Annotated in this window: 51 protein-coding genes (1 of these 51 only partly in view); 25 read left to right on the top strand and 26 right to left on the bottom strand. The window is 66.2% G+C overall.

From position 1 onward, the window contains the following. The 4 genes in view from IR212_RS12625 to IR212_RS12610 are tightly spaced (at most 29 nt apart) and all read right to left on the bottom strand, a layout consistent with a single transcriptional unit that may run on beyond the window. Window positions 1-69: the 5' portion of a hypothetical protein gene (locus IR212_RS12625; RefSeq protein ID WP_194396241.1), read on the bottom strand. The gene continues 339 nt to the left of window position 1, outside the view; only the first 69 of its 408 coding nucleotides appear in the window; the start codon lies at window positions 67-69; the stop codon falls past the left edge of the window. 3 nt (window positions 70-72) lie between these two features. After that, a complete protein-coding gene (locus tag IR212_RS12620; RefSeq protein WP_194396240.1) occupies window positions 73-720 on the bottom strand; it encodes a DUF2637 domain-containing protein in 648 nt (215 codons plus the stop codon). A 29-nt stretch (window positions 721-749) separates the two neighbouring features. Continuing rightward, window positions 750-1,640, bottom strand: a complete 891-nt coding sequence (locus tag IR212_RS12615; RefSeq protein WP_194396239.1) for a bifunctional DNA primase/polymerase — start codon at window positions 1,638-1,640, stop codon at window positions 750-752. Further along, window positions 1,637-2,692, bottom strand: coding sequence for an ArdC-like ssDNA-binding domain-containing protein (locus IR212_RS12610; protein WP_228479306.1), 1,056 nt, complete (start codon window positions 2,690-2,692; stop codon window positions 1,637-1,639). The genes IR212_RS12615 and IR212_RS12610 overlap by 4 nt, the downstream gene beginning before the upstream one ends. Before the next feature lie 410 nt (window positions 2,693-3,102). Here IR212_RS12610 and IR212_RS12605 point away from each other — a divergent pair, with 410 nt between their 5' ends. Further along, window positions 3,103-3,525, top strand: coding sequence for a hypothetical protein (locus tag IR212_RS12605; protein ID WP_194396238.1), 423 nt, complete (start codon window positions 3,103-3,105; stop codon window positions 3,523-3,525). 83 nt (window positions 3,526-3,608) lie between these two features. Here the strand turns inward: IR212_RS12605 and IR212_RS17120 are convergent, their stop codons facing one another. Further along, entirely contained in the window at window positions 3,609-3,842 is a 234-nt protein-coding gene (locus IR212_RS17120) for a hypothetical protein (protein WP_228479305.1), read from the bottom strand. Here IR212_RS17120 and IR212_RS17115 point away from each other — a divergent pair, their 5' ends adjacent. The 8 genes from IR212_RS17115 (at window position 3,843) to IR212_RS12565 (ending at window position 12,542) form a co-directional block, all read left to right on the top strand. Beyond that, the gene (locus IR212_RS17115) at window positions 3,843-4,052 is read left to right on the top strand and encodes a hypothetical protein (protein ID WP_228479304.1); all 210 of its coding nucleotides are present in this window, start codon (window positions 3,843-3,845) and stop codon (window positions 4,050-4,052) included. A 35-nt stretch (window positions 4,053-4,087) separates the two neighbouring features. Continuing rightward, the gene (locus IR212_RS12595; protein ID WP_228479303.1) at window positions 4,088-5,014 is read left to right on the top strand and encodes a DUF6545 domain-containing protein; all 927 of its coding nucleotides are present in this window, start codon (window positions 4,088-4,090) and stop codon (window positions 5,012-5,014) included. A gap of 36 nt (window positions 5,015-5,050) precedes the next feature. Next, window positions 5,051-6,199, top strand: coding sequence for an alpha/beta hydrolase family protein (locus IR212_RS12590; RefSeq protein ID WP_228479302.1), 1,149 nt, complete (start codon window positions 5,051-5,053; stop codon window positions 6,197-6,199). A gap of 114 nt (window positions 6,200-6,313) precedes the next feature. Further along, window positions 6,314-9,751, top strand: coding sequence for a MobF family relaxase (gene mobF, locus IR212_RS12585; protein ID WP_420488623.1), 3,438 nt, complete (start codon window positions 6,314-6,316; stop codon window positions 9,749-9,751). A 138-nt stretch (window positions 9,752-9,889) separates the two neighbouring features. Next, window positions 9,890-10,279 (top strand): sulfate permease, encoded by a 390-nt coding sequence (locus IR212_RS12580; protein WP_194396235.1) that lies wholly within the window; start codon window positions 9,890-9,892, stop codon window positions 10,277-10,279. A gap of 259 nt (window positions 10,280-10,538) precedes the next feature. Then, on the top strand, window positions 10,539-10,796 hold the full coding sequence (locus tag IR212_RS12575; protein WP_194396234.1) for a hypothetical protein: 258 nt from the start codon (window positions 10,539-10,541) through the stop codon (window positions 10,794-10,796). A gap of 42 nt (window positions 10,797-10,838) precedes the next feature. Continuing rightward, on the top strand, window positions 10,839-11,909 hold the full coding sequence (locus tag IR212_RS12570) for a hypothetical protein (RefSeq protein WP_194396233.1): 1,071 nt from the start codon (window positions 10,839-10,841) through the stop codon (window positions 11,907-11,909). 303 nt (window positions 11,910-12,212) lie between these two features. Next, on the top strand, window positions 12,213-12,542 hold the full coding sequence (locus IR212_RS12565) for a hypothetical protein (protein WP_026095586.1): 330 nt from the start codon (window positions 12,213-12,215) through the stop codon (window positions 12,540-12,542). Here the strand turns inward: IR212_RS12565 and IR212_RS12560 are convergent. Then, window positions 12,523-13,369, bottom strand: a protein-coding gene (locus IR212_RS12560; protein ID WP_233449959.1) for an IS5 family transposase whose coding sequence is annotated in 2 segments (ribosomal slippage) — window positions 12,523-13,062 and window positions 13,064-13,369 — 846 coding nt in all. Because the reading frame shifts where the segments join, the coding sequence is not laid out codon by codon here. The two genes, IR212_RS12565 and IR212_RS12560, sit on opposite strands and share 20 nt — an antisense overlap. A 173-nt stretch (window positions 13,370-13,542) precedes the next feature. Between IR212_RS12560 and IR212_RS12555 the strand changes: the two genes are divergently transcribed. Beyond that, window positions 13,543-14,058: a hypothetical protein gene (locus tag IR212_RS12555; protein ID WP_194396232.1), complete on the top strand. Its 516-nt coding sequence runs from the start codon at window positions 13,543-13,545 to the stop codon at window positions 14,056-14,058. 139 nt (window positions 14,059-14,197) lie between these two features. On the opposite strand, the gene IR212_RS12550 is transcribed toward IR212_RS12555, so the two are convergent. Then, window positions 14,198-14,596, bottom strand: coding sequence for a hypothetical protein (locus IR212_RS12550; RefSeq protein WP_194396231.1), 399 nt, complete (start codon window positions 14,594-14,596; stop codon window positions 14,198-14,200). A gap of 187 nt (window positions 14,597-14,783) precedes the next feature. Here IR212_RS12550 and IR212_RS12545 point away from each other — a divergent pair, with 187 nt between their 5' ends. From IR212_RS12545 to IR212_RS12535, 3 genes are all read left to right on the top strand, one after another. Further along, the gene (locus IR212_RS12545) at window positions 14,784-15,626 is read left to right on the top strand and encodes a HamA C-terminal domain-containing protein (protein WP_194396230.1); all 843 of its coding nucleotides are present in this window, start codon (window positions 14,784-14,786) and stop codon (window positions 15,624-15,626) included. Then, window positions 15,626-17,749 (top strand): DEAD/DEAH box helicase, encoded by a 2,124-nt coding sequence (locus tag IR212_RS12540; RefSeq protein ID WP_194396229.1) that lies wholly within the window; start codon window positions 15,626-15,628, stop codon window positions 17,747-17,749. The genes IR212_RS12545 and IR212_RS12540 overlap by 1 nt, the downstream gene beginning before the upstream one ends. A gap of 250 nt (window positions 17,750-17,999) precedes the next feature. Continuing rightward, the gene (locus IR212_RS12535; RefSeq protein WP_194396228.1) at window positions 18,000-18,893 is read left to right on the top strand and encodes a hypothetical protein; all 894 of its coding nucleotides are present in this window, start codon (window positions 18,000-18,002) and stop codon (window positions 18,891-18,893) included. Window positions 18,894-19,024: 131 nt separating this feature from the next. On the opposite strand, the gene IR212_RS12530 is transcribed toward IR212_RS12535, so the two are convergent. Then, the gene (locus tag IR212_RS12530; protein ID WP_228479300.1) at window positions 19,025-19,651 is read right to left on the bottom strand and encodes a hypothetical protein; all 627 of its coding nucleotides are present in this window, start codon (window positions 19,649-19,651) and stop codon (window positions 19,025-19,027) included. A gap of 169 nt (window positions 19,652-19,820) precedes the next feature. Between IR212_RS12530 and IR212_RS17260 the strand changes: the two genes are divergently transcribed. Beyond that, window positions 19,821-19,949, top strand: coding sequence for a hypothetical protein (locus IR212_RS17260; protein WP_273542097.1), 129 nt, complete (start codon window positions 19,821-19,823; stop codon window positions 19,947-19,949). Window positions 19,950-20,117: 168 nt separating this feature from the next. Here the strand turns inward: IR212_RS17260 and IR212_RS12525 are convergent, their stop codons facing one another. The 9 genes from IR212_RS12525 to IR212_RS12485 all read right to left on the bottom strand — a co-directional run bounded on the left by IR212_RS12525 (window position 20,118) and on the right by IR212_RS12485 (window position 28,287). After that, a complete protein-coding gene (locus tag IR212_RS12525; RefSeq protein ID WP_194396226.1) occupies window positions 20,118-20,498 on the bottom strand; it encodes a nuclear transport factor 2 family protein in 381 nt (126 codons plus the stop codon). Beyond that, complete coding sequence (locus IR212_RS12520) at window positions 20,495-21,274, bottom strand: SDR family oxidoreductase (protein WP_194396225.1); 780 nt, start codon at window positions 21,272-21,274, stop codon at window positions 20,495-20,497. Before IR212_RS12520 ends, IR212_RS12525 begins: the two co-directional genes overlap by 4 nt. A gap of 18 nt (window positions 21,275-21,292) precedes the next feature. Beyond that, window positions 21,293-21,715 carry an FMN-binding protein gene (locus IR212_RS17110; protein ID WP_228479299.1) on the bottom strand — a complete coding sequence of 141 codons (423 nt, stop codon included), beginning with the start codon at window positions 21,713-21,715 and terminating at the stop codon, window positions 21,293-21,295. Between the two features lie 25 nt (window positions 21,716-21,740). Beyond that, window positions 21,741-22,757 carry an aldo/keto reductase gene (locus tag IR212_RS12510; RefSeq protein WP_194396224.1) on the bottom strand — a complete coding sequence of 339 codons (1,017 nt, stop codon included), beginning with the start codon at window positions 22,755-22,757 and terminating at the stop codon, window positions 21,741-21,743. A 28-nt stretch (window positions 22,758-22,785) separates the two neighbouring features. Beyond that, a complete protein-coding gene (locus IR212_RS12505; protein ID WP_194396223.1) occupies window positions 22,786-23,670 on the bottom strand; it encodes an aldo/keto reductase in 885 nt (294 codons plus the stop codon). Then, window positions 23,667-23,849, bottom strand: coding sequence for a carboxymuconolactone decarboxylase family protein (locus IR212_RS17285; protein WP_337907633.1), 183 nt, complete (start codon window positions 23,847-23,849; stop codon window positions 23,667-23,669). The genes IR212_RS12505 and IR212_RS17285 overlap by 4 nt, the downstream gene beginning before the upstream one ends. A gap of 186 nt (window positions 23,850-24,035) precedes the next feature. Then, window positions 24,036-25,511, bottom strand: a complete 1,476-nt coding sequence (locus IR212_RS12495; protein WP_194396222.1) for an MFS transporter — start codon at window positions 25,509-25,511, stop codon at window positions 24,036-24,038. Window positions 25,512-25,599: 88 nt separating this feature from the next. Then, window positions 25,600-27,126 carry a Na+/H+ antiporter gene (locus IR212_RS12490; RefSeq protein ID WP_237684547.1) on the bottom strand — a complete coding sequence of 509 codons (1,527 nt, stop codon included), beginning with the start codon at window positions 27,124-27,126 and terminating at the stop codon, window positions 25,600-25,602. Between the two features lie 111 nt (window positions 27,127-27,237). Continuing rightward, window positions 27,238-28,287 carry a zinc-binding dehydrogenase gene (locus IR212_RS12485; protein ID WP_194396220.1) on the bottom strand — a complete coding sequence of 350 codons (1,050 nt, stop codon included), beginning with the start codon at window positions 28,285-28,287 and terminating at the stop codon, window positions 27,238-27,240. Window positions 28,288-28,412: 125 nt separating this feature from the next. On the opposite strand from IR212_RS12485, the gene IR212_RS12480 reads away from it, so the two are divergent. Further along, the gene (locus IR212_RS12480; RefSeq protein WP_194396219.1) at window positions 28,413-29,312 is read left to right on the top strand and encodes a helix-turn-helix transcriptional regulator; all 900 of its coding nucleotides are present in this window, start codon (window positions 28,413-28,415) and stop codon (window positions 29,310-29,312) included. Beyond that, the gene (locus IR212_RS17340; RefSeq protein WP_194396218.1) at window positions 29,309-29,674 is read left to right on the top strand and encodes a DUF2255 family protein; all 366 of its coding nucleotides are present in this window, start codon (window positions 29,309-29,311) and stop codon (window positions 29,672-29,674) included. Before IR212_RS12480 ends, IR212_RS17340 begins: the two co-directional genes overlap by 4 nt. Before the next feature lie 101 nt (window positions 29,675-29,775). Here IR212_RS17340 and IR212_RS12470 read toward each other — a convergent pair whose 3' ends face one another. From IR212_RS12470 to IR212_RS12445, 6 genes are all read right to left on the bottom strand, one after another. Further along, the gene (locus tag IR212_RS12470) at window positions 29,776-32,235 is read right to left on the bottom strand and encodes a glycoside hydrolase family 2 protein (RefSeq protein WP_194396217.1); all 2,460 of its coding nucleotides are present in this window, start codon (window positions 32,233-32,235) and stop codon (window positions 29,776-29,778) included. 67 nt (window positions 32,236-32,302) lie between these two features. Further along, window positions 32,303-33,148: a carbohydrate ABC transporter permease gene (locus IR212_RS12465; RefSeq protein ID WP_194396216.1), complete on the bottom strand. Its 846-nt coding sequence runs from the start codon at window positions 33,146-33,148 to the stop codon at window positions 32,303-32,305. Continuing rightward, window positions 33,145-34,071: a carbohydrate ABC transporter permease gene (locus IR212_RS12460; protein WP_228479298.1), complete on the bottom strand. Its 927-nt coding sequence runs from the start codon at window positions 34,069-34,071 to the stop codon at window positions 33,145-33,147. The genes IR212_RS12465 and IR212_RS12460 overlap by 4 nt, the downstream gene beginning before the upstream one ends. A gap of 58 nt (window positions 34,072-34,129) precedes the next feature. Continuing rightward, complete coding sequence (locus IR212_RS12455; RefSeq protein ID WP_194396215.1) at window positions 34,130-35,416, bottom strand: ABC transporter substrate-binding protein; 1,287 nt, start codon at window positions 35,414-35,416, stop codon at window positions 34,130-34,132. A gap of 56 nt (window positions 35,417-35,472) precedes the next feature. Beyond that, on the bottom strand, window positions 35,473-37,341 hold the full coding sequence (locus IR212_RS12450; protein ID WP_228479297.1) for a glycoside hydrolase family 127 protein: 1,869 nt from the start codon (window positions 37,339-37,341) through the stop codon (window positions 35,473-35,475). 119 nt (window positions 37,342-37,460) lie between these two features. After that, window positions 37,461-38,447, bottom strand: a complete 987-nt coding sequence (locus IR212_RS12445) for a LacI family DNA-binding transcriptional regulator (RefSeq protein ID WP_194396213.1) — start codon at window positions 38,445-38,447, stop codon at window positions 37,461-37,463. 846 nt (window positions 38,448-39,293) lie between these two features. On the opposite strand from IR212_RS12445, the gene IR212_RS12440 reads away from it, so the two are divergent. Continuing rightward, window positions 39,294-41,144 (top strand): PKD domain-containing protein, encoded by a 1,851-nt coding sequence (locus IR212_RS12440; RefSeq protein WP_194396212.1) that lies wholly within the window; start codon window positions 39,294-39,296, stop codon window positions 41,142-41,144. Between the two features lie 12 nt (window positions 41,145-41,156). Beyond that, entirely contained in the window at window positions 41,157-41,387 is a 231-nt protein-coding gene (locus IR212_RS12435) for a PKD domain-containing protein (protein ID WP_194396211.1), read from the top strand. 56 nt (window positions 41,388-41,443) lie between these two features. Here the strand turns inward: IR212_RS12435 and IR212_RS12430 are convergent, their stop codons facing one another. Next, window positions 41,444-42,460, bottom strand: coding sequence for a LacI family DNA-binding transcriptional regulator (locus IR212_RS12430; RefSeq protein WP_194396210.1), 1,017 nt, complete (start codon window positions 42,458-42,460; stop codon window positions 41,444-41,446). A 187-nt stretch (window positions 42,461-42,647) separates the two neighbouring features. Between IR212_RS12430 and IR212_RS12425 the strand changes: the two genes are divergently transcribed. From IR212_RS12425 to IR212_RS12395, 7 genes are all read left to right on the top strand, one after another. After that, a complete protein-coding gene (locus tag IR212_RS12425) occupies window positions 42,648-45,473 on the top strand; it encodes an alpha-L-rhamnosidase (protein WP_194396209.1) in 2,826 nt (941 codons plus the stop codon). A gap of 127 nt (window positions 45,474-45,600) precedes the next feature. Next, window positions 45,601-47,130 carry an ABC transporter substrate-binding protein gene (locus IR212_RS12420; protein ID WP_194396208.1) on the top strand — a complete coding sequence of 510 codons (1,530 nt, stop codon included), beginning with the start codon at window positions 45,601-45,603 and terminating at the stop codon, window positions 47,128-47,130. A gap of 19 nt (window positions 47,131-47,149) precedes the next feature. Next, window positions 47,150-48,091, top strand: coding sequence for an ABC transporter permease (locus tag IR212_RS12415; RefSeq protein ID WP_194396207.1), 942 nt, complete (start codon window positions 47,150-47,152; stop codon window positions 48,089-48,091). Continuing rightward, a complete protein-coding gene (locus tag IR212_RS12410) occupies window positions 48,088-49,884 on the top strand; it encodes a dipeptide/oligopeptide/nickel ABC transporter permease/ATP-binding protein (protein WP_194396206.1) in 1,797 nt (598 codons plus the stop codon). The genes IR212_RS12415 and IR212_RS12410 overlap by 4 nt, the downstream gene beginning before the upstream one ends. Then, a complete protein-coding gene (locus IR212_RS12405; RefSeq protein ID WP_194396205.1) occupies window positions 49,877-50,689 on the top strand; it encodes an ATP-binding cassette domain-containing protein in 813 nt (270 codons plus the stop codon). Before IR212_RS12410 ends, IR212_RS12405 begins: the two co-directional genes overlap by 8 nt. Window positions 50,690-50,697: 8 nt before the next feature. After that, window positions 50,698-52,209, top strand: coding sequence for a glycoside hydrolase family 43 protein (locus IR212_RS12400; RefSeq protein ID WP_194396204.1), 1,512 nt, complete (start codon window positions 50,698-50,700; stop codon window positions 52,207-52,209). A 15-nt stretch (window positions 52,210-52,224) separates the two neighbouring features. Further along, window positions 52,225-53,958, top strand: a complete 1,734-nt coding sequence (locus tag IR212_RS12395; RefSeq protein WP_194396203.1) for a DUF5605 domain-containing protein — start codon at window positions 52,225-52,227, stop codon at window positions 53,956-53,958. A gap of 90 nt (window positions 53,959-54,048) precedes the next feature. On the opposite strand, the gene IR212_RS12390 is transcribed toward IR212_RS12395, so the two are convergent. Together IR212_RS12390 and IR212_RS12385 are read right to left on the bottom strand one after the other, a co-directional pair. After that, entirely contained in the window at window positions 54,049-55,044 is a 996-nt protein-coding gene (locus IR212_RS12390) for an IS481 family transposase (RefSeq protein ID WP_194395612.1), read from the bottom strand. Window positions 55,045-55,223: 179 nt separating this feature from the next. After that, the gene (locus IR212_RS12385; protein ID WP_194396202.1) at window positions 55,224-57,659 is read right to left on the bottom strand and encodes a glycoside hydrolase family 2 TIM barrel-domain containing protein; all 2,436 of its coding nucleotides are present in this window, start codon (window positions 57,657-57,659) and stop codon (window positions 55,224-55,226) included. Window positions 57,660-57,671: the final 12 nt, after the last annotated feature.

Here is a 57,671-nt window from a genome sequence, read left to right as displayed (position 1 = left end):
TTCGATCGCCTCGCGCTCCGTTGGCGTGACGTGGGCGCCTTGTTCGTCGACGTGGGATGTCTCGTTCATCGCTCAACTCCGTTCTGCGAGTTCGTTCCGTGTCTCTGCATCCGGCACTCGGCCTTGTAGCCAACGTCCAACCGTCGAAGGATGGACGCCGAAGCGTTGCGCAATGGCGCGGTTCGACCACCCGGATGCGCGAAGTTCGGCGGCGTCGTCCGGGCCGCCTGGAGTCAGCGCACTTGAAGCTTTCGAGGCGACCACGCGAAACTCCAAGTCCTCCTCGGCGACGACGCGGGCCGATCGCCGCGCGGCTTGAGCGACGGGCGCGGGCCCTGCCGCTACAGACGCATGCCGGGTGAGCACGGAAGTGAGGTGAGTGATGGCAAGCAGAACGAGGGGTGGCACGGCCGCTACCGCCGCCGCCAGCACGAGGGGCACATCCGAGGTCGCGGTCACCACGGCGTGCAATGCGTTTCCGGTGACGGAGATGAGGGCGCCAGCGAAAAGCAGCGTCCAGGGGTACCACGCCGCGCGAGTCCCGGCCAGCACGACGACGGCGACTGTCGCCACGACGATGATGCCGTCGACGATCAGAGGCCACGCCCAGGCCTGTTCCGTACCCAAGCCGCTGCGCCGGGCGAGGTCGGCCAATGACGTGAACGACAACCAGAAGGCGCCGGCCGCGATGAATACGGTTCCGACGACCGCGGTGAGCATGGCGAGTCGAATCCCACTGCCCGAACGGTTCATGGAAGGCTCCGCATCGACGTCGACACGTGCGGTCGAGTCGGAGCGCGGCCGACCGCGCTCATGCTCGTGCTGGCCGGGCTCAAGTGGGTATGCCGGCACGCGGAGGAGACGGTTCGCTCGATCTCTCTCGGGTCGAGGCCGATGCGAGTGGCAGCGGGCCCGAGGACCTCGAGAATGGCGTCCGCGGTTTCGCCCGCCTCGCTCATCCGGCACGCGGCCCAGAACAGTCCGTGATTGCGCTCGCCCTCCCTCAGCCGGGAGACCCACAGCGAGAGCGCTTCGCCGCTGATGCCGTGAGTGCCCTGGCGCTCCTGTCGCGCGGGCCGAGGATCCACGAAGTCGCGCAGGGCGCCGGCATCGACGGGGCGGGATGGAGCAGATGAGAGGGACAACGGACGGTAGCGCCCCGTACCGGTCGAGACGATGGCGACGGACGGCGGCACGACGACGTACCCGCCGTCGCCACGGAAGTCGATGTGGCAGCGAGCCGCCTGCCAGCAGCGCTGGGGAATCGGCGCCGCCGGGAAGTAGACATGCAGACCGCCCGACGGCGTTCGAACACGAGCAAGCTCTCCGTCGAGCAAGCCCGCATCCAGAGCTCGCTGGAGCATCGTGAAACCAGTCCCGTCCGACTTGACATCGACATCGACGACATCGATCCCCGCCTTTGCGCCGGTGGGCATCCCGATGTTGGCGTGGGGCGTGTGGCGCCACCATGCGGCGACCCTGTCAATGTCGTGCGTGGCGTCGAGGAATCCCGCCCCGGTCAGCGGTCGCTTGCCCCCTGGTTCGCATGGGAAGATCGGCAGACCCGCGGTCGCGAATTGGATGGCCGCGCGGCGCGGATCCACGTGCGCGACGGCCAGCAGCACCTCTGCGATGTTCACGCCATGCTCCGCGTTGGGTTTGGCCCTGCGCTATGCGGAGCGGCCGAAGTGGTCCGCCGAAGGGATTCGCGCGCGGGCGGGCGTTCCGGGCCGGGCAGGATAGCCGCGCTGACCTGTTCGGTGGGCAGCGCCTCGAGAATGGCGACCGCCGCCCGCCGCACCCGCTCGCCGGTCTGCTGGACAACGGCGACGGCATCCGCATCGGGAACGGAAGTGGCCCATCCGGTGACGTACGGGATCGTGTAGCTCTGTGTGTCCATCCCGTGTGCGGCCGCGACCATCAGCGCGACGGACTCTGCCTCCACCTCGCCGATGCCGCGGTGCGTGAGTGCTTGGTGGTGCGGCCCGTGCAGCCGGATGTGAGCGAGCTCGTGCGCCAGAGTCTTCGTGCGCGCGGCGGCATCCATATCTTCCCGAACCGCGACCTGCCGATGCGAGAAGTCAGTTCGTCCGTTGGCGCCGTCGAGGGAAGCCGCATCGGTGACCATCGACAAGCTGAACCCTTCTTCTTCGATCAGAGCGGTCAACCCGCTCCACAACCCGGCAGGTGCATCGCCGAGAAGGAGCTGAGGTCGCGGAGGTTCCGCGATTGGCGGGCCGCTCGTCTGCGCGATGTCCCAGACATACGCGGGCCGCGCGCCGGTGATGCCCGTGCGCACAGCCTCGCCAGGACGGGGGCGCTCCCGTGGCGCGAGCATGCGCCATGACGCGGCATCCAGTGGTGTCGTCGTCGCAAACCTTGCCGTCCGCGGCGCGAAGATCATGTAGCCGTGTTGGCCGGCCACCACGCTGCGGCCGAGTGCCTGCCATTGCTTGAAGCCGGCGACATGTGTTGGCGTGGGCTCGCCTACCGTTCCCGCCTCGAACGCGGCCGCGTGCTGTGCCCAGATCAGCAATGAGTTGTTGAACGACCGCGAGCGGAACCGAGCTGCGAATTCGAGTGCCCGCTTCCAGTCGTCGCTCTCGATGAGGGCCTGGACAGAACGGACGAGTCGATCATGCAACTCGTTGAGCTTCGACTCGGAGTCGGGTCTTGCCATCTGGTCGGACACGACGACCACCTCTCCTGAGTGATGGCGCGCCTTCTGTGCGGTGCGTCCATGACACTGAGGTGCTCCATGGGGAGCTGATGGGGCACTTCGCGAGACCGCACCGCAGGAGCGGGGTCATCACGTGCGAGAGTGCAAGGTTGATGGGCCCGCGAGAAGTCACTCCGGGCGACGGTTCGAGAGCCAGCGGCTTCTATACGAAGCTGGGCCGTAGCCGAGATCGGTGCTGTCGTCACCTCCGTTGAGCATGCTCAAGTCTTCACTAGCTCTGGTGTAGCACTGACTTTGAGCATGCGCAACCGTTGTTTTGAGCATGACCAACGAGTACATTGAGCATGCCCAATCGATGGGTACCATAAACAATCGAGCGACGATGCCTTGCCTTGCCCGAGGGTGAAGGGTGGTCCAGCGGAATGACGGACGACGACAACAAGTCAGCGGCGCAGGATCTGGCGAAACGCCTGAGACTCCTGCTCGATGTCTCCACCGCCGAGTCAGGCGCCGAGCCGACCTATTCCGAAATCTCGGCGTTCCTCGAAGCGCGAGGCACGAGCCTCTCGCGATCGCGTTGGACCTACATGGTCAATGGGCACCGATACGTCCGGGACCCTCTGATCGTCGATGGCCTCGCGGCCTTCTTCGATGTCGACGCACCATTCCTGCTCGGTGACGAGGACGCACCGACGCCTGAGAAGGTGAATGCCCAACTCGACCTCATCCGTTCCATGCGGGCGGCGCGGGTCAAGTCATACGCCGCGCGAACGCTAGGGGATGTGTCGCCCAAGGCGCTTCAAGCGATCAGCAAATACCTGGATGAGGAAATGAACCAAACCTGAGCAGTGCCACGTCGGTCCTCGCCGGCCCCCAGTGCGCATGCTCCCGGAAGGGAGTGGGACACGTGAACATCGAACAGACCGTGTCAACGGCCGTGGAAGACCTCGCGCTGGGCAGCGCTTTCAGCTTCGACGCATTGGTCATGGTGCTCCAGAAGCGCCGCGGGAGAGCGCTTCGAATCGTAGAACTCGCCGACCTTGGTGCGCACGACGGCATCTGCGCGGTGTGGCTCATCAGGGACACCGAAGACCTTGTGCTTCACGCACATAGCGACTCGGTTCTTCACCGGCAGCAGTTCGTTCTCCATGAATTCGCGCACATGATCCTCGGCCACGGCGATGACGACGATTGCCCCGCTGACGACCTGCTGCTTCCCGACATCCCGCCGTACACGCGCCGCCGGCTCCTCGCCCGGCAGGACCTCGATTGCGAGAGCGAGGTGGCCGCAGAATCGCTCGCCGACCGTCTGGCCGCGGCGATCCGTGGGTCGGCGTTCGCGGAGTCTCGGTACTTGGAGATCTTCGGATGATCCAGGCAGCTATAGCGACTCTGATGTGGGCGCTCGTGATCAGCCTGCTGGTCCTGCGGCGCAGGCGGACAGAACGCAGCATCACCTACGCCGCGATCACCATCGCGATCGCCATGACGCTCAGCGTCGATGCTGTCTACGCACCCGTCGACGCGCTCCTTGGCGGCTCGAACGGTGGGACTCTCATCGCAGACGCAGCGTTGATGATCGGCGTCTTCTTTCTCGGCCGCGGCATCATGAAGGCCGCTGAGTATCGGCCGCTTCCTGTGCGAATCGCACTCGGCTCGGCCACGCTCGTCGTCGCACTCGTCGCGCTCGTGATCGCATTCCTCCTCATCGACACGGGCTCGACGACCACGAACTTCATGCTCGACCTCGGCAGCCAACCGGCCGCGGCCGCCTACTCCATCATCCAGTTCACCTACTACGGCATCGTCGTCGCTGCCATGGGGGCGGTCGCGATCCGACAGTTCCGCCTCCGCACCGGCATTCAGCGGGTTCCGGCCGCCTCCCTCATCATCGGCGCTGTGTTGGGGGTCTCACTGAGCATCGGCGTGATCGTCATGGATGTAACCCACCTTGCGGGGAACCTCGACCTGATGACTGCGGTAGGGACTTTGTATGGACCGCTGTTCCTCCTCACGTTCGTCTTCCTTTGCGTCGGCCTCGCGGGCCAGCCGGCACTTCGCTATCTCAGTGAGCGCAAGAGGCTGACCCAAACCCAGAGTTTCGTTCAGCAACTCACTCCGCTGTGGGATGCCGCGACCCGGGTCCGCCCAGGACTCAGGCAGCGGGGTGCGACAGCGATCCGGCTCGAGGACCCCGAGACCGTGCTTCATCGAGAGGTGGTCGAGATCCGGGACGCGATGATCGACCCGCGAGTCGAATTCGATCCGACCAGTGAAGACCGTCAACTGCTGGAGCGTGCAGAGGCACATCTGCTTGGCTCAGATGCGCGATGAGTCATCCTCGTCGCGGATGAGAGATCGGGCGGGGGAGTGCGCACACTGACAACGCTGGGATGGATGCTGGGTGCTGTAGCCGCATCGGCGCTTGCCGTCGGCGAGAGCGTCGCTCGCAGGCTGACTGCCCCACCGGGTCCGCGGACCTTTGATCTCTCGATTCTGGATGTCGAGATCGATGACGGCGACGTCGTGGTCGTCCTCGATCGAACCCGGCAGACCATCGCACGCGGCTCCTACACGCTGCTGTTCGAGGTTGGAGGATGGGCGCAACTCGCGGCGGATGTGATGGAACGAGGGCCGGATCGTGTTGCGCGGCGCGTAACGAAGTTGTCGGCCACCCGCGTGCCTGCGATTGGTGATCGTGTGTCGTGGAGTGGGATCTACTACACGACGCCCACGGAAGCTGATCTCGACGCCAAGGAGGTGCGGTTGTCGACTTCCGCCGGCGACGCGCCGGCGTGGCTCATCGACGGCGATTCGTCGGGCGCTTGGGCGATTCACATTCATGGCATGGGGAGTCCGCGATCGGGGCCGCTTCGTGGGGCACGAGTAGCGGCCGCGCGGGGCTACACCTCACTCGTCGTGACCTACCGCAATGACGGCGACGGGCCCTGGGCTGGACGCCGGCGGTCAACGCTCGGTGCGACTGAGGTCGATGACGTCGCCGTTGCAATTCGGTATGCCGTCGACCACGGCGCGCAGCGGATCGTTCTCTTCGGATGGTCAATGGGCGCCGCGATCGCATTGCGCCTTGCTGCAGACCCGACACACTCCGTGCACGTCGATTCACTCATCCTCGAGTCACCCGTGCTCGACTGGATCGCAACCCTGAAGGCCAACTGCGTCCGCGCAGGCCTTCCTGCCGGTACTGGACTGCTCGCCGTCCCATGGCTCTCGCTCGGTCCGCTTGCTCGCACTCTCGGGCTTCCCGGCCCGATCCCGCTGCGCACCCTGAATTGGATAGTCCGTGCGCGCGAACTTGCGAAGCCGACACTGATCCTCCATGGCGCACGTGACGATTCGGCGCCGCTCGAGGTCAGCCGAACGCTGGCCGCAATCCGCCCCGATCTCGTTCAGCTCGACGAGTTCGATGCGGCCCACACGATGACCTGGAACTCTGACCCCGAGCGCTGGCAGGCGATCGTCTCCGATTGGCTGACCTCTCGCCATCCATCGACCTGACCGAACCTCCGTCGCCTCTTTCGCAGACACCCCCTCACTGGCGGCCACGCCTCTTGCAGATCGAGGGTGCGCACCTCCCCGGAGAGGAGCGGGGGTGTCGCGGTGACGGTCTCGATGCGGGTCATGAGCGCCGGCGACGGCTACAAGTACCTGCTCCGCACTGTGGCCGTGGGAGACGGTTCCCGCTCGCTCTCCACGCCGCTGACGCGCTACTACAGTGCGGAAGGCACCCCGCCCGGCCGGTGGATGGGGGGCGGCGTGGGCTCGCTAGGCTCCAGCATCCGCGAGGGAGACACCGTAAGCGAAGCTCAGCTGCAGCTGCTGATCGGAATGGGGCGCCACCCGTCCAACGGTGAACCCCTCGGTCGTGCGTACCCGGAGTACGCCAAGGATGGGGAGACTGGCGGGTCCCGCCAGCGCGCGGTGGCCGGTTACGACTTCACGTTCTCAATTCCTAAGTCGGCGAGCGTGCTGTGGGCCGTCGCCGATGCGGTGACGCAGGAGCGCATCGCTCGGGCACACCACCGTGCCGTTGCCTACGTCGTTGCGTACATGGAACGCGAGATTGCGGCCACGCGCACGGGCGCCACAGCTGCCGACGGGGCGGTTGCGCAGGTCGACGTGAACGGGCTCATCGCCACGGCGTTCGATCACTTCGATAGCCGCGCGGGGGATCCGCATCTGCACACTCACGTCGTAGTGAGCAACAAGGTGCAGACCGCACTTGACGGCAAATGGCGTTCTCTGGACGGCCGCCCTCTGCATGCCGCAGTCGTCGCATTGTCCGAGTTGCACGAGGCGATCTTCAGCGACGAGCTCACCCGCGCACTCGGCATCGATTGGGAGGGGCGCAGTCTTGGACGCGACCGAAACACGACGTGGGCGATCAGCGGCGTCCCCGAAGAGCTTGTCCAAGCGTTCTCCACTCGCGCACACGCGATCGATGACGAGACGGACCGGTTGATCGCCTCCTACCTCGCGACGCATGGTCACCGTCCTGCCCGTGCAACGATCATGAAGCTACGCGCGCAGGCAACGCTTACAACGCGTCCCGAGAAGCAGCTGCACTCGCTCGCCGAGCTGACTGCCGGATGGCGCAACCGCACAACGCACGAGCTCGGGCGTGACGCAACATCCTGGGCACGCGCTCTTGTCACGAACAGCGGGAAGCCCACGCTGACACGCATGACGGACGTGCCATCTGATGCTCTCGCGGCACTCGGCGCAAGCGTCATGGTCGCAGTCGCCGAAAGGCGGACGACGTGGCGCCGCTGGAACCTCATCGCCGAGGCTGCACGTCAGACCATGCCGATGCGATTCGCAACAGCATCCGATCGTGAAACGCTCGTCGAGCTCGTCGCCGACGCCGCCGAGAACGCGTCTCTGCGGCTCTCGCCGCCAGAGATTGCGGAGAGCCCCGTTGCATTCAAGCGCGCCGACGGTTCGTCCGTGTTCCGCGCCCGCCAGAGCGCCGTGTTCACAGCCGAGCTCCTGCTTGACGCCGAGTGCCGGCTACTCGACCGATCTCGCACCACAAGCGCGCCGCGCATGACCACCTTGCAGATTCCATCCGCAGGGCATGAACGCGTTGCGCTCGGGACCGACCAAAGAGTGGCTCTCGACCGGATCGTCAGCTCGGGCCGCGCCGTCGATCTGCTTGTCGGGGCTGCTGGGACGGGCAAGACGACGGCGATGCGAGCACTTCGCAACGCCTGGGAGTCCGCCTACGGTCGCGGATCCGTCGTCGGGCTGGCGCCATCGGCGGGAGCGGCGCACGTGCTCGCTGAGGAACTCGGCATCCCTACCGAGAACACCGCCAAGTGGTGGAGCAACCACCTGACCCGCGGCGAGGCCTTCTCGGTGGGGCAGTTGGTGATCGTTGACGAGGCATCGCTCGCCGGCACGCTCTCGCTCGATCGAATCACGGGGATTGCGGAGCGTGCGGGGGCGAAGGTGCTCCTCGTCGGCGACCATGCGCAACTTCAGGCTGTCGATGCGGGCGGCGCGTTCGCCCTGCTCGTGCACGATCGAGACGACGTGCCCGAGCTCGTCGACATCCACCGGTTCCTCCACGCGTGGGAAAGGGATGCATCCATTCAGCTGCGTGATGGGAATGACGAGGCGATTGACGCTTACGCGGAGCACGGCAGGGTGGCCGAGGGGGACTGGGACGCGATGATCGACGCGGCCTACGCGAACTGGCGCCAGGACGTGCGACGTGGCAAATCGAGTGTCCTCGTTGCGGATTCCAACGACGCCGTTGCATCGTTCAACATCCGCGCCCGCGCCGAGCGGATCCTCGCCGGTGAGATCACGGGACCGGACGAAGTGATGTTGCGCGAGGGTGCGGCAGCAGTCGGTGACATCGTGATCACGCGGCGAAACGATCGCTCAATGCGCGCGGGGAGAACCTGGGTGCGCAACGGCGACAGATGGAGCGTCACTGCGCTCCGCCGCGATGGCGGGATGCTGGTGCGTCGAGCTGGCCGATCGTGGGGAGCGACCGTCGCACTGCCCTCTGCATACGTCGCTGAACACGTCGATCTGGGCTACGCGATCACCGCTCACCGGGCACAAGGCATCACGACCGACACGGCTCATGTGCTGGTGCGATCGGGGATGACCCGGGAGAGTCTCTACGTCGCGATGACTCGCGGACGCGAAACGAACACGGCCTACGTCTCCATCGACAGGCCGGAAGCTGCCCACGCCGGACCGCACCCCGGGGACCCGATCGACGCGACCGCGCGGACTGTGCTTCACGGAGTGCTCCAGCATGTCGGTGCGGAACTGTCTGCGCACGACACGATTGCCGCGGAGCAGAACCGTTGGGGCTCGATCGCACAGCTCGCCGCTGAATACGAGACGATCGCAGCCGCCGCCCAGCACGACCGCTGGGTTGTTCTGGTCGAGGGCGCTGGCCTGACGAGCGCCGAAGCCGCGGCGGTGCTGAGCTCGGACGCATTCGGTCGACTGACAGCTGCGCTCCGCCGGGCCGAGGCCGATCACCACGATGTGCGCCAACTGCTTTCCGCGCTTGTGCGGTCACGCCGTTTCGATGGGGCCGGCGATGTCGCGACGGTCCTGTTGTCCCGCCTCGAGAACGCGACGGCGAAGATGGACAGTGGGCTCGGGCGGAAGGCGTCGCGAGCGATTGTGGGGCTCATCCCCGAGGCTCTCGGCCCGATGGCGCCCGAGATGCGTCGCGCGTTGGACGAACGAAAGGCGCTGATCGAACGCCGAGCCCAGGGTCTTGCGGAGACTGCTCTCGCGCGACGCCAGGCGTGGGTCGGCGCACTCGGCGTCGCGCCGGAGGGATCATCCCGTGCGGCTTGGGTGCGTCAGGCTTGCATCGTCGCCGCATACCGCGACCGGTACGGGGTGACGAGCCATCGTCCACTCGGCGGCGTTCCGACAGGCAGCGCGCAGGAGCGCGATGCTGCTGCTGCCCGTGTTGCGATCCAGACGGCGCAACGCCTGGCACACCGAGCACATGATCAGGTCTCCGGCGCGCCGGAGCGTGTTCGTGACAGGGCGGCACCGGGCCGGTAGTGGCCTTTCATTTGTCGGCTACCCGTCTTACCCTGTCACCAGGCAATCTCTCACGCGCCGCCGCTCGTTGCGGCGGTATGACGGGCCGTCGGCCAGTCCTTCCAGGTTCTCATTGCCGGACACATGGAGGGCAGCCGCATGTTCGGACTCGTCTGGATGCTCAGCATCCGTATCCGCGTGTTTCTGCGTCGGTTCATGCCGACCAACATCCTTCTTGGTGCGATCTTCACTCGGCGCGGTCTGAAGTGGGGGCTGCCGGCGATGGTCTTGGCGGGGGTCTACTTCGTGGCCGCCGCGCTCTGTGCGGGAGCCATCAGTCAGGGCGCGCCCGGCTGGCTGAACCTCCTCGTGCTTCTCTGTCTGTGGAATGCGCTCAAGTTCGTCGCGGTCGGCCCCGCAAGTCTCTTCTGCCTGCTGCGCGTGCGGATGGGTGAGGCTCGGATCCGACGCTTGGAGCGGGCGGCGGTGCTGAGCGACGGGGTCCCGCTCGAGCGCGCGACCCAGGCGCCCGCTCGGGTTATGCACTGAACTTCGCTGACGGCGTGCCGGAGGTCTCCATCACACGCGGGTTCCTCCGCACTCGTACTCGCACTCGACTCACTCAAGGCTGGCGACGGCGGATGAGCCTGTGGCCCCCCGGGCTGCGCGTCCACGATGTGGGCGCGGTTACGGGCCTCCGCGTGCACCTGACTGACGAAGTGGCAAAGGCCGATAGAGCGGGTGTCTGGCGTGACCCAGCCGTTGCGCTCGCCGAGCCATCGAGACCCGAGGACTGGGACCATCAAGTATGAACCGTGACGCGGCAGACGAGATTGTCCAGAAAGCCGGCATCCTGGCCGTGCTCTACTATCCCGAGATTCACGCCGATGACCCGGACTATCGTCTGGCGAATGACGTCTCCTGGGTCCTCGAGGAAGCAGGGGAGTTCGCAGAAGGCGATCGCGAAATGCTCGTCGACATCGTCAGTCGGGTCATCATCGATCCGACGGGGAATCGCGAAGCACTCACCGACTTCGTCTACGGGCTGGTCGAAGACGGCGATTAGCCAATGCCCGACCGCCGGTACTACGAGGCTCACCGTGAGGAGATGCTCGCAGCGAGCCGAGCATGGAAGGCAGCGAATCCCGAGAGAGCGCGCTCCCACAATCGGAGATCGGCGCATAAGGCTGCCGAAAGGCGGCGCATCGTCGAGCAGCGAAAAGAGAGTGGGCGCGCCTGGTACGCCGAGCATCGTGAAGCCGAACGTATGCGGGCTCGTCGCTTTCGGCTAGAACATCCCGAAAAGGTCCACGAATACCGCGCCCGGTTCCAGGAGCGTCACCCCGAACGGGCGGCGGAACAGGCGCGTCGCGCGTCGGAGCGATGGCATGACAAGAATGCGGAGGCGATTCGAGAAGAGCAGCGCATCGCTGCCCATCAGCGTCGTGCAAGCGATCCCGACGCCTACCGGCGGTGGTACCAGGCGAATCTCGAGCAGCAGCGAGCCCGCGGACGGGAGGCCAGTCGGCTTCGCAGCCGATTGAAGAACCTGGGGTTACCGACGCGTCGCGTTCGGCACACGTACTCAAATGAGCGTCGGGCCAATGACCGAGCTAGCGCGGAGTTCTTCAGCCGTCGCCGCTCCGCAGCAGAGATGCATCGGCTGCGGCGCGAGGGTGAATCAGTCTTCCGCCGTCCGACACGAGCCCAGCTCGCGGTGCTCGAAGCACGTCGTCGAGTCATGAGCCGTGAAGAACTCGCGGCGGCAGGTACCCATCTTCAGGAGCGATTGCGTGCCGCAAAGGCTCGAGATCTCGCGCGGGCGTTCTTCCCCGAGGTTGCAGGTCGGCTCTATCACGCGCGTCAGGATCGACTCCGTTGCGAGATTCAACTGGACTCGATTGCCCGCCGAGTTCGCGGCCGCGAGCCCTACGACGTGGAGTCGGAGCTGCGGCGTCGCGTCAAGCAGGAAGCTAGCGAACTCGCTCTGACGCTCGCCCAGCGGAGCGCTGACGAGGACCAGATGAAGCGGCTGATCGACCATCGCCTTCCGACATCGCGCCGATCATCGCGGTCGGTGCTTGCCCCGGCTGGGGTTGTGAAGCACGTGTCGCCGGCCGACTCGCAAGCGCACCGGCGGGGGGAGTCAGCCTTTGAGATTCGGGACCTGCCGAATTAGCGCGCGCGCTTGTGGCACCATCGCGCTCGACTTCAACGCGCGGGGCAAACGCGCATAACTATCGCAACTGCCGCCCCTCTCCTTTGTGGGCTGTGCGCCGTCGGCCGATCTGTGCGCTTGAGGACCGGTGAGCGTGCGGGGCGCCGGCGCCAGAAGCCAATGTTCCGGGAGCCTCGTTCTGCAATCGATATGCTCCGCACATGTGGCCCTGGACTTCGCCTCCTGTCACGCGTCCTAGCGGGCGTGTTGATCAAGAAGGTGCGGGGTGGCCAGCCGCCGCGAGTTGCGCGGGAGAATGGGCGTGTGAAGATCCAGGTGCTGCATATCGAGGATTGCCCGAATTGGCAGGAGGCGGGCGATCGAGTACGGCTGGTGCTCGACTCGATCGGACGGGGCGATGTTCCGGTGGAGTTCGTGTTGATCCGCACCGAGGCTGAGGCGGTGAGCTCTGGTTTCGCGGGCTCGCCCACGATTCTTCTGGACGGTCAGGACTTGTTCCCGTCCCAGGGGAACACTGCCGACTTGGCGTGCAGGGTCTATCTGACCGAGCGCGGCTTTGCAGGTGCGCCGACGGTGGGACAGCTTGAGCGCACGCTGCAGGAGCGCGAAGCGCTCAGCGGAGATCGGTCTTGATCCAGATCAGCGCCGCGGCGAGGCTGACGGCGGCTCGGTAGTTGCGGGCGAGTTTGTCCGAGCGCATCGCGATGCCGCGCCACTGCTTGAGACGGTTGAAGCAGCGTTCTACGACGTTGCGTCCCTTGTAGCGTTCCTTCTGCTTGTCGCCGAAAGCGATCGGCCGGCCCGGCTTCTTGCGGCGGTGCGCGATCTGGTCGTCCCGCTCGGGGATGGTCGCCGCGATCCTCCGGTCGCGGAGCCAGGCGCGGTTCGCCCTTGAGGGGTACCCCTTGTCGGCGAGCACCCGGTCGGGGCGGGTGCGGGGGCGGCCCTTCCCGTCGCGGGGAACGCGGATGTTCTCCAGCACCGCGCTCATCATCGTGGTGTCGTTGATGTTCCCGGCGGTGATCATCATGCTCAGCGGCCGGCCGCGGCCGTCGCAGACCAGGTGCAGTTTGGTCGTCAGCCCGCCGCGGGAGCGTCCGATCCCGTGATCAGGCGGCTCGGACCACGGATTCTTGTGATTCGGCACAGCCCCCTGTGTCCCGGGCGAGGGTCGCGCCGTGCTGATGCACGCGCGCGATCGTGGAGTCGATCGAGACGACCCAGTCGATTTCCCCAGCGGCGTCGGCCTGCTTCTGCACCTCGGTGAGCAGCTTCTGCCAGGTGCCGTCCCCGGCCCACCGGTTGAACCGCTTGTAGATCGAGTTCCACTTCCCGAACCGTTCCGGAACGTCACGCCACGGCGCACCGGTCCGGTACTTCCACGCCATCCCCTCGATAGCGAGCCGGTGATCCGTCCACGGCCGCGACCGACCGGTCACCGTCGGCATCAACGGCTCCATCACGGCCCACACCTCGTCAGAGATCTCCTGTCGCGTCACCGTTCAAGACTCACCCACCGAGGAGCGGAACCTCTTGATCAACACGCCCTAGCGAAGCGGACCTGCGTGCTCAGTTCGACCAATCCATCGAGACCTTCCGTTTCCTTCTCGGCCTGGAGCGGACGGCGTGGGGTTTGTTCGCAGCCGCCGATGTGGCGTTGATCGTCTATGGACTAACCCTTGGAATTGCTGGGCCGGTCTTCTTCGGGTTGTTCGTCCTGCTCGCGCTACTACTTGGCTCGATAAGCATCTACCGACACCTGGTACCGATCGCCTACGCCGCCTACAACTGCGAGCGCGAACTCGGATTCGCGCCTGGGAGCGGTTTGGTCGAAACGTACGGTCGGGTGCGGGCGCCAGCGCTGATTGACGGATTCGACCAGGTTCGTCGTCTGCCGGCGACTGAGCGTGCGACGGCGATTCGACCGCTGATGTCGGTGAGGCGATCGATTGGTATTCGATCCATCCTGGTGATCGTGGGGCTGATGGTTGCGCAACTCGGCCTTGCACTCATCCTCATGTATGGATTCCAGTACACGCTCTTCGAATCGCAGGCCGCTGGAATCTCGCCCGAGCCGTCCCCATCTCAACCGGTGCGCCTCACACAAACTGGCGTCACGATCGTACCCACGCCGACAGTCACGCCCTGAGTCACCCGCATGCTTGGGGTCAGCCTGGCCCGATTGACCACGGGCATTCGCGGCGATTGGGGCCGTTGACGCAGCACAGCCACCGACGAGCGACCCCGCCAGCGACCGATGCAGACTGCAGATCCCGTTGTTGGGGACGTCAGCGGGCACGGCGGACCCGAACTGCCTTCGACATGTCCTCGACAAGCACGTTGCCATCAACGAAGAATGCCTTCGGCCGGTAGGCGTAGCGGTATTCGTAGTGGTACTCCGCTTGCTCCCACCGGCTCCCGTCGGTGAACTCGACGGTCGTCTTCCCGTCCCAGCCTTTCCACGCACCGGCGATAGTGCGCCGCACGTCGGCGGAAAGTGCCTTTACTCTCACTGGGCGACTCATGCCGTCGACGGACATCATCCTGTTGGCGATCGAGACGGCCGGGCGGTATGAGTAGCGATACTCGTAGAGATACTCATCCTGCTGCCAGATCGTTCCGTCGCTCAGTTCGACGATCGTGTCGCCGCTCCATCCGCTCCAAGCGCTTTCAACCACCAAGCTCATGAGTTGACTCCTCCCTTAGGTTCAGGCACCCACAGAAACCTTGTCAATCGATGACTGACGCGCTCCTGATGCCGCTCACGACAGTTTGGCCGGAGGCGCCGACATGGCTGCTCCGAATTGATCAACGAGCCTGAATGATCGCGGTAGGGTCGGGAGAAGCGACGCATCTGCAAGGGGAAACAGATACATGCCAGTACTGCAGGTACGGGTGAGCCTCGTGCCAAACTCTGTCGCCGTCGATAGCTTGTGCGCGGGATACGAACTGAAAGCTTGGCGCGCAGACGCGCTCGTTGACGATGTGTTCGAGAACCACCTTCTGACATTTGCGCTCAGCTACTCAGAGGCGAAGAACATCTCGAGCGCCACAGCAATCAGATCGATCCGAGACGCTGCCACATCCGTCTACAGCACTGATAAGTATGGGCGGCGCGGCGAGTTCGGGGAGCTGTTGCTCCACGCTGCGCTCGTTGACTTCTATGGCGCCGAACCCGCTGTCAGCAAGATTTACTACGAAGATTCGGCAAACGATGTCGTCAAGGGCTTCGACAGCGTCCACGTCGTCGCGGGGGCGGGAGGCGCGCTCAAGATCTGGCTAGGAGAGGCGAAGTTCTACTCAGACCTTGACGGGGCGATGTCGAGCGTGTTGAAGGACATAGAAACGCACCTAGCAGCCGATTTCCTTCGCAAGGAGTTCGTCTTCATCACTCGCAAGATCGATGATGATTGGCCGCATGCGACGATCTTCCGCGAGATGATCGCGCGTGCGCGCAGCCTGGACGAAATCTCCTCCGAACTCGTCATGCCAATCTTTCTTACCTACGACAGCGAAGCCGTCGACGCACACGATGTCGTGACCGACGAGTACATTGCGGCGTTGACGGAAGAGACTGGCGCCGCCCTCGCGTCGTTCGAGTCTCGATTGAAGAAACCGCTGGAGGTTGAGATCCGCTTGATCCTGGTGCCGTTGAAGTCAAAGTCCATGCTCGTGAGTCTCATGCACACGAAGCTCGCCGCGCTGCAGGCCATCTAGTGGCATCAACAGACTTCGCAGAACTGCGCGCCATCTCCAACATGCTGATGGTTGGCGAATCTGAGCACCTTGCCCGTGACAAGTTCATCCGGTTCCTCGATGGTTACTCAGGCGCTGGTCCGCTTGTGCCAGTCGTGGATTCATTGGCCGTTCGGCTTGGCCTCTTTCCCTACGTCTCGCCGCTCGCTGGCGAGGCGAGTGAAGCTGAGGCGCTGACACTTGCGTATCACTCGCCGCGAGCGCTGCGCGACCGGGGTTTCACATTCCACGTCGAGCAACAGCGCATATACGAGCGGCTGATGGACGGAGAGAGCGTCGTGCTTTCGGCTCCAACGTCATTTGGCAAGTCGGCGATCGTTGATGCTTTGATCCTATCGGGCAGGTGGCACAACTTCGTAATCATCGTGCCGACGATCGCGCTCATCGATGAGACGCGGCGTCGGTTGGTCGCTCTTGATACCGGCTATACAGTCGTTTCTCATCCGAATCAGCAGCGTGCCGAACGCAACGTATTTGTCCTGACCCAGGAGCGATTCCTCGAGTTGGACCCGGTCCCCACTGTCGACTTCTTCATCATTGATGAGTTCTACAAGCTCGGCGATGGTGAAACCGACGAGAAGCGTCGTGCCACCCTCAATATTGCTTGGCGACTGCTGCGAAACACGGGGGCACAGTACTACCTTCTTGGCCCGAACATTGACGCCCTCGGTGTGGACGAAGGCACTGACCTCGCCCGCGCGTTCGTGGTGTCTGACTTCAACCCGGTCGTCATCGACGTCGAGGACCGATCGCATGTAGAGGACCGACTCGCTGACATGCGGAGCTTCCTAGATACCGAAGCCGCAGGTCCGAGCTTGATCTTCGTAAGTGCGCCGGCCCGAGCCAGCGAGATTGCGTTCGAACTTTCGACGAGTGCCGCGGATCCCTTCGTGGTTGAAATGGCTGACTGGATCGCCAACCACTACGACCCCGAGTGGTTCGTCACGAAGGCGTTGGCAGGGGGCGTTGGCACACATACAGGCCCGATGCCTCGCAGCATCCAAAGGGCTATGGTCCGGCTGTTCGCGATGGGCAAGGTGGACAAGCTCGTCTGCACCACCACGCTGATTGAAGGCGTCAACACGGTCGCCAAGAACGTGGTCATCTATGACAAGAAGATCGACCGAAAACCAATCGACTTCTTCACCTTCTCCAACATCCGTGGGCGGGCGGGCCGGATGTTGAAGCACTTCGTCGGCCGTGTGATTTCCTATGCCGACCAGCCGGAGCCCACGTTGTCCACGGTCGACCTACCTATTGAGTCCCAGTCGCCAGCGGCATCATTGGCAACTCTCGTACAGCTTGGACCCGACGAGCTCACAGCGCAGTCCCGGGAGCGATTGCAGGCCGTGCTCGAACAAGATGTCCTGTCCCTGGAGACCATACGCAAGAATCGCGGACTCGATCCGGAACTCCAGATTGGAGCTGCGCGACGCATGAGGGAAGCCTCTAGCCAGGAGTTCCAGGACCTGTCCTGGAGGGGCATGCCGACTCGCGACCAGCTCGGTGCAACCATCACACTCGGATACGACGAGCTCCTGAAGGGTAGGGATCGTAGCGGCGATAACCCGCTTTCGATCCTGGCCAAGCTGCGGGCGGCGCGCACAGCACAGGGCCAGATCCCCTCCCTGGTTGCGGCAGCGATGCCACACAAGCGCCCCAACCAGACTCGCAGTGAGGTCGTGGACGATGTGCTGAGCTTTCAGCGCAATTGGATGGGGTTCAAGATCCCATCCATGCTGCGTGCTGCCAGTTCCATCCAGTCGGAGGTCGCGAAGGACCGCGGCGCGCCCTCGTCCAACTACGAGTACGTCATCCGCGAGATTGAATCCCTGTACCTTCCTCCATTCATCGCGGAGCTCGAGGACTATGGCCTCCCGATTCCCGTCGGCGTCAGACTCGCCAACTTGGGGCTCCGCGGCGAGACGATCGAGGAGGTTGCTCGGAAGGTGGTCTTGATGGCGAAGCGCCAGGACGTGCTGGCCGCGCTGACCCGCGTGGAGCGATGGTTCCTCTCCGACGTAGCGTCTGGTCTCTCCAGGGAAATCCCCTCCGTCAACTTGCCAGGGCCCGCTCCTGCGTAGTCGGCTGACGTTCGCACTCCGTTTCGCAAGCGATGTACGGAGGGTGCCTCCACCCCGCATCCGGCCGACACCCCCGTCGCGCACGCGGGCGCCGGTCAACGCGCATCGCCCGAATGGGGATGGCCAGAGAATCGCGACATGCTCCTGGGCCAGCCACGGAGGCGCTTGGGACCGGTTGTCAGCAGGTCCTTTCTGCTCTTGACCTCGCCTTGGTCGCCGTCGGAGGGCCCGCGCTCAGTAGGCTCGGCTAGTGATGCTGACGCTGCTTTCGCTCCTGTCGGTTGGTCTCGAAACTTCAACTTCCGAGTCCCCCGCTCGGGAGATCCTTTGGACTGACACGCTCACGGCGATCGGTACAGTAGGTGCCGTCGTGCTTTCGCTCGTCCTCGCGATTGTTGGTTGGGTGACGGCTTCGGTCGAAAGAGGCAAGCGTCGCGCCGAAGCTGCGCGGGCAGCGGCAAGAGCTCAGGCCGAGCAGGGGCATTGGTGGCTCCGCGATTGTGACGAGCACCCCTCCCCCTGGGAGTCCGAATGGGTGCTGAGCAGAGCGTATGCGACCCTCGGGCTCGAACGATGCTGGGGCGACGTCGTCGTGCTCGAGAACAAATCGGACGCCCCCATGCACGAGATTGTGGTCAACGCCCCATCGTTTCTGCTTCTCGGGCTCGACGCATTCGTTCCCGGCTCCCTTGGTCCTCGCGAACGCCGCGTGTTCCATGTGTCCGGGTTTGGAGGTTCACTTTTGGACCCGGAGTTCTACGCTTCGACGGGCTGGCTCTCATTTGCGGACGCGGATGGGAAACGCTGGCGCCGCCTATGGTCCGGGACGCTAGTGCCGGCCACAACGTCCCGCGGCGAGGATCAGAAGGTTGCCGAGCAGCGCCAGCTGGAGCTGTACAGGACTCTAAGGCAGCTCGGCGAAGAAGAACGTTGGGTCGATTCCGACGGGGCGCGGCTCGCTGAGGTCAAGGAGTTGCTCACCTCAGTTGGAGAGGCTCGCACACCCAGCGTCTCTCGGTACCTCTGGCAGCAGCTGCATAGCGCTGATGAGGTGGCGTTCGGGATGCTGCAGAAACTGCCATACAACCACTGGAGGCGTAGGGTCGCCGCCGAGTGGTGGAGGTGGCGAAGCGGTCGCGCATAGGCCGCTCCCCGGCCCGCCTATGCCAGGAATCGACCCTCGGATGCCCGCGTCGTTCCTCCAACGGGCAGCGAACGAATGGGGATCGCAGGCTTAATGGGATGTCGCCACGAGACTCGCCCACGACTTGCCCGCTATATGCACTTCTTGTATGCCGCAGAGGGCGCCGCGCCGGTCCCTATGGACCACTCTAGAGTCGCCTGTCCGCCGTCTGTCGATGTCAGCACGACGGCATACCACTCGCTATAGTCCAGTTCCCCGGGAGATCGATTGCTCATCACGATTGAGTCGCCGACGTTCAGCAATTCTTCACATCGACTCTCATCAGTCGAGATGCGAACTCGTGCGAAGCCATCGAAGACATAACCGGTCGAGACTCGCAGGCCCGAATCCTTAATCGGCGTCGATGAGCTGTCGGATAGCGTGACCGTTTCTTGTTTCAAGCGCTGTGTCGGTTGCTCGGATGTGGGCGTTGGCGTCGCGTTCGGCGCAGTTGCCGATGCCGAGTACGAAGGTGTATCGGACGGATGAGGCGAAGTCGACGGCGGCGAATCGTCGGGTGAGGCTTGCGACGGGCCTACGCACCAGTTGAATGCGTCACAGAGTGGTCGCCAGTCACCCACCCCAGTCCAACCGATGACGATCGCGACGATCGCACCCACGACCGCCACTGTCACGATGCTGATGACGGCGATGAGATGGCGCTTCACAAATCCTCGCCCATCGCTTCCGCGGCGACGGGCGCGAAGATCCGAGTTCACAGAGCAATCATCTATGACTGGCCAACTAGTGGCCGACTGTGAGACGGCGAACCAACTTCGCATAGCCGGCACGGAAGAGGCCTTGCATCACTCTCTTCGTCGACTTGACGCGACTGAACCCCGATGTGCTGCTTGTGCCCGTCACGTCTGCGCGCATCGGCATCCAGCCTTGACCGTCGAAGACACAGTCATCACCACCCGCGACGAGGACTTCATCAGGTTCGTGCTCGAAGACACCGCAAGCCGCCGCGTGGCGGAAGAGCAGTTCTACGCGGCTATGGATGGCAGCGCGGCGTGAGAAGTCCAAGGCCTCCCGCGGGTAGCGCGAAGGCGTGAGTGCGTCGAGAAGTTCTACCAACACAACCGTGCAAGAAGTCGTCGCGTCGACGTTGGCGCTGATTCCATTCCAGGATCTCGCCGATCGAGGGACAGTTCGGTTCGAGGTTGCGTTGCCGTCTAATCAGCTTCACCATGTGGTGGCGACGATTCGCTGCGCTACCCATGCGGAGGTGGTTCGGAGGTACTCGACTCGGAGCTCGAGCGGCCAGGTTCCCTCCGCTCCCCAGATCGTGGCGTGTGTGTGGGACCGCCCGATGAGCGTCGCTTCCGTGCCGTCCACCTTCGTGTCGATGGTCACGTTGCGGATGGAGTGGTAGGTCATGCGGTCGCTGCCGATGTCGTTGAGCCACTCGCGTTTGGGCTGCAGGTATCCCGTCATGTGCGTGAGCGTGAAGTCGGACGCGAGCAGATCGCTGAGCTCGTCCGTATGGGCGTCGACCATTGCCGCGCATAGTGCCTGGTAGGCGCGCGTGATGTCGGCGGCGACGTCGTCGCCCTCGCTGCTCATGCGTCGGCCAGCCCTGTGATCCGGTCCAAGTCGTCGCGGACGTCTTGGGGTTCGTCGGTGATGGGCTGGTTGTCGCGATCTCCCGGCCCCTCCAAGCCCGCGTCGGGCGCGAGCGCTGTGAAAGGCGGTTCCAGGTCGGTCTGGGCGGCTCCGGGTTCGGCGACGAGTTCGAACGTCTTGGAGGTGGCACCGGGTGAGGTGAGGGAGGCGACGAGGATGTCGGCGATCTGGGAGCGGGCGATGACGCCGTCCGAGGCGTCGCCGGCGCGACGGTGGTCGCCCTGCAGGAAGTGCAGGTGGTGCTGGTCTGGATCGTTGTAGTCGAACCAGCCGGGGCGGACGATGGTGTAGGGGTGTCCGCTGGCGCGCACGAGGCGTTCGGCGCGGCGCTTCCAGTCGTGTGCTTTCGTGGAGCGGTTGTAGGAGCCGTGACGGACGGTGACGCCGATGGCGGTCATCAGTGCGATGCGGATGCGGCGCGCGCCGGCGGCTTCGAGGACGTTGCGGACTCCGCCGTAGTCGACGTCGCGTACGCCGGGTTCGCCGCCGTGGGTGCCGTGGGTGAAGATGACGGCGTCGACCCCGTCAACGGCGGCGCCGAGGCTCTTGGCGTCGGTGAGGTCTCCGACCACCACGTCTGCGCCCTCGACGGCGGCATGGGTGCGCGTGAGGACTCGCACGTGGTGTCCGGCGCGGCGTGCGGCGGTGACGACGTGGCGGCCGATGCTGCCGGTGCCGCCGACGAGGAGGATGGTCAGAGCTGGGGAGGTGGTCATCGGGGGACTTTCTGTGTGTCAGGAATCTGCGGGCGACCGGAATGCGGCGGACTTGATCTGCTCGAGGGCGTTCATGAAACCTTCCGAGCATCCCGATGCACCGGCCAGCCGGTCGATGTCGAGCGCATCGACGTCGCGGCCGACGATGGCGTCAGGGAGTGCTTGGGCGAAGCGCTGCTGGTGCTCGAGCGAGGTTGGGTCTTCGGCGGGCGTTGTGATGCGCACGCTCTGGACGGTGTCGTTGCGGATGGTGAGGGTGACGTCGTGGTGCGAGGGCAGTGAGCCGTACCACCCGGTGGCGGTGTATTCGCCGTCTCGGTAGCTCGACTCCGACCGCTCTGCTCGGCGCCCGGAGTCGGGGTCGGAGGCGGCGCAGGAGGTCAGGGTCGCGCCGAGGAGCGCGACCCCGACCGCTGCGCCTGCGCGGATGGCAGAGGACACGGTGAGTCCTGTCGTTTCGGTGCCGTCAGCGGCGGCGCGCTGCGGGCAGCAGCTCGTGGGCGCCGTAGCTGTTGTCGTCGGGGTTGAGGGTGACGCCGGGCGCGACGAGCTGGTCGATGCGGTCTAGGACGGCCGTCGAGAGCCGGATGTCTGCGGCGGGCATGTAGGACTCGAGCTGTTCCATCGTCCGGGGCCCGACGATGGCCGCGGTCACGCCGGGGTGGTTCAGCACGAACGCGATGGCGAGCTCGATGAGGGTCATGTCGTTGGCCTCGGCGAGGAGCGCGAGCTCCTCGACGATGTCCAGCTTCCGCTGGTTGGCGGGGCTGTTCATGTCGAAGCGGGCGCTCGGGCGGGCGGCGGAGGTCGGCGACGCGGCGGCGTCCTTCCGCCATTTTCCGGAGAGCCATCCGCCCGACAGGGGGCTGTAGGTCAGCGTTCCCATGCCGTGGCGCTGTGTGGTGGGCAGGATGTCTTCCTCGATGCCGCGCACGAGGATCGAGTACGGGGGCTGCTCGGTGATGAACCGCTCGAGGTTTCGCTCGCGGGACGTCCACTGCGCTTCGACGATCTGCGACCCGGAGTAGGACGACGAGCCGATGTAGCGGATCTTGCCCTGGTGGACGAGGTCGGACAGCGCGCCGAGGGTCTCTTCGATGTCGACGTGGGGGTCGGGGCGGTGCACCTGGTACAGGTCGATCCAGTCGGTGCCGAGGCGGCGCAGCGAGTTCTCGACCTCCTGGATGATCCATCGGCGGGATCCGCCGCGGTGGTTCGGGTTGTCCCCCATCGGCATGAAGAACTTCGTGGCGAGGAACACGTCGTCGCGGCGGCCGGCGAGAGCCTTGCCGGTGATCTCTTCCGAGACACCGGCCGAGTAGACGTCGGCGGTGTCGACGAAGTTGATGCCGGCGTCGAGGGCTCGGTGGATGATGCGGATGCTGTCCGCTTCGTCCTGGTTGCCCCAGGGGCCGAACATCATGGTGCCCAGGCACAGCGGGCTGACCTGGACGCCGGTGCGTCCGAGCGGGCGGTAGTCCATCGTCGTTCTCCTTGTCGGTCGTTCTGGTTCAGGCTTCGGGGATCTCGCGGGCGAAGTACGCGTCGCTCGGCTGGTCGGGGTCGGGCCCGCCTCGGACACCGGTGTCGAGCGCGTCGATCCGGGAGAGTTCGTCGGTGGAGAGTTCGAAGTCGAAGACGTCGAAGTTCTCGGCGATGCGCGCGGGGTTGGTGGACTTGGGGATGACCGACCGGCCCTGCTGGATGCCCCAGCGCAGCATGGTCTGGGCAGGGCTCTTGCCGTGCGCTGCGGCGATCTCGGCGATGGTGGCGTCCTGCAGGACGCTGCGGGCGCCGTCGCTCCAGCCCGGGTAGAACGTGATGCCGCCGATAGGCGACCACGCCTGGGTGAGAATGCCGTGCGCGGCGTCGGCCTTCTGCACCTCGGGCTGGGTGAAGTAGGGATGCAGTTCGACCTGGTTGACGGCCGGGACGACGTCGGTCGCTGCGAGCAGGCGTTCGAGGTGGTGCGGCATGAAGTTGCTGACTCCGATGGCGCGGACCTTGCCCTGGTCGAGCAGGGTCTCCAGCGCCTTGTAGGCGGCGATGGTGTTGTCGAACCGGGTGGGGATGGGCTGGTGCAGGATCAGCAGGTCGAGGGTGTCGACTCCGAGCTTGCCGGTGGCCTTCTCGAAGGCGTGGAGGGTGTGGTCGTAGCCGTAGTCGGTGACCCACACCTTGGTCTCGAGGAAGACCTCGTCGCGGTCGACTCCGGATGCGCGCAGGCCTTCGCCGACCTGCCGTTCGTTGCCGTACGCGGCGGCCGTGTCGATGTGTCGGTAGCCCGTACGCAGCGCAGTCTCGACGGCGGCGGCGGTCTCGTCGGGCGGGCTCTGGAAGACGCCGAGCCCGATGGTGGGCAGGGTGACGCCATTGTTGAGGGTGACCTGGATCATGCGGTGGGTTCCTGTTCTGCGAAGACCTTCTTGGCGACGGTGATGGCGCTCATCGCGCGGGGCCAGCCCGCGTAGAAAGCCAGGTGGATGATGACTTCTTTCAGTTCGTCCTGGGTGAGGCCGTTCTGCTGCGCGATCCGCAGATGGCCGACGAGCTGCTCGGTGGAGCCGTTGGCGATGAGGGTGGCGACGGTGATGAGGCTGCGGTCGCGCGGGCGAGTCCCGGCCGCTCCCAGATGTCGCCGAACAGCACCTCGTCGGTGAGTTCGACGAGCTTGGGGGCGAAGTCGCCGATCGCGCGCTGGGCGGGAGTAGGTTCCGACATCCGTTGCAGTCCTTTCGTTCGGGTGCCTCGAGTAAGGAGGTCAGGCGCGAGACTGCGCGCTCACGGCTGCGGGCGTCTCGACGGTCGCCTCCGTCGCGGCACGCCGGCGTAGGGCGGCAGCTCCCGGCACGACCAGCGCGAGCACGATGATCAGGCTGAGCAGCAGGAATCCGCTGCCCGCCGTGAGAGCGGCCGACGCTTCCGCAGTGACTGCCGTGGCCATGCTCGTGGTGGTGCCGGAGACCGCGGCGCCGGCGATGGCGACGAGGATGCCCAGACCGAGCGAGGACCCGACCTGGTGGAAGGTGTTCACCACTCCCGACGCCGCACCGGCATCGGACGGGGTCGCGCCCGAGATGCCGTAGGTGGTCATGGGTGCGAACGCCAGTCCCTGCCCTGCTCCGATGAGCAGCATCGGCAGCGCGACGGCCGTGAGGTAGTCGCTGGTCGGTGCGATCCGGCTGAGCCAGATCATCCCGGCGAGGGTGAGCACCACCCCGACCGTCAGTGGCAGGGCGTTCCCGAAGCGGGCGGTCAGCCGAGGGATCGCCACGGCGACGGCGAAGTTGACCACCGTCATCGGCAGGAACGCCAGCCCGGCCTGCAGCGGGGTGAATCCCAGCGCTTCCTGCAGGTACTGGCTGGTGAAGAAGAAGAACCCGATCATCGCGCCCAGATACAGCAGGCGCGTCAGGTAGGCCCCGGTCCGCAGCCTGCTCGCGAACAGTCGCAGCGGCATGATCGGCTGCGCCGCACGGGCCTCCGCGACCACGAACACAGTCAGGACGACTGCGGCCACAACGAACCCGACAAGAGTGGGGACGGTCGCCCAGCCGAACTCGGCCGCGTAGAGGATCGCGAACACCAGCGACCCGACACCGAGCGTCGATGTGACCGCTCCGACGATGTCGAACCGGCCGGGAAGCTTCGGTGTGCGCGGCAAGAAGCGGGGCGCGAGGATCAGCATGGCGATCCCGATGGGGACGTTGATGAAGAAGCCGGCGCGCCAGGAGAACCACGAGGCCGTGGCGCCACCGATCACCAGGCCGAGGCTGGCGCCGATGCCGGCGGTGGCGGAGTACCAGGCGACGGCGCGGGAGCGCTGCTCGCCCTCGAAGGCGGCGGTGATGAGCGACAGCGCGGACGGGGCGACGACCGCAGCGCCGATGCCCTGGATGGCACGGGCCGTGATCAGCCACCACCCGGCCGGTGAGAGGGCGATGAGCAGAGAGGCGACGGAGAACACGATGAGGCCGAAGATGAAGACCGGCTTGCGGCCGAGGATGTCACCGGCTCGTGCGCCCAGCAGCAGGAGGCCACCGAAGACCAGGGTGTAGGCATCCTGCACCCAGGCCAGTTCTGTGCCGGTCAGCTGCAGGTCGGCCTGCAGGCTCGGCAGCGCGGTGAAGATCACCGAGTTGTCGAGGAGGATCATGAAGTAGCTGACGAGGATGACCGTCAGGATGGCGCCCTTGTGGAGCGTGGTGGTGCGTATCGCGTCAGTGATGGAGCTCATCGGTTTTCCTTCCCAACTCCATGGCACCACCGGTTCGGAAGCGGTGGCAGGGGCGCTCGTCCCAGGTACTGCGGGAACCCCCTTGCGTCTATTCGAGGAGTTCGGGCTGGGACAGCCGTAGCGCTTCGCGGTCGAGGCGGGTCTGCATGATGCGCAGTGTCGTGTCGTCGATCTGCCCGTCGTCGCGGAGTCGGATCATCGCGTCACGCTTGCGCTCGAGGAGTGCGAGCCGGAGGGCGGTGTCGTCCTGCTCGCGGGCGGCGAGGGCCTGGTCCTCACCGTGCGCTGAGGCGTTCATCACGTCGAGGTGCTCGCGATACTCCTCGAGGAGGTGGTCGCGAACCTCGTCGGGCACGTTCAACTGTGCAGCGAGCTGCGGGATGGCGAGCAGGGCTTCGTCGGCCGCCGCGTGCTGGGCGGCCGCGAGTTCGTCGTCCAGCGTGGTGTCGGGCGCGAATCCCGCCCAGCGGACGACGGGTGGAAGCAGGACGCCTTGAACCGCGAGGGTGAGGATGACCACTCCTGCGGCGACGAAGATGATTTCGGCGCGTCCGGACAGCGTCGCGGGGACGGCGAGAGCCACGGCGAGTGAGATCGCGCCTCGGAAACCTGCCATCGCGGACACCACGCGGGCACGGTGGGACATCCGTCGTGCGCGCTGCGAGGGCCGCCGGTCGAGCAGCCGAATCAGCGTCACCGTGACCATTTGGAACACGAAGCGGATCACGATGATGGCGACCCACGCGAGCACGGTGAGTGCGATGAGCGCGGGGATCTCCGGGTTCGGGACCGCGCGCACGGCGGACTGCGCCTCGATGCCGATAAGGACGAACAGTGCTCCGTTGAGGATGCTGCTGACCAGTGACCAGAAAGCGAAGGTCTGCTGTCGCGACTGCGGCGTGCTGGCACGCGGACCGGTCTGGCTGAGGATGAGGCCCGCGATGACGACCGCGATGACCCCGGAGGCGTGAATCAGTTCAGCCGCCAGGAACGCCACGAACGGGATGACCAGCAGCGCGGTGTTGTTCACGATGGGATCCGCGAGCCGGCGGAGGATCAGGGTGCCCAGCCATCCCGCGGCGACGCCGATGACACCACCGCCCACATACGCCAGGGCGACCAGCCCGGTGATCTGCCACCCGGTGTAGGCGATGTGGCCGACGGCGGCTCCCACGGCGATGGAGTAGACCACGAGTGCGGTGCCGTCGTTGACCAGGCTCTCGGCGCGGAGGATCGTCATGTTGCGGTGCGGCAGGCTGCGGGCCATCGCCCCGACTGCGGTTGCGTCGGTCGGCGCCAGGGCGGCGCCCAGGATCAGCGCGGCCCCCCAACCCAGGCCTAGTGCGACACCGATGCCGGCCACGCCGAAGGCGCTGGCGACGACGAGAAGGGTGCTGAGGATGAGGATGCCGCGCAGGTCGCGGCGGATCTCTCGCAACGACGTGGTGAGCGACTCCCAGAACAGCAGCGCCGGGAGGAACAGCACGAGCACCGCCTCGGAGGGCAGATGGATCTCTCGCACCGGTGGGATGAACCCGACGCACAGGCCCAGCGCAAGCTGGACCAGCGGTGCAGGTACTTTGATCCGCGGGCCGAGCCAAGCTCCGAGGAGCACGCACACTCCGACGAGAACGAAAGTCTCCAACGGATTCATGCTCGACCCTTCTTGGAAGGCTGTCACGGTCCGGTCGGTTCGATTCCGACCGGACCGCGACAGCGGGAACTTCTACGGTGTGACCATCACCTTGAGCGCGGTCCGGTCATCCATGGCCTGGTAGCCGGCGGGCACGTCGTTCAGAGTGATGGTGCGGTCGAAGACGCGTCCGGGGTTGATTTGCCCGGACAGCACCTGTGAGATGGCGTCCTCCATGTACGCGCGGACGGGCGCGGGACCGCCGGCGATTCGGGCGTTCTTTCCGAAGAGCGATCCGAAGCCGATGGGTGCTTCCTCGTACTGCGGGACTCCGACGCGGGAGATGATGCCACCAGGGCGGACGATGCCGTACGCCTGCTCGTAGGCCGGCATGTGACCGACAGCTTCGAGGACGATGTGCGAGCCTTCGCCCCCGGTCAGCTCCATCACCTTCGCGACACCCTCTTCGCCGCGCTCGGCGACCACGTCGGTGGCGCCGAAGTCGACACCCAGGTCGGTGCGGGCGGTGTGACGGCCCATCAGGATGATCCGCTCTGCCCCCAGCTGCTTGGAGGCGAGCACCGCGGACAGTCCCACGGCTCCGTCACCGATGACGGTGACGGTCTTCCCGGCTTCCACCTGACCCATGTGGGCAGCGTGATAGCCGGTGAGGTAGACATCGGACAGTGTCAGCAGCGAGGCGAGCGTCCCCTCGTCGGCGGTTGCCGGGTCGAGGTCGGGGACCTTGACGAGGCTGCCGTCAGCGAGAGGCACCCGGGCGTACTGGGCCTGCAGTCCGCCGGTCTCCGCGCTGCCGTACCAGCCGCCGTGCACGCACGAGGTGTGGAGGCCCTCGCGGCAGAACACGCATGTGTTGTCCTGGAAGGCGAACGGCACGATGACGAAGTCGCCGGGCTTGACGGTGGTGACCTCGGCGCCGATCTCCTCGACGACCGCGATGAGCTCGTGGCCCATCGGGCTTCCCTCCGCTGAGTGCGGCATGGAGTGGTACGGGTGCAGGTCGGATCCGCAGATGCAGGAGCGGACGGTGCGCACGATGGCGTCTGTGGGGTTCTTGATGACGGGGTCCGGGACGGTTTCGACGCGGACATCTCCGGCGCCGTACATGAAAGTCGCAAGCATGCGGGGTACTCCTCAGATCGGGATGCTTCCAATCAAGTCGTCGCGCACGATGGCTGGCAGTGGCTATCGTCACCGGTAATGGCAGACCCTCCCTCCGGGATTGACACAGGCGTAGCGTCGTGGTCATGGATCACCGCACCGAGGTCCGCGAGTTCCTGTCCACTCGCCGTGACCGCCTCACACCCGACCGGGCCGGTCTGCCCGCGTACGGCGGCAATCGGCGCGTTCCGGGACTGCGGCGTGAGGAGGTCGCCCTGCTCTCCGGGGTCAGCGTCGACTACTACACCCGTCTGGAACGAGGGAACCTCTCCGGCGCATCGGACAGTGTCCTTGAGGCGCTCGCACGCGCTCTGCAGCTCGACGAAGCTGAGACCGCCCACCTCTTCGACCTTGCTCGCACCGCCAATGCCTCGCCGACGGCGCGGAAACCGCGCAAGCGTGCCGAGGAGCTCCGGCCCAGCATCCTGCGACTCCTCGACGCCATCACTGATGCGCCGGCGATGATCCGCAACAACTACTTCGACTACGTCGCGGCCAACCAGCTCGGGCGGGCGCTGTACGCCCCGGTATTTGCCGAACCCTCGCCCAATGCCGCACGCTTCGCATTCCTCAACCCCGCAGCGCCGGAATTCTTTGTCGACTGGGACAAGAACACGCAGGAACTCGTCGCCACGATGCGTGGAGAGGCAGGCCGCAACCCCTACGACAAGCGGCTGACCGACCTCGTCGGCGAGCTGTCCACCTGGTCCGAGCGATTCCGCACGCTCTGGGCCGCGCACAACGTCCGCTACCACCGCACCGGTGTGAAGAGGTTGCGGCACCCGGTCGTCGGCGACCTGGAGCTCACCTACGAGGCATTCGAACTGCCGGCCGACCCGGGTCTGACCATGTCGACGTACACCGCGGAGCCCGGGACGCCCTCAGCGGATGCCCTCCGCCTTCTTGGGAGCTGGGCTGCGAGCGCCGCCTCTCCTGCGACCCAGGCGCCCGCGAGAACTGGCCCGCGAGAAGAGGGCGCACGATGAGCAACTGGACAGATGCAGAGCTCCGCGAGCTGGATGCGGCTTACGAGGTGCGAGTGGCCGGGCGCCGAGCGGACGGGTCTTCCCGTACCCCGGTCATCGTCTGGCACGTCGTCACCGACGGCGAGCTCTACCTCCGTTCGGTGAAAGGTCCCGACGGACAGTGGTACAAAGGCGTGGCGCGATACTTCGAAGGGTTCATAAGCTGGGGCGGTCACACTCGGCCCGTTACTTACACCCTCGATTCGTCTCAAGACGCCGCGATTGACCGGGCATACGTCTCCAAGTACGGAAACGGGTCCCCTACCCGAGCGATCACGAATGCCCTCTCCAAGCAGACCACGATGCGGGTCGATCCGGCCTAGACCGACGTCGCGATCGACAACTACCCCTCGCTGACGCGGCACGCAACGTCCCCTCAGCGCGCATCGCCCGTTTAGGGATCCCGCCGGCGGGACACCGAGCGCTACGCTTCCGAGCCGCGTCGCGGGACGACCAGATCGTTGGCAGAGCGAATATGGCCCCGGGAACAGAGGCCATCGAGTTCGATGGCGTGGCCGCCGGTGATTCGGATGTCTATCGTCTCGCCCGGGAAGAGCGTGTCGAGTGCGCGGTCGGTCACGGCGTCGGGCGCAAGCCGATCGGCGAGCACGGTCACATCACGAAGGAGCGTGTGAGCGGTGAGCGTGATGACGTGGTCGGCCCCGTCCCGCCGCGCCGAGACCTCGTAGTCCGCCGGGCGGAGCTCGCTGTCGCGGTACTCCGTGAAGAACCACACGGCACGTGTGGTGCCCACGCGGGCGATGACGCACTCCGCGGCCGCGTTGTGCGGGCTCGCGATCGCGAGAGGCACCTCGACGCGGGCGGTGCTGCGACGGGGCACGGCCAGTCCGATCTCGATGTGGCCGAGGTCGTCGCCGTCGAAGGTGCGCCGTTCGAGCCAGAGGGTGCCCACCCATTCCTCGTCGGTGTCGTTCACGAGCACCGCGACGAGTCCGTCGCCATCGGGCTGGACGGTCAGCAGCCGGTCAGCGTGGGCTTGACGGAGCGCGTAGAGCAGCGGTTTGGGTCGTTCGTCGCCGTCGACGGCAGCCCACGACGTCACCGGCCAGCAGTCATTGAGCTGCCACACGATCGTGCCGGTGCACTCGGGTAGTGAGCGCCACCACTCGATGGCGGTCCGCACCGCGATCGCCTGGTTCAGTGACATCGCCCAGTGCCAGTCGGCCATGTCGTTCGGGAGGGGGAAGTGGGCGGTGAGCCCGTCGGTGAGCTTGTCGTTGCCCTTGGCGGCCTTCTGGTGAACCAGCATGCCCGGCGATTCCGGGGTGAGCGGGTCGTCCGACACCGCGCGGGTGAGGGTGGTCCAGGTCGGCGGCCCCTGCCAGCCGAACTCTGCGACGAAGCGCGGCCGGTAGTCGCGGTACTCCGGCCAGTCGCGCTGGTTCCACAGGTCCCAGACGTGGACTGTTCCGGTCGAGGGCTCGTTCTGCCATGATGCGGGTTCGGGCGAGAACGGGCTGCCGGGCGTGTAACCGACGTGCGGGGCGAGTTCGCCGACCAGTCCCGGGAAGAGGTCGTAGTAATAGCCCGCACCCCAGGTGCGCCCGTCGAGTCGTTTGTCCCAGTTCCAGTCCTGCCGGCCCCAGATGTTCTCGTTGTTGCCGTTGAGCACGACCAGGGACGGGTGGGCTCCGAGGCGCGTGATCGCCTCCCGGGCCTCGGCGTCGAACTCCGACCACAGCGGTTCGTTCTCGGCATACGCGGCGCACGCCAAGAGAAAGTCCTGCCAGGTGAGGATGCCGCGCTCGTCGCACTCGGCGAAGAGGTCGTCGGATTCATAGATGCCGCCGCCCCACACCCGGATGAGGTTGATCCCCGCGAATTCAGCCTGGTCGAGTCGGCGCGCATAGCGGGCGCGGTCGACCCGGTGAAGGAAGGCATCGTCGGGGATCCAGTTCGCACCACGCACGTGAATCACCGCCCCGTTGACGACGATCGCGAATCCGATCCCGTGCTCATCGGGCTCGGTGCGCAGCTCAACCGACCGGAAGCCCACGCGGTGCGATCGGGTGTCGATCACCTGAGCGTCCGCCATGAGGGTGATCTCAGCGTCGTGCAACGCGGCGGCTCCGTACCCGCGCGGCCACCACAGGTCGGCATCCGGCACCGCGATGTCGGCGGATGCCACACCCGAGACGATCGGGATCGCCTGGTCGACCAGGTCGCCGACGCGCACCCGCACCTGAAGTCCACCTGCATCGTTGCCGGCGGAGACGGCGGCGTGCACGCGCAGTGTCGGCACCCCGGCGACGACATCGCCGCCGACACGCACCTCGTCGAGGCGCGGTCCGCTCCACGACTCGAGAACCACGGGCTTCCACAGCGCAGATGTGCTGGTGTCGAGCCCCCAGTCCCAGCCGAAGCTGCACGCCATCTTGCGGATCGCGTTGTACGGGTGGTGGTTGGTGTGCGGCCGGTAGCCGAGGCTGAAGCTCGCGGCATCCGCTTCTCGGACCGGCGACGCGATCGCGACCTCGATCTCATTCGGCCCCTCGTTGAGCACCGCGGTGACGTCGAACCGGTGCGTGCGGTGCATGTTGCGGGTGTTTCCGAGGTCGTGCCCGTTCACCCGTATCCGCGCGATCGTGTCGATCCCGCCGAACACGAGTCGCTGCAAGGCTTCGCCGTCCGGCGCCCAGTCGAAGGTGCCCCGATAGGTCCAGTCGGTCAGCCCGATCCACGACTGCAGCTTCTCGTTCTCGTCGAGATAGGGATCGGCGATGAGACCGGCGGTGAGCAGATCGGTGTGCACGGCGCCCGGCACGGTCGCGGGGAGAGCGCCGGCCTGACGGGCGATCGCGGGCACGTGACGGCCGGATGCTTCGATCGTCCAGTCGGAGATGGCGCGGGTGATGACGGTCATGCGGGTTCTCTCTTCTGTCGCCCGGGTGGACGGGGATCGCGGGATCGGGCGGCGCCGCGCGTGCCGGCTACTTGAGCGCGCCGCCGAGGAGGCCGGCGACGTAGTACTTCTGCAGCACCAGGTACACGATTACGCACGGGATGACGGTGACCGCGACGCCGGTCATCATGAGTCCGAAGTTGACGCCGAAGTTGCCGTCGACCGAGAGGATGCCGATCGAGACGGGGAGCGTGTACAGGTTCTGATCGGTGATCAGGATGAGGACCGCGAAGAACTCGTTCCAGGTCGCGAAGAACGCCAGCAGCGCGGTGGACACCAGACCGGGGGCCGCGACGGGGAGCATGACCCGCCACATCGCCCCGAACGCCGTGGCCCCGTCGATCTGCGCGGCTTCTTCGAGCGTGGAGGGGATCGCGGCGAACGAGTTGCGCATCAGGAAGATCCCGAGGGGGAGGTTGAACGTCGCCAGCACGAGCGCTACCCCGACGAGGTTGTTCTGCAGGCCGATGTCGCGGAGTACGAGATACAGCGGGGTGATGATCGCCTGGAACGGCACCATGAAGGTCACCAGGGTGACGAAGAACGCCACCTTGCTGCCCCGGTAGGGGAGTTTCGCGAAGGCGTACCCGGCCATGGTGCTCACGACGACAGCGATGCCTGTCGCGAGAAGCGAGACGAAGACGGAGTTGCCGGCGCTCTGCCACACACTGAGGCCCCGGCTGGTGTCGAAGATCTTCGCGATGTCGTCGATGCCGATGCGGGAGAGCATGACGTAGATCGGGTAGAGGAAGAGCACCGCGAGGCACAGTGCGATGATCCACCAGGCGATGGCCGGCATGATCGGTTGGTGGCGAGGCGTCTCGGTCGCGTGGGGGAGCACCACACGCGTGGTCTCGGGGACTGTCGTGGTCATGAGTGGTCCGAGTTCCGAAGCAGGAGCATCTGCCCGAGGCTGACGAGCCCGAGGGCGAGCATGAGGATGAGGGAGAGCGCCGACGCGTAGCCGACGTCGAACTGCACGAAGCCGGTGCGGTAGATCTGGAACACCGCCGTGATTGTGGACCCCGCCGGGCCGCCGTTGGTCATGATGTAGAACTGGTCGAACGCGAGCAGTGAGCCTGCCACCGAGAACACCAGCACGAGCGCGAGGGTGGGGCGCAGCAGCGGCACGGTGATGTGCCAGAACGTCTGCCACGCGCTCGCACCGTCGATGCGGGCCGCCTCGTTCACCTCCTCGGGGATCGCCTGGATGCCGGCGAGCACGAGGAGCATCTGGAGTCCGACGACCTTCCATGTGACCATGCCCACCACGATCGCGAAGGCCGACCAGAAGTCGGCGAAGAAGTTCTTCGTCGGATCGAGGACGCCGAGGTTGCCGAGCAGGGTCGTCGTCGGGCCGATGTCGGACTGCCACATGAACAGCCAGATGTAGCTGCCTGAGGCGAGGCCGATGACCACGGGGAGGAAGTAGATGGTCTGGAAGATCCGATGCCGGCGCTGCCCGCGGCGCACCAGGAACGCGAGACCGAACGCGCAGGCGAGCAGGATCGGGGTGATGACGATCGTGTAGAAGATCGTGAATCCGGCCGCCCGCAGGAACTGGTCGTCATTGAACGCGTTGACGTAGTTCTCGAAGCCGATGAACTCCGGCGTGCCCAGCAGCGGCCAGTCGTTGAGCGACATGAAGACCGTGCGGATGAGCGGCCAGACGAAGAAGACGCCGAGGAGGACGAAGGCGGGAAGGCTGAGGACGAGCCCGAGGATGCCGCGGCGCCGCGCGATCCTGTTCTTCCCCATCGTTTGCGGCTCCAGCGCCGCCTGCGCAACAGCAGTCATGGTGTGTGCTCCTTCAGGTGACGGGGCGGATGGCCCCGCCCCGTCACCTCGTCGGATCTCAGTTGTTGGCCTCGTCGAGCAGCGCCTGCGCCGCTTCCTGGGCCTTCGCTTGAGCTTCTTCCACGGTCCCGGTGCCGAACACGGCCTCCTGGATCATGGTGGACCAGACCCCGTTGGGGTCGTTGAACAGTTCGTTCTCGATCACGCTGTAGGGCACCTTGCCCACTGCCAGTGCGTCGGCGAACACCTGGAAGCGGGGGTCCTGGGAGATGTACAGCTCGTCGAGAAGATCGAGGCGCGTTGGCATCACGCCGGCGTCGGCGAGGATCGTCTGGGCCTCTTCGCCGGTGGCCCACTCGAGGAACTCCCACGCACCCTCGGGGTTCTTCGACCCTGACGGGATGGTGAGGTTGTCGCCGCCGGCGAACGAGCCGATCTGGCCGTCCTCGGCGCCGGGGATCGGGGCGACGTCCCACTCGAACTGTGCGCCGTCGGTCTCGTCCTCGAGGGCACCGATGAAGAACGTGCCCCAGTTCATGATGCCGACCTTGCCGGCCTTGAACGCGTCACCGGCGTTCGCGCCGCTGTCGGACTGCACGAGCTCGGGCATCGCGCCGCCCTCCCACAGGTCGCGGTACTGGGTGAGGGTGTCGGTCACCTCCTGGGTGTCCAGCAGCGCTTCGGTGCCGTCGGTGGAGAGCACGTCGCCGCCGCTCGCCCAGATGTACGGGGTCATCGAGAAGATGTTGCAGCCACCGCACGCGCCCGAGAATACGAACCCGTAGTTGCCGTCGCCTGATGCGGTGATCTGCTCGGCAGCGGCCTGCACCTCGGCCATCGTGGTCGGCGGCGCCTCGGGGTCGAGGCCCGCTGCGGCGAACAGGTCCTTGTTGTAGAACATCGCCGAGACATCGGCCGAGAAGGGCACCGAGTAGACGCCGTCTTCATACACGCCCTGGGCGACGTGCCCCGGGCTCATGTCGTCCTTGTACGACAGCGCGTCCCAGTCCTCCTTGATGTCCTTCAATGCACCGACCGATGCGAAGTAGGGCACGTAGACCAGGTCGATCGACGCGATGTCCGGCGCGCTGCCTCCGGCGGCGGCGGTGCCGAACTTCTGCACATACTCGGACGCTGGAACGAGTGTGACCTCGACCTGCGTGTCGTGAGTCTCGTTGAAAGCGTCGGCGAGCTGCTGCATGAACCGGGACTGCGAGTCGCGGGCCCAGAGGGTGACGGTTCCGCCGCTCTCTGCCCCGCTGCCCGAACCGGCGCATCCGGCCAGAGCGATCCCGACCGCGGCGACCGCGCCCATGGCGGCGAGTGTTCTCAGGTAGCGCCTCATTGCGTGTTTCCTCTCAATTGGTGAAGGGTCGCCGGCGAGCCGGCAGCGCCCGATGCCTAAACCGTCGGCAACCAGACGCGCATCGCACCGGGGGCGCGGTTCGCCCACCGGAAGTAGGGAATGGCGCGGAGCGCGCCCAGGTCGGCGACGGCGGCGGAGCCGGGCGTCTCGTAGAGTGCCCCGGATGGCCGCCGCAGGCGTGCGCCATCGATCGTGAGGGTCGGCGCGACGAGCGCGTCGTCATGCCCACCCTGGATCGCGACCGGCTCAGCGGGGATCATCACATCCTCCAGACGGATGCCGTCAGGTAGGTCCGCCTGCTCGATGCAGTAGTACACCGGGCCGCGGCGCAGCGCGAGCGCACCTCGCGCCGCGTCCACCCACGGGTGCGCCTGCTCGAACACCGGCTCGACGGGGATCTCGAGCTCGACGGTTCGGGTGCCCGCGGCCGCCTGGACGTATCCGGGCGCAGCATCCGCGCGCGTTCCGTCGACGGTGATAGCCGCGCCCTCCGCCCACCCGGGAATACGGAACTGGGTGACACGTGTCGTCGGCGCATCGAACTCGACCCGCACGGTCGGCGCCCAGGGGAAGTCGGTGGTCACCTGTGCGGTGACGCCGTCGCCGAGGTCGTAGCTCCCCGATGCATAGAGCTGGAACTGCACAGCGTCAGCAGACTCGGTCAGCACGTAGGCGTTGATGGATGCGAGGAGTCGGGCGAGGTTGGGCGGGCAGCATGCGCAGAAGTACCAGTCCAGTCGCGCCGACGGTGCGTCCTCCTCGTGCGTGTGACCTGAGCGCAGCTGCAGCGGATTGGAGTAGAAGTAGCTCTTCCCGTCGACGGCGGTCGAGACGGCGATGGCGTTGTACAGTCCCCGCTCGATCTCGTCCGCGTACTTCGCGTCCCCGTTGAGCAGCAGCATCCGCCAGTTCCAGTGCAGGTTCGCGATGGCGGCGCAGGTCTCGGAGTAGGCCCGGTCGGCGGGCAGCTCGTAAGGGTCGCCGAACGCCTCGCCGCGGTGGCGCGAGCCGAGGCCGCCGGTGACGTACATCTTCTGGTGATGGATGCTGTCCCACAGCGCATCGAGGGTCGCACGGTAGCCCGCATCGGCGTCATCGAGCTCCACGTCGGCCACGCCGGCGAGCAGGTACACCTGGCGGACGGCGTGACCGATGGCCTCGCGGGCCTCGCGCACCGGCGTGTAGTCCTGGTAGTAGGCGCCGCCGAACGCGCCCTCGCCGATCGTGCGGTGGCCGCGCAGTTCGATCATGCGCACGGCGAGCTCGCGGTGGCGCGGGTCGCCGGTCAGTCGTGAAAGCTCCACCAGGGCGGTCTCGATCTCGGGGTGGCCGTCGATGTCGTCTCGGCCGCCGGCGCCGAACGTCTCGTGCACGAGGTCGACGTAGCGCAGGGCGATCTCGAGCAGGTCGGTACGGCCGGCGTGCGCCCATGCGATCGCCGCCTGCAGAAGGTGGCCGAGCTTGTACATCTCGTGTCCCTGCGGCAGATCGGTGAACCGCTGACCCGCCAGCGGGCCCTGGTAATAGCTGTCGAGGTAGCCGTCGTCCTCCTGCACCGCGCCGAGGAGGCGAATCGCGTCATCGACGAAGCCGTCGAACGACGAGGCGTCGCCGTTGACGGCCTCCCAGCCGATCGCCTCGAGCGTTTTGTAGAGGTCGGAGTCGGCGAACAGCGGACCGCGGAACTCGGCGTCGCTCTCCCCGACCAGGCGGCGGAGGTTGTCGATGACGCCGGTCGTCTCCAGGCGTTCGATGCAGTGGGGGATGGTGGCCTCGCGGTTCAGCCGCTGCCAGTCCCCGACGAACCCGTCCGCGAGCCGCACGCGACGGATGTCGAGCGGGGTGCGGGCCGTCGTGCGTGCCGGGGCAGCCGGGGCGGCGAGCGAGCCTGTGACGCTGACCATTTTTCTCCTCATCGAGTGAGCCTTGAGTGTTCTGCCGGTTAGTACACCGGTGTACAGGGATCGATAGTACACCGGTGTACTACACGCGCAACAGGCAATTCGAGAAACTCTTCCGGAGATCAGACCGAGGCGCGCTCGATCACGGAGTGCTGGGCGACGATCACGCGGGCGTCGCTGTCGCCGCGCTGCAGGTGATCCGCGAGCCGCTGCACCGCGGTGTCGGCGATCCACGTGCGGCCTGAGTTCAGCGTCGTGAGCGCAGGGAATGCCAGTGCGGCCTCCTCGACATCGTCGAAGCCGACCACCGACACGTGCTCCGGCACACTGATGCCGCGCCGCTGCAGTTCCGACATCGCACCCAGCGCGATCGCGTCGTTCAGACCGAACACGGCGTCGAAGTCGATGCCCGATTCGACGACGCCGGCGATCGCGTGCGCTCCCGACGCGCGATTCCACGGGATCGGACCCACCAGAAGCCGATCATCGAGCACGATCCCCTCGGCCTCAAGAGCTCGCGCATATCCCAGGAAGCGCTGCGCCGCGGCTGTCGGCAGGTCGGAGCGCTCCATGCCGAGCGCGACGATCCGTCGCCGGCCCCGACGCAGCAGCAGACGAGTCATCTCGTACGCGCCCTCGACGTTCGCGACGGTCACGAAATCGAATCGCCCGCCGTACACGCGGTCGCCGATAAGCACCACGGGAACGTCGATGGTGGCCGACTCGATATCGTCTGCGCCCAGAGCGATCGGGTGGAAGAGCAGACCGTCTACGTAGCGACCGCCGTGCCCGTGCAGCAGCGCGAGTTCGCGGTCATGGTCGCCCTCGGTTACCTCGACGACCACGTTCATCCCTCGCTGCTGGGCGGCGGCGACCACCGACTGGGCAAGCTCGGCGAAGTACGGGTGGGCGATCTCGGGGATCGCCAAGGCGATCGTTCCGGTGCGCCCCGAGCTGAGGTTGCGTGCCGACACGTTGACCTTGTAGTTCAGCTCCGCGATCGCAGCCTCGATCCGCGACCGCGTCTCCGGCGTCATGTACGGGTAGCCGTTGAAAAAGTTCGACACGGTCTTCTTCGACACCCCCGCCACCCGAGCGACATCCGCCATCGTCGCTACACCCATGGTTCACCTCCGGTCGTGCGAACCATTCTTAGCACCTCACGTGCTGCTGGTCGTCGTGGGCCTTGACCGCGTCGACGCTCAGCTCTTGTTCGCAGCAGTGGTGCGACATGCCGCAGAGTCGCGGCGGCTCGGCCTGTCTCGACGACATCCGGTGAAGGATGCGGAGTGCATGCCGGGTCCGTCCGGCACAACCCCCGGATAGGATCCGAAATCAAGCCACTGGCGCGGTCCGCCTTGGTGGCACGGTCGAGGTGCGACGCCGCCATGCTTGCTCATCGCGGATTCGATGATTCAACGGTTATCCAACGGATATTCCGACGAGATGGGTCCAGGTGTGCCCAGCCCGAACCGTAGAATCGATTGCGATACAACCACTCCACCGGCAAGGAATCGCTGGTCAGGGCGAGATTGATCGAGGACAACCCAGACGATGCGACCGTCTTAGGCTCTCGGCTCATAATCGTGAGGTCGCGGGTTCAAGCCCCGCTCCTGCTACAGACAAAAGGCCCGGTAATCCGGGCTTTTTGCGTTGCATCGGTGCGGGCGGATGCTTTCGGAAAGCGCCTTCTGCCCACCTTTGCCCACCGATTCTGACCTCACGATAGTTCACACTGAGGTCTGGGTGCCCAGGCTCGCGCTCGGGAATGACGCGGGTTCGGGCGCCGCTCGTGCGGCCAGCCCGAGAACCTTGCGCAATATGAGCTTCCTCGATTGCCAGTCGAGATCGTGTCGGTCTAGCGTCAGTCGCTGCCGCTCGGGCGCTGTGAGCGCCCGGCTGGCGGGCGCTCGCGAGGCCGCGGGCTCACCATCAACGAAGCTGGAGGACTCCCCATGGCACGACCATCTTTCGCCCGTCCCGGGCCCATCGCTGCGAGCGCCGTGCTCGCGCTGACCGTCGCGCTCCTGCCCGCTCTGCCAGCCGCGGCCGAACCTGTCGCGTGCGTGCAGCCCGCCCCCAATGCGCCGATGCAGGTGACCGCGGACTGCATCGATCCGACATACACCCAGCCTGTGATCGATGCCGAGACGGACGAGACGACGCCCGTTCCGCATCACCGGGTGTCGGGTCACTTCGAGGGCACGAACATCACGTTCAACATCTACCTGCACCCCGCAGCCGACAAGTCGAAGTGGCAGGGTCGGTTCTTCCAGTACACCTACCCGACAACCTTCAGCGCCGACCAGAACACCTCTCGCGCAAGCGATCGCGCCATCGGCTTCGCGCTCGCCAGCGGCGGGTACGCGGTGCAGGCCGGAAACGGGTTCCTGTCGCTGGGCTACCGCCACACCGCCGCAGCGGCGAAGTTCGCCGAGACCGTGGCCGCGGCCTACTACGGCAGCGATCGCGCCATCTTCGGGTACCTGTACGGCCCCAGCGGCGGCTCGTTCCAGACGGTCGGCGCAGCCGAGAACACGGACGGGGTGTGGCAGGGTTTCGTTCCGTTGGTGCAGGCCGTGCCGACGCCGAACAGTTACAACTTCAACGGGCGTGCGGCGGCCGAGCTCATCCTCGCCGACAAGGCCGACGAGATCCGCGACGCGCTGCTGCCCGGGGGCAGCGGCGACCCCTATGCCACTCTCGATGAGGCGGAGCGCGCGATGCTCACGGAGGTGCACAAGCTCGGCATCCCGTGGAAGGGATGGGAGAACCCCGACTACCTGCTCGGCTACGACCCCGCCTACTTCGGCGGCGGGCTCGACTCCGACGACCCGCTCGTCTATGATCCCACCTTCGTCGACGACTTCTGGAACACCGCTGGCTACCTCGGCGCTGAAGACTCCCCGCTCGGCGAGCGGGTGCGGGCCGAACTCGTCGAAATGGGGGACACGATCGGCCACCGCTGGAACATCGCCAAGCGGTTCGCGTACCGGTATCAGCTCCCAGCGGCCGGCACCGGGTGGATCGCTCTCGACCAGTTCCGCGCCGCGGACGGTACCCCGCTCTATCCGCAGCGTACGGTGGGGGAGCCCGGGTTCTCGGGCGCGGTGTCGGGCAACGCCGCCTTCGACGGTTCGATCAACGGCAAGATGATCGTTGTGTCGAACCTCTACGACGTCGACGCTCTTCCGATCCACACCGACTGGTATCGGAAGAAGGTCGAGTCCAGCCTCGGCGCCGCCGCCGGCAACGCCTACCGGGTGTATTACACAGATCATGCCGACCACCAGGACGCTGCGCCGACCGGAGCACGCGCGGCGACGCTGGTCGACTGGTACGGCAGTGTCGAACAGGCGCTGCGCGACGTCGCCGCATGGGCGGAGAAGGGGGTCGCGGCGCCCGTGTCCACCCGCTACGAGATCAAGGACTCGCAGATCGTCGTCTCGCCGTTCGCCCTGGTGCGCGCCGGCATCCAGCCGACCGTGGACTTCGTGACGCTCCGCGACGGCGTGATCACGACGCGGGTGGGCAAGCCGGTCGCGCTGCTCGCGGCAGCGCGTGCGCCGCTCGGCGGGGGGAAGATCGTCGCTGCGGAGTGGGACTTCGAAGGTGATGGCACGTACGTCGCGGGGAATGCGGGCAAGCCGCAGAAGATCGCGGCGCTGGCGACGACGCATCGGTTCACGCAGCCGGGCACCTACTTCGTGAGCGTGCGGGTCACGGCCGAGCGCAACGGTGATGTCAATGCCGGTTTCGCCCGCGTGCAGAACATCGACCGCGTGCGCGTGGTCGTGACGCAGTAAGGCATCGGGCGGGTGGGCCAGATCATCGCCGCGGAGTGGGACTCCGAAAGCGACGGCACCTACGTCGCCGGCGATGCCCGCAAGCCGCAGCCGATTGTCGCACTCACGACGAAGCACACGTTCACCCAGCCCGGGACGTACTTCGTCAGCGTACGCGTGACGGCGGAGCGTGACGGCAACGTCGGCGCCAAGTACGCGCTACTCCAGAACATCGACCGCATCCGAGTCGTGGTCACGCAGTAGCCGACGGCCGGACGGATGCCGCGAGCTGCGGCATCCGTCCGGCACCCGGGTGCGACTCAGCGCGAGCGAGTCGAGCCGCGCACCACGAGCGTGCACGGCAACTCGATGCGCTCGTGGGCCGGGTCGTCGTGACGGCGCAGCTCCTGGGTGAGCTCGATCGCCCGTGTCGCCATCTCGCGCAGCGGTTGATGCACGCTGGTGAGTGGCGGCCGAGCTGCAGCGGCCCGCGGTTCGTCATTGAATCCGACCACGCTCACGTCGTCGGGTATCCGCTTGCCCGCGCGAGCCGCCGCGCGGTACACCGCGAGGGCCATCTCATCGTTGCAGGCGAAGACGCCGACATGCGACTTGTCCGACGTCACGAGCTTCATGAGATCGGCGGTCAAAGGTGCGTCCGTCCATTGCGAATCGACGTGGACCACCTCGGCGTCGGGACGGAGCTCGGCGATGGCCTGCCGGAAGCCTTCTTCGCGCGCACGACCGAAGCGGTAGCGAGGCACACCGGTGACGACGGCGAATCGATCCACGTCGCAGTTCGCGAGATGCGCGCCGGCGTCGTAGCCTCCTTGCCAGTCCGTCGTGCCGACACTGGCCAGTTCGCCTTCCGGATCGGACCGAGGATCGAGCAGCACGATCGGAATGCGGAGCCCGCGGATCTCCTCCAGCTGGCTTGCCGTGGGCTTGATGATGCCGATGACGACTCCCGACGGGCGCCGCGTCGCGACCCGGGTCGGCCAATCGTCTGACGGATCGGGACGGTCGAGCGTGAGCACCAGATCGAAACCGAGACGGAAGGCAGCTTCACGCGCACCTGTCGTCATGGCATCGGTCCAGGCGTCGTCGAAGCTGCCGAGCACGAACTCGATCAGCCGTGGGTCCAGTGTCGTCGGTCGCCCCCGCGTCGACTGGGAGCGCTCGTAACCCAGAGAACGTGCCGCATCTGCAACGCGCTCGCGTGTCTCGCGGCTCAGATCGCCGCGGCCGGCCAGGGCGCGCGAGGCCGTGGCAACCGAGACCCCCGCAGCTTCGGCGACCGCTCGCATCGTCACGGTCGGTGTCGGTGCCTCGCCCATTCGCCCCCCCTGCGTGCTTGCGCAATATCGCGTCTGCGCTGCAGGGTAGCGCGATCGGATGCGCTCCGTGTAGCTCAGCGAGTGGACCGCAGCATATTTGCGCAAATGTCCCCTGGTGGCCTTGTCGGCCCTTTCGGCCCGGCCTAGGCTCGCGTCGCCACCCGTCCGGCTCCCTCAGGAGACACCCATGGCCGAACTCACCCCACCTGCCGCACTCCGATTCGAACACCGCACCGATCGTGGTCCTGTGCTGGGTATCGCCTCCCCGTCTCCCCGGCTGAGTTGGACGATCGCCACCGCCCCGGACGAGTACGTGCAGACGGCTTACGAGATCGAAGTCGCACGCGGCCTCACGACCGAGCGGTGGGTGGTGGAGTCGGCAGAGCAGATCTTGGTGCCGTGGCCCGATCTGCCACTCCACTCGCGTGAGGCGGCAACCGTGCGAGTGCGAGTTCGCGGCCCGGAGTGGAGTGACTGGAGCGAGCCTGCGACGGTCGAAGCCGGTCTGTTCGATGCAGACGACTGGGATGCACGTTTCATCTCGCCCGTCGGCATCGGCGCCCTCCGGCAGGCGGCACCGGAGTTGCGGGGGACCCTTCACGTCGATTCGCGCGTCGTCAAGGCTCGCCTGTACGCGACCGCGCACGGCATCTACACCGCAACGATCAACGGCGCCCCAGTCGATGACACGGTGCTCGCACCCGGATGGACCGCCTACGAACACCGCCTCCGCACCAGGGTGTACGACGTCACGGGGCTCGTGAAAGCCGGCGACAACACCCTGGACATCACGCTCGGCAACGGTTGGTGGCGCGGGCGATTCGGTTTCCTCGGAAAGCGGGCTCTATACGGTGATCGGCTCGCGGCGCTGGCCCAACTCGAGGTCACCACCGGCGACGGGGCCGTCCACGTGCTGGGCACCGACGGACGATGGCGAGCTCGCGCGACCGGCATCCTGATCGACGACATATACGACGGGCAGACGACGGACCTTCGATTCGAGCCTGACGCGCCATTCGCTCACGCCGTTGAGCCGATCGATGCCGACCTCGCAACGCTGGTGGGCGAGGACGGGCCCCCGATGCGAGTGACAGAAGTGATCCCCGCGGTGTCAGTGACGCGGTCGCCAACCGGTCGTGTCCTGGTCGATTTCGGTCAGAACGTCGTCGGCTGGGTGCGCATCAAGGCGTGCGGCGCCCAGCCCGGTGATGAGGTGGTGGTGCGGCACGCCGAGGTGCTCGAGCATGGCGAGCTCGCGGTGGAAGCACTTCGCAGCGCAAAGGCCACGGACACCTACTTCCTGAGCGGATCGGATGCCGAGTCGCTGGAACCGTCCCTGACGTTCCACGGGTTCCGGTATGCCGAGGTCGCGGGCCTGGAGGACCTCCGCGCGAAGGACATCGAGGCAGTCGTCATCGGCAGCGACCTCGAGCGAACGGGGTGGTTCACGTCGTCCCACGCGCTCCTCGACCGTTTCCACGAGAACGTCGTATGGGGGATGCGCGGGAACTTCCTCGACGTCCCGACCGACTGTCCGCAGCGAGACGAGCGACTGGGCTGGACAGGCGACATCCAGATTTTCGCGCCGACGGCGACATTCCTGTTCGACTCCGCCGGATTCCTGACGTCGTGGCTCGCCGATCTGGCAGCCGAGCAGGATGCGCAGGGGCGGGTTCCGCACGTCGTGCCCGACATCCTTCGCACTGATCTCACATCGGCGCCCGCTGCGGCGTGGGGCGATGCGGCGACGATCGTGCCCTGGACGGTGTGGGAGCGCACCGGAGACCGAGTGATTCTCGAGCGGCAACTTCCCAGCATGCGGGCGTGGGTCGACTGTGTGCGTGCCGAGGCGGGCGCCGACCTCATCTGGCGTGGAGGTGCCCAGTACGGGGACTGGCTGGATCCGACCGCTCCGCATGACGACGCCTCGCTGGCCAGGGCGGATCCCGACGTCGTCGCCACCGCACACTTCGCACGTTCGGCGCAGATCGTCGCATCGGCCGCCGACGTGGTCGGCGACGACGACATCGCGGCAGAGTATTCAGACCTCGCTGCGCGGATCCGGGAAGCGTTTCGGCGAGAGTTCGTCACGGCTTCCGGGCGCGTGCTCTCCGACGCGCAGACGGTGTACGCGCTGGCGCTCAACTGGGGTCTGATCGACGATCCGACAACGCGCGAAAGGGCGGCGGATCGACTCGCCGACCTCGTGCGTGCGTCGGGCCATCGCATCGCCACCGGATTCGTCGGCACGCCCATCGTGTGCGATGCGCTTACGGATGCCGGCCGCCACGATGTCGCGCATCGCCTGCTGCTGCAGACCCAGGCGCCGTCCTGGCTGTACCCCGTGACGATGGGCGCCACCACGATCTGGGAGCGATGGGACAGCCTGCTTCCCGACGGAACCGTGAACCCGAGCGGCATGACCTCGTTCAACCACTATGCACTCGGCAGCGTGATCGACTGGCTCCATCGGCGCGTCGCCGGTCTGGGATCGACGAGCCCAGGATTCCGGACGGTCGCGGTGCGTCCCATCCCGCCTCGCGCGCTCACACGTGCCGCGGCCAGCCACCGTACGCCCTACGGGATGGCCAGCGTCGCGTGGTCACGAGAGGCGGGGGAGTGGGCTCTGGAGGTCGAACTTCCTGTGGGCACGACGGGCGTCGTCGAGCTGCCGTGGGGCGGCGGGTCCGTACAGATCGGTCACGGACGCCACGAGTGGCGTCTCACGGAACCGGGGTTCACGGAGGTCGCGCCGCAGACGGTTCGCGACGTCGTCGACGACGAGGCGTTGTGGTCGCAACTCGTTTCGGTTTCCGCCGCTGAGGGCGTCATCGACTCCGATGTGCGGATGGCCCGGCTGCTTGCACCGTTCTTCGACCGCCCAGCCACCGAGATCGGCGACGCGGTGTGGACGAGATTCTGGCCGTCCGACTCCGCGAAGCGGGCGCTGGCCGATCTCGTCGGCCCCGCGCCCGACCTGTTGCGCAATATAACCGGAGCAATTGCGCAATAATCTTGACCCTCGTTGCCGGCGCTCAACCCACAGCCCTAGCGTCGCTGGCGGACACACCGCAGGTTCGCGGTCCTCCGCACGATCGGGCAGCACGGCCCGAACCAAGAGAAACAACAAAGGAGTTGCAATGCGATTCACACGACGCCGCACAGCCGTCGCCTTCGCGGTGCCCGCGCTCGCCCTGGGGCTTGCGCTGACGGCCTGCGCCCCCTCCACCGGAGGCGGATCGGCCACCGGCGCAGCAGGTGACACGCTCACCCTCGGCATGACCGCCGACATCCCCGGCCTCAGTGTCGGCATCCAGCCCAGCTACCAGGGCTGGTTCGCCGACGCCGCCTGGGACACGCTTCTCATCTGCGACGAGTTCGGAAAGCCTTCCGCGCAGATCGCCGAGGAGTGGGAGTACAACGACGACAAGAGCGCCGCGACGCTCAAGCTCCGCGAGGACATCAAGTTCTCCGACGGAACGGACCTCACGACCGAAGACGTGCAGGCTGCATACGAGTTCGCCGGTGAGAACAACGCTCGTTTCGCGGACCTGACCTTCGACGTCGTCGACGACTACAACATGACGATCACCTGGCCGCAGCCCACCCCGACGCTCGACCTCATCCTGTGCGAGGCGCAGATCTCCTCCGCCGAGTACTACGCCGGCGATGCGCAGGACACGACGGTCGTCGGCAGCGGCCCGTACATCTACGAGCCCAGCAAGAGCACGCAGGGCTCCACGTACACCCTCACCAAGAACCCGGACTACTTCGACAGCGACACCTACCCGTACGAGACGCTCGTGCTGAAGGTCTTCACGGACGCGACCGCCGGCCTCAACGCGCTCAAGACCGGACAGATCGACGGCATCCTCGGCAGCGCGGCGACGATCGACGAAGCCAAGAAGTCCGACCTGGAGGCCGTTACCCTCCGCGGCACCACCACCCGCCTCCTCATCACCGACCACAACGGTGAGAAGATCCCGGCGCTCGGTGACGTCCGCGTGCGACAGGCCATGAACATGGTGTTCGACCGCGACTCGATCGCGAACGACCTTTACCGCGGCTACGCCGACCCGGCGTACCAGATCTTCCGCCCGGGCAGCAGCGCCTACCTCGAGGACCTCACCGAAGACCCCTACCCGTACGACGTGGAAGCAGCCAAGGCCCTGATGGCCGAAGCGGGCTACGCGGACGGATTCACCCTGCAGATCCCGTTCTTCGAAGGCCAGAACCACGAGCTGCTCTTCCCCTACGTGACCGAGCAGCTCGCCCAGCTCAACATCACCGTCGAGCAGGTGAACCTGACCGGTCCCGACGCGATCACCGAGCTGCTGAGCGGAACCTACCCGGTGCCGCTGTGGCAGCTGGGCAACTACGGTGAGTCGCTGCAGGACATCAAGGACTACATCCTGCCGGACGGCATCTGGAACGTGTCGCACCAGCCGGACGAGACCGTCGACGCCCTGTGGCAGACCATCCTGACCGGCACCGATGAGGAGCGGATCGCGGCTCAGCAGGAGATCAACCAGTACGTGATCGACCAGGCGTGGTTCGTGCCGATGGCCTACCCGGACGGCTTCTACCTCTACAGCCCGGACATCAGCATCCCCACGATGTCGGACTTCTCCGCGCTGCACCCGCTGCTGCGGGACTTCCAGAAGAACTAGGACCCGGTGAGCCCCAGCAATGTTCCGCTATCTAGCCCTCAACCTCATCCGCGCCGCCGGACTGTTCGTGATCGTCGGCTTCATCACCTTCACGGTCACGTACACCGACGGCATCGGGATCGCCCGTTCGGTGCTCGGCCTGAGCGCCTCGGATGAACAGGTGGCCGCGAAAGCGGAGGAACTGGGGCTCACCCGTCCTCTCATCGTCCAGTACTTCGAATACCTCTCCGGGGTGATCCGTGGCGACCTCGGCGCCTCCTTCCTCACCGGCCAGACTGTGACCGACGCGCTGTCCACTCGCATCCCGGTCACCCTGTCGCTGATCATCATCACGATGACGCTGACGGCGATCATCAGCGTGGTCCTCGGCGTCACCGCAGCCCTCTACGGCGGCTGGGTCGACCGTGTCGTGCAGTTCCTCTCCGTCCTCGGCGCCGCCGTTCCAGGTTTCATCATCGCCATCGGCCTGGTGTTCGCGTTCGCCGTCGCGGTTCCTCTGTATCCGGCTACCGGCTACATACCCATCACGGATGGCGTGCAAGGGTGGCTGTGGTCGCTCACGCTCCCCGTCGCCGCCCTGGTCATCGGGACGATTGCATCCTCCGCGCAACAGTTCCGCGGGTCGGTTATCGACGCGCTGTCTCAGGACTACGTCCGTACTCTGCGGTCCCGGGGTATCAAGGAGGGGCCGCTCCTCTTCCGCCACGTGCTCCGGAATGCGGCGGGCCCGGGACTTGTGGTCCTCAGCCTCACGACACTCGGACTCCTTGGTGCAGCGCTCTTCATCGAGCAGGTGTTCGCGCTGCCCGGCATCGGCCAACTGATCGTGTCGTCAGCTCAGGCCGGCGACGTCCCGATGGTGATGGGCACGGTGGTCTTCACGATGATCCTCGTCCTCGTCATCAACTTCCTCGCCGATCTGCTCATCGGCGTTCTCAACCCGAAGTCGAGGATCCGATGACCGTCGACCAGCATGAAATCGACCCCGCGGCCGACGGCACGGCCGCTCTCACGCGCAAGAGCGTGCGGCGCAACACGTTCCGGTCGCTGCTCAAGAACCCGTTCGCGGTCTTCAGCTTCGTGGGCCTGGCGATCCTGGTGTTCGTCGCCGTGACAGCGCCGTGGCTTGCTCCTTACCCGCCCAACGCCACCGATCTGGCGTCGGCGAACGTGCCGCCATTCACCAATGGGCACCTGTTCGGGGCAGATCAGTCCGGGAGGGACATCCTCTCGCGACTGATGTGGGGAACCCAGGCGACCCTGCTCGCATGCGTTCTCGTGCTTGGCGTCTCACTCATCCTCGGCCTCACCTCCGGCCTGATCGCGGGCTTCTACCGGGGCAAGACGGAAGCGGTCGCGAACTTCATCTCCGACCTCATCATGTCGCTCCCCGGCATTGCAGTGATCATCTCGCTCTATTCGCTCACCGGCCCGAACATCCCCGCTGCGATGACCGCGTTCGGCGTGATCGTCACGCCGAGCTTCTACCGGCTGGTTCGTTCCGTGGTGATCAGCGTGCGATCGGAGCTGTATGTCGATGCCGCCAAGGTCGTCGGACTGTCAGACTTCCGTATCGTCGGACGTCACGTCCTCTCGGCTGTGCGCGCACCGGTCATCGTGCAGAGTTCGTTCGTGCTCGCCACGGCCGTCGCCATCCTCGCGGGCGTCGACTTCATCGGGCTCGGCAGTCCCAACGAGCCCTCCTGGGGTCGGGTGCTGCAGGAAGCGTTCGAGAACATCTACCTGGTGCCGGCGAACATCTTCTTCCCCGCGCTCGTCATCAGTGTGACCATTCTTGCCTTCGTGTTGCTCGGAAACGCGCTGCGCGACACGTTGCAAGCCTCCAACCGCAGTGCCGCGCTGAAACCCGCGCGGCGCCGTACGCTGGCGCGCGCCGCGCAGGACGAGCGTGTGGCAGGACTGCATGACCTGACCCCGCCCCAGGATGTCGTCCTCGCGGTACGAGGACTCCGGGTCGGTTATCCCGCAGCCCCGGACGAAGTGGCTGAGGTCGTCCACGGAGTCGATCTGGACGTCCGGCGCGGCGAGGTTCACGGACTCGTGGGGGAGTCCGGCTCCGGCAAGTCTCAGATCGCGTTCTCCGTGGTCGGCATCCTGCCCCGCGAGGCCGTCGTCCTCGGCGGCAGCGTCTTCTTCAACGGGAAGGATCTGCTGGCCGACAAGGCGCGCATCCGAAGAGCGCGCGGCCGGCAGATCGCTTATGTGCCGCAGGAGCCGATGTCGAATCTCGATCCGTCGTTCACGATCGGTGCGCAGCTCATCTACGGCCTCCGCGCGGCGACCGGGGTCTCGAAGTCGCAGGCTCGGCGCGAGCTCGTCGCTCTCCTCACCCGCGTGGGGATCGAGGACCCGGATCGGGTGATGCGTTTGTACCCGCACGAGATCTCGGGCGGGATGGCGCAGCGCGTGTTGATCTGTGGGGCCGTCGCGTCGTCCCCCGAGCTCATCGTCGCCGACGAGCCCACCACGGCCCTCGACGTCACGGTTCAGGCCGAAGTCCTCGAACTCCTGCGAGAGCTCACCGCCGAACGCGGACTCGCGATGATCATCGTCACGCACAATCTCGGCGTCGTCGCCGATCTGTGCGACCGAGTGAGCGTCATGAAGGACGGGCGGATCGTGGAGAGCAACGACGTCGACGCGCTGTTCGCAGCGCCCGAACACCCCTACACCCGTGACCTTCTCGAATCGTCGCGCAAGGTCGAGATCATGGAGGCGATCGGCGGTGAGTGAGAACCTGCTCGAAATCAACAACCTCATCGTCCGCTACGGCGGCCGACGTGGTGGAAAGACCGTTATTCAAGACGTATCCCTCGGCCTGAAGGCGGGCGAGACGGTGAGCCTGGTCGGAGAGTCCGGTTCCGGAAAGACGACCATCGGTCGAGCGATCCTCGGCTTGGCGCCCGTCACCGACGGCACGATCAGTTTCCGTGGTCAGCAGATCAGCAACATCTCCCGTGCTCGCCGGCGTCAGGTGGCACGAGACATCCAAGTCATATTCCAAGACCCCTACTCATCGCTGAACCCGTCGATGACCGTCGAGAGCATCCTGGTCGAACCTCTGCGTGCCGCCGGCGTCGCTGAGGGCCGGACAAGAGTCCGCGAGCTGTTGGATGCCGTTGGACTCCCGTCCGACGCCGGCGCTCGCTATCCCCGGGAGTTCTCGGGCGGTCAACGCCAGCGGATCGCGATCGCCCGTGCGCTCGCGCTCGAGCCGTCCGTCATCGTCTGCGACGAGCCCACGAGCGCGCTCGACGTGACGACGCAGGCTCGCGTGCTGACGCTCCTCGACGAGCTGCAGAAGGCGACGGGCGTCGCCTACCTGTTCATCAGCCACGACCTCGGCGTGGTCCACGCGATCAGCGATCGAATCGCCGTCCTCCAAGGCGGTCGCATCGTGGAGATGGGTGACGCGCACCAAGTGGCGACCAACCCGCAGCATCCTTACACTCGGCGCCTGCAGATGTCGGCGCCCATCGCGGACCCGCCCCGACAGCGCGCCCGCCGCGCTGAGCGAATCCGGCAGTTCAGCCAGTGAACGCGGGCATGCCAGAACCCGTGATCGGCTCCCGGCCGGTAGAAACCGCTCTCAGTGCTGAGCTACATCCGATCGTGCCCGGGTTCCACCCGGACCCCACCATCTGCCGAGTCGGGGACGACTACTACCTCGCACATTCGAGCTTCGAATACTTCCCAGGCGCACCGATCTTCCACAGCCGAGATCTGGTGACCTGGACCCAGATCGGCAACATCCTTTCGCGCCGGTCGCAGTTCCGGGCGGGGGAGTCCGGCCCGTCGACGGGCATCTATGGGTCCACCCTGCGGCATCGTGACGGGCGCTACTGGTTCATCACGACGAACGTCAGCGACTTCGACGCCGGGCAGCTGATCGTTCACGCCACCGATCCCGCGGGACCGTGGAGCGACCCCGTGTTCGTCCCCGAGGCGATCGGCATCGACCCCGACCTCTGCTGGGACGAGGACGGTACCTGCTACCTCACTTGGCACGTGCTCGACTTCACCGTCGGCGGTCAAGGCATTCGCCAGGCGCCGATCGATCTCGGGACCGGCCGTCTCCTCGAGCCTCACTATCCGGTGTGGCAGGGAAGCGGAATGCCGATGGCCGAAGGCCCCCACCTATACCAAATCGGCGACTACTGGTACATCATGCTCGCCGAAGGCGGCACCGAGCGCGGGCACTGCGTCACGATCGCTCGCGGGCCGAGTCCGCGCGGCCCGTTCGAATCCTGCAGCTGGAATCCGATCTTCACCCATCGCAGCAGCTCCCATCCCGTGCAGAACGTGGGGCACGCCGATCTCGTCCAGACACCTGACGGGACGTGGGCCGCGGTCTACCTGGGGGCACGTCCGCGCGGATCGACACCCGGTTTCCATGTGCTCGGCCGTGAGACATTCCTCGCCGGTGTCGACTGGGTCGATGACTGGCCTGTGTTCGACGAGGCTCGATTCGAGATCCCCGAGGCGGGGACAGGCTTCGCCGAGGACTTCACGACGTCGGTACTCGATCCGCGGTGGGTCGTCGCCGACAGCGAACCCGACGCGGTTATCGAGCGGGTTGCGGGCGGCGGGCTCCGGTTCCGCTCGTGGGGATCAGCCGCCGACGTGCTCTGCACCCGAGTCACAGACTTCGCCTGGCAGGCCGACGCCGTCGTGCAGGGATCCGGCACGGTCGGGTTGCGGCTCGACGACCGCCACTGGTGCGGCGTCATCTTCGAGGACGGTCACGCGCAGGCGATCGTACAGATCGGGGATGTCCGGCAACGGATCGGCCGCGTCGAGATCGCCGGCGATACGGCCATCCTCCGTATCTCCACGATGCCGCCCCAGGTCGCACCCGTGCCCTTCGGATACGCGGGCCCTGACGACGTCGCGCTCTCGGTCGTTCGCGATGGCGAGGTGACCGAGATCGCCCGCCTTGACGGCAGGTACTTCTCCACTGAGGTCGCCGCCGGCTTCACCGGACGCATGCTCGCGCTCGGCGCGCCCACCACCGATGGCCGTGTGCTGTCTGTGACTTACCGACCTCTGCCTGACTGAATCCTCTGAGGAACCATGCGCTACATCGACCGACAGACTCCGGCCTCCGCCGTCCTCCAGCAGCCCGACGCGAAGCAGGCGATCGGAGCCATCGCGCCCGAGCTGCTCGCGTCGCCGATGCTCACGCAGCTCGCCGACTTCCCCTTCGGCTCGCTGGCGACCTTGATCCTCGGGGAGGGCGACCCTCGGCGGGCCACCGTCCTTGATGCCGTCGCCGCGTTCGAGGACCTCAGCCCGCTCCCCCCGCAGGACCCGGCGATCGTCGCTTCGGTCGACTACGAGCAGGAGGATGTCGAGCTGGCGTCGGCCGCGGTCGTGCTTCCGGATGCTGCAACCCGCAATCACCGGGTCGATGTCGTCTTGCGAGGCCCATCTCACGGGAACCCGTTTGTTGATGTGGAGCTCTCGGCAGTGTTCACCCTGGATGACACGACGCTGCATGTCGGAGGGTTCTATGACGGCGAGGGCGTCTTCCGCCTGCGTTTCCTGCCTCCGCTCGCCGGCCGCTGGACGTTTGCGACGTCGTCGACGGCACGCTCGCTCGACGGACTCCAGGGTGTCGTCGACGTCAGCGAGTCCGATGCGCCGGGACCGGTCCGCGTGAGTGGACGCGGCTTCGTCCGCGCCGATGGCACGCAGTTCGTTCCCGTCGGCACGACGTCGTACGCCTGGACGCATCAGCCAGAGGCGCTGCAAGAGGAGACGCTGCGCTCGCTGGCGGCCTCGCCGTTCAACAAGCTGCGTATGGGTCTTTTCCCCAAGTCGTTCCTCTTCAATTCGAACGAGCCGGACCGGTTCGTGTTCGTGCGCGCCGAGGACGGCGGCTTCGACACGAGTCGCTTCGACCTGGAGTACTTCGCCCATCTCGAACGTCGCATCGACGACCTCGCGAATCTCGGCATCGATGCGGACGTCATCCTCTTCCACCCCTACGACCGGTGGGGTTTCGCGACGCTCGGGCCCGCAGCCGACGACCGCTACGTGTCGTACGTTGTGCGTCGCCTGTCAGCGTTTCCGAACGTGTGGTGGTCGATGGCGAACGAGTACGACCTCCTCACCGCGATGCGACGCGAGGACTGGGACCGGCTCGCCGGATTGGTGGTCGCGAACGACCCCGTCGCACATCCGCTGTCCATCCATAACTGGGTGGAGATCTTCGACTACACCGCAGAGTGGGCCACGCACGCGAGCATCCAGGGTGGCGGACGTGAGATGGCACAGTCGGTCGCTAAGTGGCGCAAGCGGTGGGATAAGCCGATCGTTGTCGACGAGTTCGGCTACGAGGGAGACATCGACCAGGGGTGGGGCAACCTCACCGCCGAGGAGGTCGTCCGTCGATTCTGGGAGGCGACGCTTCAGGGCGCGTACCTCACCCATGGCGAGACGTTCTGGTCCGATGACGAGGTGATCTTTTGGGCGAAGGGCGGCACGCTGCGAGGTGAGAGCCTGCCCCGGCTCGCGTTCCTCCGCGATCTCATCGAGGCTGCGCCCGAGGGGCGGGTCGCACCGCTTCCCAGTGACTGGGACTTCGCCACCGGCGGGGGAGAGGGCTACGCGCTCACCTACTTCAGCGACGCCCGACCCAAGTTCCGCACCGTCAGAGTGCCGGTGAACACGCGCGCGAAGATCGACATCATCGACACCTGGGCGATGACGATCGAGGAACTTCCCGGAATCCACGAAGGCGACGTGCGTGTGGATCTGCCCGCCCGTCCGTACATTGCCGTCCGGGTGCGCGCAGCCGACTGAGCCTGAGCCTGGGGCGGATCCGCGCGAGGACCCGCCCCCAGCGCCAGAAACGTCTGACAGTGTGCGCGGCATTGGCCGGTCTTCGCGGGCCTAGGTGTGATGTCCAGGCAGGTTGTTGAGTCTGCTGAAGGGTGGGGCTCCGATGGCGGAGTGGCGCCTGTGCTGATTGTAGAAGTGCAGCCAGCCGGGCAGCGCGGCGCGACGCTCGGTGTCTGAGGGGTAGAAGCGGGCATAGGCCCAGCCGTCGGCGAGGGTGCGATGGAAGCGTTCTATCTTCCCGTTCGTCTGCGGGCGGTAGGGGCGGGTCCGTTTGTGTCGGATGCCGAGCATGGCGCAGGCGTCTTTCCAGGCGTGGGAGCGATAGGCCGATCCGTTGTCGGACAAGACTCGCTCGACGGTGACGCCGCGGTCAGCGAACCATGCGACCGCGCGTTCGAGCACGCCGATCGCGGTGACGGCGCGCTCATCGCTGCAGATCTCGACGTAGGCGACGCGGGAGTGGTCGTCGATGACGGTGTGCAGGAACGCGGTGCCGATGTTGGGATGCCCTTTCTCGGTGTATCCGGCGCCGGCGCGGGCGGCGCGCTGCTTGTTCTTCTTGCCTTGCTGCTTGCCGACGTAGCGCCAGCCGCCGCCGTCGGGGATGTTGCCGAACTTGGTGACGTCGACGTGGATCAGGGATCCGGGATGGTCGTGTTCGTAGCGGCGGATCGGCTCGCCGGTGACCCGGTCGATGTGGCTGAGCCGGTTGATCCGGGCCCGCACCAGCACCGCATGCACCGTTGAGGCGGGAACGCCGAGCTCGCCGGCGATCTGCACCGGCCCCAGCCGCCGACGCCACCGCAACCGCACGATCCGTTTCACTGTCGCGGGCGGCGTCTTGGTCGGCATCGAGCGCGGCCGGCTGGACCGGTCAATCATTCCCGCGGGCCCTTCGGCCCGGAACCGGGCCGCCCACTTGCGCGCCGTCGGCGGTGAGGTCATGAACATCTTCGCCGCGACGGCGACCGGCCAATGCTCCTCGACGATGAGCTTGGCCAGCCGCAGACGAGCGCGCGGGGTCAGAGCAGCGTTAGCGTGGGACAACGAAGGCCTCCTGTGATGCGTGAGCGGTTCCTAGACAGCTCCACTCTCGCAACGGGAGGCCTTCGCCCGTCAGCAGATCACACGCGATTCACGCAACAACGTCCCTGGACATCACACCTAGGCCGCGTTGGCCCCGCGAGTGGCCTCTTCTGCGGGGATGGCAGGGGGCGAGACCGTTGTCATGCGCCCGCCTCGACCACTGCTTGCGCATCGGCCGTTCCTTCGCTGCGCACGGTGACGGTGATCTGCCCCTCGCCTGTCGGCCGCACGATGGCCAGTGCGCGCCCGTCGAACGTCATGCAGCTGGTCGAGTCGAAACGTTCCGCCGTAGCTGGCCGCGCCGAGCCGAGTGCGACGAGGTCGCCGGGGCCGTCCACCATCACGTGGATGGTCGCGTCCTTCGAGCTGTTCAAGACATCGCTCCCGTCGCGGAACTCGACGCTGACGTACGCAAGGTCGCTCAAATCCGACCGGATGCGAGCACGGTCTGCCCTTGCGACGAGGAGCCGGTCGGATGCGGTCACCAGCGCCGTGCGCTCGCTCGCGACGCCGTTGCGGTAAGCGATCGCGACGAGTTCTCCCGGTTCGTAAGGGACGTCGAAACTCGCCCGGAACTCCCGCGCGGCGCCGGTCGCGGCCCGCGCGAGTGATCGACCATTCAAGATCAGTTCGACCTCATCGGCGTCGCTGTACACCTCGACCTCGGTAGATGCTCCGTCGGCGAGATCCCACGTCCAGCTCGACACCGCGTCGCTCCACGCCCACTGCATCTCCAACCGCCGCTGGCCGTGATGCTGGGGCCTCAGCACCGCGATGTACGGATCCTTCCGCAGGCCGTACACGATCTCCCGATAGTACGACTGGGGCCGGCGGAACCCCGTGATGTCGAGATCGCCCGCCCACGCCGTGAGCCAGGGGAACTCGGGGTCGCCGCCGCCGCGCACCTCCGGGTCATCCGTGTAATCCGTGCGCCCGAGCCCGACCTCGCCGAGGTAGTCCCACCCGGTCCAGGTGAACCCGCCGATCACGTGATCATGTGCGATCGTCTCTGCCCACGACTGGGCCGTCACCCGGGGGTTGGTTTCCGTCCCGAGGACGACGCGGTTGGGGAAGACTCGGGCGTCGGACGCATACCGTGCTTCGGCATAGTTCAGGCCGGCGATGTCCGCCGCGCCGTGAGACTCCGCGGTGCGCACGGTGACCACATCCGAGACGGTGACCTCATCGAAGAACTCGGTCATCTCGTTCATCACGTCGTTGACGCCCCGGGCGGTGGCGTCTGCGAGACGGTTCTTCAGGTCTTCGATAACCTCGCCGGCCACCGCCCAGAAGCTGCTCACGGCAGTGGTGATGAACCGTGTCTCGTCTCGGAGCCGGATCCGTTCGGCGATGTCTCGCGCCATCGAGCCGCCGAAGCCCGAACCGTACTCGTGGATCTCGTTGCCGATGCAGTACAAGATCACGCTGGGGTGGTTGAAGTCCTTCCTGACCATCGCGTCGACGTCGCGCTCCCACCACTCCGGGAAATCGAGCGTGTAGTCGTACGCCTTGTTCATCTCCGTCCACGCGTCGAACGTCTCGTCGAACACGAGGACCCCGAGCCGGTCGCACGCGTCGAGCATCGCCGGGCTCGCCGGGCAATGCGAACTCCGGATGGCGTTGAAGCCCGCCGCTTTCAACAGCTCAATGCGCCGCTCCTCGGCGCGCTGGATCGTGGCGGCGCCGAGCGGGCCGTTGTCGTGATGGATGCACGCGCCTCGAAGCTTGATCGGCTCGTCGTTGATCCTGAGCCCGTGCCGCGGATCGATACGGAGCGTACGGATCCCGAACGGAGTGCTCACGTCGTGCGTGTCGTCGCCTTCGGTGTCGGTCAGACGGGCGCGGAATTCGTAGAGGTGCGGATCGTCCACGCCCCAGCGGCGGGGAGCGTCGACGTAGAGTCGATTGCGTACGGTCGTCGTCGCATTCGGCCGAATCGTGACCGGCCCTCGTTCGTGCGCGACGACCGTTCCTTCCGCGTCGTGCACCTCCACCTCAAGCGACAGCCGACGCGTGCCGGTGCTCTGATTCCGAATCAGCACGGCGGTCTCGACGACGGCGCACTCCTCGTCGACGTCCGGTGTGGTGATTCGGATCTCGTCGTCCACGATGTGCGCCAGCGGCGTGACGACGAGATGGACATCGCGGTAGATCCCGAGACCGGTGTACCAGCGCGAGTCCTGGTTCGCGCGGGCCTCCACGCGCACCACGTTCTCCTGGCCATAGCGAAGGTGGGCGTCGAGCGAGACTCGAAAGACGCTGTACCCGTACTTCCACTGGCCCGCGAACTCGTCGTTCACGTAGACCATTGCGTCGCGGTACACCCCGTCGAACGCGATCGTCACCCGCTGCTCGCGCCACTCGAGCGGAACGTGGAAACGCTTCGTGTACTCGACCTCTCCGCCGGGGAAGAATGCGGACGACGCACCTCCGGCGATGTCTGCCGACCGATCGAACTCGATCATTGCATCGTGGGGGAGCGTGACCTTCTTGGATGCTGCGCCGCCCATCAGATCGACGAAGCCGCTGATCTTGCGGCGGACACTCCAGTCGTCATTGAACAGGTTCTTGCTCATGGTGCTCCATTC

Source organism: Microbacterium atlanticum, from assembly GCF_015277815.1.
GTDB classification, from domain to species: Bacteria; Actinomycetota; Actinomycetes; order Actinomycetales; family Microbacteriaceae; genus Microbacterium; species Microbacterium atlanticum.
This window is presented reverse-complemented; position numbering and strand designations above follow the sequence as displayed.

What these genes read in the sequence shown, in the direction of transcription:
- IR212_RS12620 (WP_194396240.1), bottom strand. Translation starts at nt 720, where the DNA reads ATGCTCACCGCGGTCGTCGGAACCGTATTCATCGCGGCCGGCGCCTTC.
- IR212_RS12605 (WP_194396238.1), top strand. Translation starts at nt 3,103, where the DNA reads ATGACGGACGACGACAACAAGTCAGCGGCGCAGGATCTGGCGAAACGC.
- IR212_RS17115 (WP_228479304.1), top strand. Translation starts at nt 3,843, where the DNA reads ATGATCCTCGGCCACGGCGATGACGACGATTGCCCCGCTGACGACCTG.
- mobF (WP_420488623.1), top strand. Translation starts at nt 6,314, where the DNA reads ATGCGGGTCATGAGCGCCGGCGACGGCTACAAGTACCTGCTCCGCACT.
- IR212_RS12580 (WP_194396235.1), top strand. Translation starts at nt 9,890, where the DNA reads ATGTTCGGACTCGTCTGGATGCTCAGCATCCGTATCCGCGTGTTTCTG.
- IR212_RS12575 (WP_194396234.1), top strand. Translation starts at nt 10,539, where the DNA reads ATGAACCGTGACGCGGCAGACGAGATTGTCCAGAAAGCCGGCATCCTG.
- IR212_RS12570 (WP_194396233.1), top strand. Translation starts at nt 10,839, where the DNA reads ATGCTCGCAGCGAGCCGAGCATGGAAGGCAGCGAATCCCGAGAGAGCG.
- IR212_RS12550 (WP_194396231.1), bottom strand. Translation starts at nt 14,596, where the DNA reads ATGAGCTTGGTGGTTGAAAGCGCTTGGAGCGGATGGAGCGGCGACACG.
- IR212_RS12545 (WP_194396230.1), top strand. Translation starts at nt 14,784, where the DNA reads ATGCCAGTACTGCAGGTACGGGTGAGCCTCGTGCCAAACTCTGTCGCC.
- IR212_RS12525 (WP_194396226.1), bottom strand. Translation starts at nt 20,498, where the DNA reads ATGAGCAGCGAGGGCGACGACGTCGCCGCCGACATCACGCGCGCCTAC.
- IR212_RS12520 (WP_194396225.1), bottom strand. Translation starts at nt 21,274, where the DNA reads ATGACCACCTCCCCAGCTCTGACCATCCTCCTCGTCGGCGGCACCGGC.
- IR212_RS12510 (WP_194396224.1), bottom strand. Translation starts at nt 22,757, where the DNA reads ATGGACTACCGCCCGCTCGGACGCACCGGCGTCCAGGTCAGCCCGCTG.
- IR212_RS12505 (WP_194396223.1), bottom strand. Translation starts at nt 23,670, where the DNA reads ATGATCCAGGTCACCCTCAACAATGGCGTCACCCTGCCCACCATCGGG.
- IR212_RS12495 (WP_194396222.1), bottom strand. Translation starts at nt 25,511, where the DNA reads ATGAGCTCCATCACTGACGCGATACGCACCACCACGCTCCACAAGGGC.
- IR212_RS12485 (WP_194396220.1), bottom strand. Translation starts at nt 28,287, where the DNA reads ATGCTTGCGACTTTCATGTACGGCGCCGGAGATGTCCGCGTCGAAACC.
- IR212_RS12480 (WP_194396219.1), top strand. Translation starts at nt 28,413, where the DNA reads ATGGATCACCGCACCGAGGTCCGCGAGTTCCTGTCCACTCGCCGTGAC.
- IR212_RS17340 (WP_194396218.1), top strand. Translation starts at nt 29,309, where the DNA reads ATGAGCAACTGGACAGATGCAGAGCTCCGCGAGCTGGATGCGGCTTAC.
- IR212_RS12470 (WP_194396217.1), bottom strand. Translation starts at nt 32,235, where the DNA reads ATGACCGTCATCACCCGCGCCATCTCCGACTGGACGATCGAAGCATCC.
- IR212_RS12465 (WP_194396216.1), bottom strand. Translation starts at nt 33,148, where the DNA reads ATGACCACGACAGTCCCCGAGACCACGCGTGTGGTGCTCCCCCACGCG.
- IR212_RS12460 (WP_228479298.1), bottom strand. Translation starts at nt 34,071, where the DNA reads ATGACTGCTGTTGCGCAGGCGGCGCTGGAGCCGCAAACGATGGGGAAG.
- IR212_RS12455 (WP_194396215.1), bottom strand. Translation starts at nt 35,416, where the DNA reads ATGAGGCGCTACCTGAGAACACTCGCCGCCATGGGCGCGGTCGCCGCG.
- IR212_RS12450 (WP_228479297.1), bottom strand. Translation starts at nt 37,341, where the DNA reads ATGGTCAGCGTCACAGGCTCGCTCGCCGCCCCGGCTGCCCCGGCACGC.
- IR212_RS12445 (WP_194396213.1), bottom strand. Translation starts at nt 38,447, where the DNA reads ATGGCGGATGTCGCTCGGGTGGCGGGGGTGTCGAAGAAGACCGTGTCG.
- IR212_RS12440 (WP_194396212.1), top strand. Translation starts at nt 39,294, where the DNA reads ATGGCACGACCATCTTTCGCCCGTCCCGGGCCCATCGCTGCGAGCGCC.
- IR212_RS12430 (WP_194396210.1), bottom strand. Translation starts at nt 42,460, where the DNA reads ATGGGCGAGGCACCGACACCGACCGTGACGATGCGAGCGGTCGCCGAA.
- IR212_RS12425 (WP_194396209.1), top strand. Translation starts at nt 42,648, where the DNA reads ATGGCCGAACTCACCCCACCTGCCGCACTCCGATTCGAACACCGCACC.
- IR212_RS12420 (WP_194396208.1), top strand. Translation starts at nt 45,601, where the DNA reads ATGCGATTCACACGACGCCGCACAGCCGTCGCCTTCGCGGTGCCCGCG.
- IR212_RS12415 (WP_194396207.1), top strand. Translation starts at nt 47,150, where the DNA reads ATGTTCCGCTATCTAGCCCTCAACCTCATCCGCGCCGCCGGACTGTTC.
- IR212_RS12410 (WP_194396206.1), top strand. Translation starts at nt 48,088, where the DNA reads ATGACCGTCGACCAGCATGAAATCGACCCCGCGGCCGACGGCACGGCC.
- IR212_RS12400 (WP_194396204.1), top strand. Translation starts at nt 50,698, where the DNA reads ATGCCAGAACCCGTGATCGGCTCCCGGCCGGTAGAAACCGCTCTCAGT.
- IR212_RS12395 (WP_194396203.1), top strand. Translation starts at nt 52,225, where the DNA reads ATGCGCTACATCGACCGACAGACTCCGGCCTCCGCCGTCCTCCAGCAG.
- IR212_RS12385 (WP_194396202.1), bottom strand. Translation starts at nt 57,659, where the DNA reads ATGAGCAAGAACCTGTTCAATGACGACTGGAGTGTCCGCCGCAAGATC.